This is a genomic window from Hydrobacter penzbergensis, from assembly GCF_900106985.1.
GTDB classification, from domain to species: Bacteria; Bacteroidota; Bacteroidia; order Chitinophagales; family Chitinophagaceae; genus Sediminibacterium; species Sediminibacterium magnilacihabitans.
The window spans coordinates 57,672-115,342 of record NZ_FNNO01000010.1 but is presented as its reverse complement, the minus strand read 5'-3'; the positions used below and the strand labels follow the sequence as shown (position 1 = coordinate 115,342).

Genomic DNA, 57,671 nt, shown 5'->3' with positions numbered 1-57,671 from the left:
TTCGAGAACCCGTATGTAAACTTAGGTTGAGCGCTTCCCAATATGACCCTATCGTTGGTATTGATGATACCATCGTGGTTAACGTCGACGTATTTCCTGTCGCCGGGCTGATATACACCGGTAATCCAGCTGGGTTTGGGAACAGATGCGATATTATCTTTCGATTGTACGATACCATCTGTTCTATAACCATAAAACGAACCGAGCGGCTGGCCTACCTGCACGATGATGGGATACAATACCTGGAGTGTGCCACTGGGCAGAACAGGCAGGAAGTAATTGGTATTGGCACCCAGACTGGTTACTTCGTTACGGTTAGCAGCCCAGGTTACATTGGTGCGCCAGTTGAATCCGTCTTTAGATGAGTGCAGCACTTCTGCGCTGACGGTGAGCTCTATCCCTCTATTGGTAACACTTCCAATATTCTCCAGAACGGAACCATAACCGGTTGCAGTGGGAATAGGCACATTCAACAAAAGGTTACTTGTTTTTTTGCTGTAATAATCTGCTACAATGGTGATCCTGTTACGCCATAACCCCAGGTCGATACCGGCATCATATTGCGCTGTTTTCTCCCATTGCAGGTTGGGATTGGGCAGATTCTGCGGAGCAAACCCTGTGATCAGGCCACCATTGAAGGAATAATTCAATGGCGACAACAAAGATGTATACTGGTAGTTACCGATCTCCTGGTTGCCCGTTGTACCACCCGATAACCGAAGTTTCAGGTTGCTGATCGTTTTGCTGGCTTTTAAGAAACCTTCATCATTCACATTCCATGATAAACCCACAGAGGGGAAATAACCCCACTGATGGTTGGGGGAAAACCGGGAAGAGCCATCTGCCCTCAAAGAAGCAGTAAGATTATACCGATGCAGGTAAGAATAATTGACCCTTCCCAAATAAGAATTCAGCACGGTGGTATAGGCCCTTGTAGTGGGTAATCCTGCCGAACCACTTTGCAGGCTGTTGAATGTGGTAAGATCGGTAGGAAAATTGGTGGCTGTAGCCAGCGATAGCTCGCCATTGGATTGCTGGGTAGTATAACCACCGAGTATGTCCAGGAAATGCTCGTTGCCGATGGCCTTATTGTAGTTCACGGTGAATTCTGTTTGCCATGAATGGGTATTCACAGTACCTACAGAACCATAGCCTACGTTAGGAAGTCCGACGGATGTTTGGTAGGGTGCATAAAAATTTTGCTTGGAGAATAGTAAGTCCGCACCAGCATTGATCTTAGCTGTAAGGTCCGGGATGATCTTATACTCCAGGAATACATTTCCCAGTGTTCTGTTGACAATGGTTTTGTTGGTAGTATTTACCAAGTCTGCAATTGGGTTAGGGGTGATGCCATTCGTAATATTAGGTGAATAGGTGCCGGTGTAATTGAAACCACCATCGGCTTTATAAACAGGATTCACAGGTGCAGATTCAATAATGCTCACCCAGGTATTGGGCGCCAAGTTGTTGGATGTGGTACCGGTAACGCCTGTTTGTTCCACATGGGAAGCAATGATGTTGGTACCGATCCTGAAGTTATTGGATATGGTTTTCTCAAAGTTCAGGCGGGCTGAATATCTTTTAAAGCCTGTATTCAGCAAGATCCCGTCCTGGTCTGAATAATTCCCGGAGATGGCATATTTGGTTTTGTTGTCGCCGCCGGAAATACTTAACTGATGTTGTTCAATTTTACCTTTTCTGAGCGCTGCCGATTGCCAATCGTAACCATTGCCCAGCGAATCGATCTGCGCTTGTGTAAAAGCGGGGGCCGCACCCAAGCTGGCCGATATATCATTCCTCAATGACGCCCATTGAGCGGCATTGAGCAGGGATAGTTTTCTGCGTATCTCCTGCCATCCGATGCTTGCTTGATACGACACCACATCTTTATTCTTTTTGCCTTTTTTGGTGGTGATCAGCACCACACCGTTTGCTCCGCGTGATCCGTAAATGGCGGTAGCAGAAGCATCCTTCAATACTTCAACCGATTCGATATCTGATGGATTGATGGTAGACAACACATTAACGCCTGCTCCTTTGTAAACATCACCAGCATTGGCAGCGCCGTTATCGTTATACAGGATGAATCCATCTACTACATACAGTGGTTCGTTCCCACCGGTAATGGAATTACCGCCGCGAACGCGAACGCTGGAACTGGCACCTGGCTGACCGGAACTTTGCGTAACGAAAACGCCGGAAACCGAACCGGCCAGCAGGTTATCGAAAGAAGTAGTGGATTGTTGCAGATTGGCTTTAGGGATAGAAGCGATAGCACCGGTCACATCCGATCTCTTTTGTGTTCCGTAACCCACTACCACTATCTCCGTAAGTTGCGACTCAACAGGAGTAAGGCTGATATTGATGGGCGACCCCGTAGCTTCAACTTCGCTGGTCTTGTAACCAACAAACCTGAGCTGTATGATATACGGGAATTTTTGCCCGGTCCTTAGAACAAACCGGCCCTTTTCGTTGCTGATCGATTGATTGGTGGTTCCTTTGATATTAACAGTAACACCATCAAGTGGTTCGAAGGTTTTGCTGTCGACTATTTTTCCTTCGAGAACAGAATTGATCACCGAATGGGGATTGTCTTGCGCAAGACTGCAGATGTTTATCAGCAACAACGTGAAAGACAGGATATAATTTTTTTGTTTCATTGCATTGTTTTTACCGGAACGAATAAAGTTCCTCTGTTGCCGATCGATGGTACCGGCAACTATGATCAATTGGATATACGTGTTTGGGGAAAGGTAGTCGTTGCCCTAGCCTGAAACAATCAACCACCAATTGTAACAGGTATAGGGCAACCACCCTACCTTATGAAACGGGTTAGTAAGTATAGAGAGACCAGTCTTGGTCTTTGCAGCAAATCAGTACCTCAACAGGTACAACAAGAAGAGGAGTTGTAAATACAGATCAGGTCACATGAAGAGGGTGTGACAGCATTACATTTTGTTGACAACGTTTCGACCAGATTGCCGAAGAGGTTTAGGTAATTCATTTGTTAAGTTTTGCTTCATTTTTTGTCGGTGGTTGAGGCAAAAAACAAAAGTCTACTAAATCTGTAGACAAAAGTATGTAAATAAAAATACCAGCAAAATTATTTTTGACATTTTTTAAATCTTTCAGGTCAGGCATCATTGTACAGTTGTAAGCTTCCCCTAACTGTTACACATGTGCGGTTGGAGTTACCAAGTAAGATTTAGAGTTGCCCCTGTATTGATACCGCTTAAATATACATTAAAATACAAATGAGCCGCGATAACCCACATTAAAAGTGGGTTGGTGTGGGAATACTGTGGGTTTGATGTGGGTTTGCCCCGAACCAAGTGCGTTCCAATTACCTGTCATGAAAGAAAACAACATATCAATACTCGTATAAATGATAGCTTTATTTTCTCTAAAAGCTTCCCTTGTCTATCTTGGCCGCGATATTGTTTACAGCTTGTTCCATAGCATCATATTCGATCTTTTCGGCTTCTCCGTTATTCCATTCAAAATGCCCGAATGAAGATTTGAAAGAAGCCAAAGCCTCTTTGCTGTACCCGCGAATTGCATCTTTGTTTTTAAACAAGACGATAGGCTTCTCCTCGGCATCATATATCCGGAAATCCAGCTTAACTATTGCATGAGGTGGTTCTTTGTGAAACATATTGCTAAACCCACCTAGCGTTTTCCCATCCTCTGTTTCAGATGAAAAATAAACTGATACATGAATGATCATAAAAGCATCTACATTCATATCTTTTGCCATCCTGGCATATACTTTCAATGCTTCATCGCTGTAATAGTCTGCAATAACAGCGCCTGGTTTTTCTTGTCCGTTCTTATCAATTGCAGGCGCTAAAGCTACGCTGGTGTTGCTGCTTGAGATAGCATTAGAATTACCCGTGACAAGCCCGCTCCCTCTACCTCCCATCTTCATATTGACCATCTGCTGTAATTTCTGTAATTGCTCCATCTGGTTATTCAATTGGTTGATCTGTTCTTGCGTAGGCGCCGGCTTACCCTGTATCTCAGACAAGGCTGTTACCATTTTTATCATGCTGGAGTACACCGGTTGTGACTCACTGAAGGGAATCAATTTAATATTAGCAGCATTCATCTTTTCAACTACTTTCTTTTCCAGGAAATCGTAAAAAGGCTGTTGATCGAATCCATATTTCTTAACATCAATTTTCGTTGAATTGAAAATGGTAATATCAGGAACTCCCCAACAATAGGCAAATGCCAATGATTTGATACCGGAGAGCTTCTCTTTGTCTAACTGTTGCCCCCAGGTCTTGCCAGTGACAACAAGCAGTAAGATGACAGCAGAAAATATTTTTATCTTCATAATTGAAAAGTTTTGATGACAAAAGTAGGGGGCAACGATCTTGCCTTACAATACCAACTGGTTTGTATTTTATAGCTTTTGCAGGCGTTCACAAATCATATAGCTGCCTATATCAGTAATTATTTTCAATACCAGAAATACCAGCCCGAAACCAGAAGGCAGGTAGGTAATACAAAAAATTATGACACCTATTGGAACGACCCGCAGGTATGGAAGAAAAAACAATTTTCCTATGTCTATTCCTTTATTGAATGAATAAATGATCAGCCTTGAATTATCGGCTATCATTGAAGCTACCAGTAGCCAAAAAGCTACCTGGAACATTTTCCAATCACCTCCCCGCCAGCTTATTGTATCATTCGCCAGGAAAATATAGAGCATAAAATTGAAAAAACTAAAATGAAAAAGGAAAAACAAAGCCTGTTTTATCCTGAATAGAAGCGAATGATTACTGTTTGGGGAGGGCTTGCAAAAGATAATGGATAATGCATTGAATAACCCCAGCAGCATACTCTGTACCAGGTAAAGGAAAATAACGGCATTAATAGTACCCTGGCGCTCTATATACCGAATAAAGATGTATAAGTTTCCGGCCAGGAGTAGCCAGTATGACGGATTGTTTAATGCCTTCCTCATTCCATTTCAATTTTAACGGTATAATTGTTGTCTTTGGTAACACGCAAAGCAAGCGTAATAAAATGTTCTTTATACGGCATTATGTGCCCAAGGTCTGCAGCGAATACTATGCTTCTTTTATCAAATATGTGGTCAAACTCACTCACCTTCTCATAATAAACAAATTGGTTACTCAATGAATTCTGAATGTCTCTGTAAAGTTCATTGAATACAGAATCGGCTTTCTGCTGGCTTAGCCACCTGTATTCCGCTGTGAAATAATATTTTGGCAATTTATGACTGAATAGTACATCATCCATTGTAAACACCATACATTGTGCGTCTTTAAAACAATATTTCGAATAATAGGAAGTAGCGCCATCGTACAAAGGGGGTCCAGCCAGGCTCTCATGTACTTTATTGGTATAAAAACTATTAAACAGGTATTGAATCTTATTCCTGAATTCCGTTGAAGTTTGTGTTGTATCGGGGTTCACAAATACACAGGAAGGTTTAATTCCTCCTTCAACAACTAATGCGACTTCATAATGACTTCTATCTACGGTTCTATAAGCAGATAAATACGTTCGGCATGCCTGGTACCCATTGAATGTTTTTTTGCTGAAACTAATTTGATGAAAAAAAGAAGTATCAGCAGCCTGATATTCTTGTGAATAGACATGGAGACCAAAATAAAAATTGAGTTGTTGTTCATACCTGGCGAATACGCTCATCGCTTCTTGTGGAGAAGCGCCTGAATAGCAATAGGAAACCACATCATGTTGCTTTAGAAACATATGTTTTCGTAATATCGTTTGATGAGTTGGCGTCAATTGAATTTTCGACTCATAAATAAATGCTTTTTCAGTGGCAGCGCCTTTGAAATCTCCGAAGCTGCTATCGGCCTGTAACAGCAACCTGTTAAGACCAGAAAATAGCAAGGTATCTATATCTACAAACGATTTGGTAAGTACATGAGCATACTCCTGGTTATTCCTGGAAGTTTTGATTTCGATGGTTTCCGGCTTCATCATTTCTTTCACTTCATCCAGGGATTTCTTGCTAATGGCAATACCGTTGATGGCGGTTATTTTATCACCCGTCATTATTCCTGCCTGGGATGCCGGAGATCCCGGATAGATACTGTTCACCACATAATAAGCAGAAAAAGGGTCGTCTTGTGGGCTTTCCTGGCCGTTCTTATAATAATAAGAAAAGCCAAAGCCATGCATTTGTGCCATCATTGCTACATGATATAGCAAGAAAGAAAAAGTGAATATTGTTTTTTTCATGACTTTTCAGGTAAGTAGTTTTACTGCTAAGCAAAATCAGACTATTTACCATAAGTCTAAAATGACAAAAAACAAAACCATTCAAAATACCAACCAGTTTGTATTTTGAATGGTTATTATTACAGGTTATGTTGGATAATAAACCTGGTTAATTCCACCGTTTTTTTCAGCTTTAGCTTCTGCATAATGTTTTTCCGGTGTGTTTCTACCGTGTAAATACTCAAATGAAGCTGGTCGGCAATTTGCTGGTTGGTTAAATCTTGCTTAATCAATTGTAATAGCTCCATTTCTCTCCTGGTGAGATTAAATTGTTGCAGGAAAGGGTCTATTTCCGAGAATCGGGTTGGTTCAACAATCTTCTTCGCAGGAAAACAAAGCTGTCCCTGATTTACCTGCCGAATGGCCTGCATTAGTTCTTCTTTGTTGGCATTTTTCAACAGATACCCATGAGCTCCGAAGGTTTTCGCTTTTTCTACCAGGTGTTCTTCATTATAGGTAGATAGCATAACGAGCTTAATAGATGGATACTGCCGTTTCAATATCCTGGCAGCTTCAATACCGTTCATTCCTGGCATATTGATATCAAGTAATACCACGTCGGGCTTATTTTTATGCAGCAGTTCAAGCAACTCTTTCCCGTCGTTTGCTATGGCCATTACTTCCATATCTCTTTCTGAAGTAAGCATCGACAACAGGCCTTCTAAAAATAAATTATGGTCATCGGCTATAATGAGTTTAGTCTTTTCCATTATTGATCTTATAAGGTAATTGAATAATAATGGTAGTTCCGTACTCGTTGCTGTCAAATATAATTTTTCCATCCAGGTAATTGATCCTGGATTGTATATTCATCAGACCTATCCCTTTTTTATTGGGTTCAGCGGGTATTCCTTTACCATTATCCTCTACTATCACTTCCAGGTATGTATCACAATAGATCATCTGAACCGTAGCCTCTGTAGCACAAGAATGTTTCACTACATTGTTCGTCAGTTCCATGATGATGCGGTATATCATCAATTCATCTTCCTTGGTGAATTTACCAGATTCACCATTTACATGGAATTGAAAAACAATCCCATGTTCGTTGTTCAGTTGCCTGTAATAACTATCCAACAAGATATCCAGCGGTGTGGCGCTGAAATCGGGAGGCATCAGGTTATGCGAAATACTGCGTATATCACCAGAGGCTTTATCCAACAGCTTTATCACCTTATTCAATCTTTCCGTATCGACCGTTGCTTTTTGAAGGTTTATTTTGATGGCAGCGATATCTCCTCCCAACTCGTCATGCAGATCTTCTGCGATACGCTTTCTTTCCATCTCCTGGGCAGAAATGATATGTCCTGCCGTGGCGATCTTTTGCCCCTCCAACTCCAAAGAAAGTTTTTCCTTTTCTTTCTTGAACAGGTTGTACCTATATAAGATACCAAAGGAGATCACCAGTGTTTCAAATGCAACTCCCAATTGTATCCGGCTAAGCATATAACCCATTGTAGTGTCAAAGGTTGTAATGACCCCGAATAGATTGAGTATAAATTCAATTGTGGCCAGGAACAATGGAGTAAGGGCAAACAGGTAAAAATAACCCGGTTTAAATCCTTGCCTCACTCTTTCTATCGCAGAAAAAACAATGAGTACAAATGAAAGGACTGCTGTTACACTGAAAAATAACGTATAGGTCTCTTTCAGGATCATCGAATGGAATAATTTATATACAGGTATACAGGATATAATCAAAAAAATACTCACGGTCTTGAAAACAATAGTACCTTTTAAAAAGCGGGAGTTCTCTTTCTTTTGATTAAAAAATTTCTGCATTACCTGCAGCATTAAAAGCAGGTTAAGTCCGCAGCTGATAAATTTAGCAATATCATTAATGGAAGGAACCGCTGGGTAGAGAAATTGAAAATCCATTCCTTCAAATGCAAGCATCTGCCATAAAGTTGCCAGCACGTAAAGTGCATACCATCCGTGAATGGCATCCCTGAGGGAATAAAACAGAAAAACATTAAATAAAAATACCAGCAATAGGATGCCTGTTAAAATGCCCATGACAAAATAGGCGTTGCTTTGTAGCTGTTGCAATGTTTTTGCATCCATCAACTGGAAGCGCTGTTTGAGGTTTTCCCCTTTTTTATTTATGAATGCATAGAACCGGGCATCTTCGCCAGGTTGTAGGGACAATGGATAAACAAAGAGATAGAAATAATAAGGTCGTTGATTGAATGCAAAATGATCACCGGTGACTCCTAGCGAGGTAATTCTATTATTAGATACCTTATATACTTTCATTTCGTTCACTGTTGCATTCTGGAAAAGCCACATTATCTCCATTGTCAATGATGTTGGGTTTTTCAGGTGCAGACTGTGCCAATAATATTTATTGGAAAATCCGCTGTTCAGCACATCTTTCTTCAACCGTTCAAATTTCCCGGCATTATTGATCTTAATAACTGAATCTATCGGTAGTAAAGCCGTATCACAATAATATTCCAGATATCCTTTAAGATCGTATTGATGCTTGCCTGTCAGGTACAAAGTATCAGAAAAGGGGCGGGCAGCAACAGTATAATGAATCTCAGTTGTTAAACAAAACAGCAATATCGTAATATATAGCGCGCGTTGATTCATGTAATGGCAAAAATACCTTTCCGTGGTCAGTTAAGATATACAAACAAGTTTGTATAATAGATACTTTATTTAACAGTGCAATCAATATGATAAGGCTTCATCTTTCCTTGAGATAACGGTATCAATTCTGCCGAAAATACCCTCGTGTTCGGCGTTTTTCATCCCTTTAGGGCGTTTTAATACGGCAGCAACCCACTTTTGGGTCCAAAGCAGTTGAACGAGTAAAAATCGCTTAAACTATTCATCTTTTCCTGATTTAAAACCAGATCGGGAAATAAGTGGGTGCGAAGCTTACAACTTATATATACAGAAACCTTTGCCTTTTGTAATAGCTTCCGGTGGAGAGATGTTATTCATTGGAAGAGGAGATCATTTAAACCCCGGAGTATATGAAAATAGCGGGGCATAGAACAGCCGCAATTGAAGACTCAAGGCTGTTGCCTCTTGAAGAATTAAAATTGAAGCAGCCTTAACTTCTACAAATCATAGTATTTTCAAAACACAAGCATATGTATCAGCATTGTTCTCGGGCAAACTAACCGCAAGTTCCGTTTCGGTTCGTTGAAACAATAATGGTTGCCCGGCAGGTACCCACTCCACTTTTTGAATTTCTTTTGGAAAATGCCGGCTGTTTTTTGCAAGACTTTTTATAATAAGCTTTCCATCTTGCGGCCAACCCAGTGCAGTAGCATAAAGCACATCGCCTTTGGTAGCAAAGCGAATATCTTCATATGTAAACGGCTTACCTTTCCCTTCATTAAAACCTTGCGCATTAAGTTGAGCAGCTGCTTCTTGTGCAGGCCCTTCACCAAATATCTTCCATGGCCTCGTAGCATAAATACTTTCGCTATTTGTTTTCATCCAGTTGCCAATTTCCTCAACTACTTTTCTTTCTTTTTCATCAATGGTGCCATCTCCGCGAACAGGAATGTTCAACATCAGATTACCATTTTTGCTAACAATATCTACAAGCGTTTGAATAACGGATTTTGCTGTTTTGTAACCATTGCGTTCATACAGTCCGCGATCATAATGCCAGCCCCCAATACAAGTATCCGTTTGCCACGGCAGCGGCTGAATATCGTTGGCCTGTCCTCTTTCAATATCCCAAACCATGGCTTTGCGTTGGTCCTCATTTAACATTTTTCCGTTGAGGACTGCACGAAGCGTTCCATGCTCTTCAATGCTTTTGTTGTACAAATGAGCGGCAATGCGCAAGCCCGCATCATTAACTGGCCAGAACGGAAGTTTGTCGTCGTCGAAATAAACGACATCAGGATTGTATTTGTTGATAAGGTCTACAGTACGATTATAAAATTTATCGATGTATGCTTTGCTGGGTGGATATACACCGTTGCCCCAATCCCATTGCCGGGTGTCGAAATTATTATCTAAACTATTTTGACTCAAAGGATGATTTTGGGCATATAACTCCTGGGGATCCAATCCACTCCACCATTTTCCTTTACCATCTGCCTGGGTTAGTTTTCCATCATAAGGAATGCCCGAATATTGTCCGGTTTTATCTGCACGTTGCGCCATTTCGTACCAGCGCCATGCGTGAGATGCATGAATACTCACGCCAAATGGCAATCCATTGTTTCTTGCTGCCTTTGCCCATCCGCCAATCAAATCTTTCTTAGGGCCAATCCTGGTAGCGTTCCAATCCTTTTGATATTTACTGTTGTACAAATCAAAGTTATCGTGGTGATTGGCAAGTGCCATGAAATATTGTGCCCCTGCGCTTTTATACAAGCTCACCAATTCTTCAGGATCCCATTTCTCCGCTTTCCATTCATTGATCACATCTTTAAATCCAAATTTCGAAGGATGCCCGTATTTTTTAAGATGAAATTTATATTGCCATGATCCTTCCTCGTACATATTTCTTGCATACCAGTCACCGGCTTCCGGCTGGCATTGCGGCCCCCAGTGTGCCCATATGCCAAATTTTGCATCACGAAACCATTCTGGTGTTTTATAATGCTGCAACGATTCCCAGCTAGGGTTGAATGGACCTTTTGCGATAGGCTCTCCTAAATGTTGTTCTTTAAGAAAATTATTCCCCAATGCACCGGACAACCACATAGATGGTAAAGTAGCGGCCATTCCCTTGATTAATGTTCTGCGTTTCATTTTATAAGTTATTAGTTTATAAGAGCTTGTTGAGAAATTTTATCCATTAATACCCACTTCTTTCTCTTTTTTGTCCATAGCACCAGTTGTAGCCCCCCTCATTATCAGATCAATACATTTCTACCATTGCTTTTATTACGCCATTTGCCGGGTTTAGCCATCTTTCGAATTCGTGACTCACCTGGTCAAAGAAAACCCGGTGAGTAATGTAAGTGGTTGGGTCTACTTTCTTCTCCTTCATACAAGCAATTACATGTTCAAAGTCCTTTCTCGTTGCATTTCTACTGCTCATTAATGTAGCTTCCCGTTTGTGAAATTCGGGATGGCTGAAATTGATTTCACCTTTCTGTAATCCAATCAAAACATACCTTGCTCCATGTGCCATGTATTGAAACCCGCTATTTATCGCTTTCAAATTGCCTGTAGCATCAATTACAACTGCCGGCATATCTCCATTGGTGATAACCTTCAATTGCGGTACAACATCAGCATCCATCGCATTAATAGTATGTTCAACTTTCAGTTGTTCTCTGCAAAACCTTAAGCGGTCATTATTGATATCAAGGGCAATTACTTTTCCTCCTGCAATCCTTACAAATTCCATTGTTCCCAACCCTATTGGTCCGGCTCCAATCACTAAAACAAATTCATCTTTTCTTACCTCAGCTCTTCTCACACCATGAGCGCCAATTGCCAAAGGCTCTGCAAGAGCCAGTGCGTCATAACTTAATCCATCGCCGTGAATTAAAGAATAAGAAGGAACTGAAAGATATTCCACCATTCCTCCATGTTGATGCACACCACACACTTTTATATTCACACAAGCGTTTTGTTTTCCATTCCGACAAGCAATGCATCTACCACAAAAAAAATAAGGAATAAAAGTAACAGCCTCCCCTGTTTCAAAACCAGCAGCATTATCAACTGCAATTAATTCACCTGAAAGCTCATGACCTAAAATGCGTGGGTATTCAAAATAAGGTTGTGTTCCTTCGAAGGCATGTAAATCAGTTCCGCAAATTCCGATTCTTTTGATTTTTATAATGGCTTGCCCGGGGGTTAGCTCCGGCTGTTCTGCAGTAAAATATTCAAACCCGCCAGGCCTTGTGCAAACTAAAGTTTTCATTATGGCTTCTTATGAAATTTTAACAGAGTTGCCTCTTACAAATTTATTCTCTAGCCTTAAGTTTTTCATTGTATTAAAAAGACTTTTTTTTATACAAATCCGGCTTTTTCGTACTTTAAAGCACGTATATTTTTGTTATGAGCAAAAGACTATTGGGGCATACTTTCTCGCTTCTTAATGTTGACTACGTTAAGCTAAACGAGAAATGGGATTACGGAAACGTAATCAGCCCATATTTTCGGATTTATTATATCGATGAAGGTGAAGGTTTGGTTTTGAGTAACACTGAAAAGATCAAGCTGGAAGAAGGGTTTCTTTACATAATTCCGAGCTTTACGCTGTGTCATTTGCGTTGTGATGCTTATTTAAGCCAATATTTCCTTCATTTCTTCGAAGAGTCCCCGGTAGGGCTTTCGCTTTTCGAATACAACCGGAAAGTCATAAAAATGCCTGCACTGGAAACCGATATTGCAAACTTTAAGCGGTTATTGGAAATAAATCCTGGCAGGGGTATTAATCGTTCAGATAATCCAAAAATTTACGAGAAAACTATCTATTACAAAAGCTACCAGGAGCTTAATAACATTGTTAGTGATTCCACTTATTTAGAAACACAGGGTATAATTCTTCAATTAATCTCCCGGTTTTTAAGTTCAAAACAATTTAAAAACAAAAATCCAGCCCCTATACCCTCAAAGATTTTGGACGCGATCAGCTATATTCAATTAAATCTGACGAGCAATTTGACCGTTGATTATTTAGCGAAAAGAGCAAACCTTCATCAGGATTATTTTTCACGGATTTTTTTGCAGTTTACCGGAGAAAGGCCATTGACATATATACATGTGAAGCGCATTGAGCGGGCTCAATACCTGATTACAACTACTAACTTATCTTATATCGAAATTGCCGAAGAAACAGGATTTGAAAATGTCTCCTATTTTTCTAAGATCTTTAAAAAGGTTACCAGCCTGACTCCTGGCCAGTACAAACAGCAAAACCTGTTAAAGTGTGACGCAATCACCGCCCTGGAATGTCGCTCTTAACCCTTTTCATTTCATAGATGGCGACTTAGCTTTGGAAACAAATTATTGAACCATGCGTAAACTAATCATGAAGATGTCGATGTCGATCGACGGTTTTGTTGGCGGTCCCAATGGAGAAAACGATTGGATATTCAAAAGCTCAGATGAAACGTCGAGGGACTGGGCCGTTGCGCAAACCCGTGAAGCAGGCCTGATCATCATGGGCCGCAAGTCGTTTGAGAATATGGCCCCCTACTGGCCAACTGCCACCGGTCCTTTTGCCGCGCCGATGAACGAGATACCCAAGGCACTCTTTACCAAAAAAGGATTTAAAGGTCTCGCTCCGGTGCCTACAACAACGGCTGAGCAGGCACTCGCCGCGGCTTCCTGGGCGGAGGCGCGGGTTTTCGATGGTGACCTTGCCGAAATAATCAAGGAACTCAAATCCGAACGGGGGAAACCGATCTGTGCGCTTGGAGGCGCCGGATTCATGCAGAGCCTGATAGCAACAGGCCTCATAGACGAATACCACCTGGTTACCCATCCTGTGGTTCTGGGCAAGGGATTGCCGATCTTCAATGGCCTTGCACAACCGCTGGACCTGAAATTGGTTGATGTAAAGGCTTTCCCGGGCGGGATTGTGGCCCGCACTTATCATGCTGTCTAACCCACGGTTGTTCAACATTTGTAAGTGCCTCATCCTTCAGCTATGTGTGAACTAAGCATTATCTTTAGTTAAGCACAATAACTATTCCCGGCCATCGGGTATTAAAATCGCAATCAATATGGCAGCCAATATTAAATGGGGGCTGATTTACCAAAGCAATGCCGGTTTCTCCCTGAACGTTTTCCAAAGCAGTTCTCCAAACAATGTATTTGACCATGCAAACCATTTCCTGGTAAACTTTGCAGGATCATTCTTATGAAAAGATTCATGCATAAAGCCGGTACCGCCATGCGTTTTCTGTAAAGTATCAATACACCATTTGATCTCTTTATGGTCTGTTGATGTTAAAGCTTTCATGGTAATGCTCATGGGCCAAACCATATCTTTTCCAATATGCGGTCCGCCAATTCCTTCGGCTGCCGTTCCTTTAAAAAAGAAAGGATTCTCTTCCGACCATACATAACTGCGCGTTGCTTTATACAGCGGGTCCTGTGCGCTTACAGCGCCCAGGTAAGGAAGCCCCAGCAAGCTGGGCACATTGGCATCATCCATTAATACATGGCTTCCAAAAGCGTTGATTTCATACGCATACAGTTTCCCAAACTTCGGGTGTGTAGTAATGGCGTATTGCTTTAGTGCCGCCGCTACTTCATTGGCCAATGCTGATAATGCTTCGGCCAACGTTGCATCTTTAGAAATCGCTTTTACCATCTCAGCCGCTTGCCTTAAACTTACTACTGCAAATAAATTGGAAGGTACCAGGTAAGGAAAGATGGTTGCATCGTCACTCGGACGAAACATAGAGCAGATCAGTCCTACAGGCTTTACCGGGTAGCCATATCCCCCAAGCGGTACACCATCGGTAGCCCATGAGGTTTTACGTTCGAATTTATAAGGCCCCTGTCCGTTCTTTCGTTGTTGTTCCTTGAAAGTTTTTAATGTTAAGGCAATACCCTCCTTCCATTTGGCATCAAATGGCGATTCATCGCCGGTTTCTTTCCAAAAATGATATGCCAGCCGGATGGGATAACATAACGAATCGATTTCCCATTTGCGTTCATGAATACCCGGCTTCATGTTCGTGATATCCGTTGCTTTCCATTCGCTTACCTTATTATCATCATTATAAAAGGCGTTCGCATACGGGTCTTTTAAAATAAAATGTGTTTGTTTACGCACAACGCCCGCAATCAATTGATGCAATGCAGGATCTTGTTTTGCAAACTGTAAATAAGGGTATACCTGGGCAGAACTGTCGCGCAACCACATGGCATCGATATCACCGGTAATCACATAAGTATCCGGCACCCCGTTCTTTTCCTGGTAAAAAACAGTGGTATCTAATGTATTGGGGAAACAATTATTGAACAACCATCCCAGTTCTTTGTTGCTAACCTTCGATTGAAATGACTTTATCGCACTTTCAATCGCGTCACTTTTGAAATGACGCTGGCTTGCTGCAATGCGTACTTCAGGAAAACCATTACCATTTGCAAAAGAAAATTTATTCAGTGCAAGCCCCGCGCTCAATAAACCGGTTTGTTGTATAAATGTTTTACGGTTCATGATTTAAAACTAAGTTTAAAATCAATAGCCTCTTACATTTTTCCCTTCTATATAATTAAGGAAAGCTTTATTCACCACCTTGTTACCACCTGCTGTAGGATAGTTACCGGTGAAATACCAGTCGCCCGTATTCGTGGGACAACTTTCGTGCAGATCTGCCACAGTTTGGTAAATCACTTCTACCTGGGTAGATACCTCCGGCGGCGTAATCAGCTCTGCAATTTTGCGTGATATTTCTTCGGGTGTGAAGGGGTCGTATATTTTTTTTACGAGGTTCTCGCTGTGCAACTGCCCTGTACGTTGCAGTTCTTTGATCTTTTCATGTACTTCGGTAAGCAGGTGCTCCTGGCCTCTTTCTTTCAATAACGCAATAGCAGCGCGGAAAGCAATGAAATCGCCCAGCTTGCTCATGTCTATGCCATAACAGTCGGGGTAACGTATCTGCGGAGCAGAAGAAACCACGATGATCTTTTTAGGACCCAAGCGCGAGAGCATGCGAACGATACTTTCCTTGAGGGTAGTGCCGCGCACAATGCTGTCGTCGATCACTACCAGGGTGTCTTCGTCTTTCCTCACCGTACCGTAAGTGATATCGTACACGTGCTGCACCATTTCATTGCGGTTGGAGTCTTCGGTGATAAAAGTGCGCAGCTTTACGTCTTTGATAGCGATCTTTTCCTGGCGTATCTTACGATTCACCATTTCTTCGAGCTTCTCCGGTGTAAAATCATTACCCCAGCTCAAAATGCGCTCTACTTTTATTTTGTTCAGGTATTCTTCCATTCCCTTCACCAGTCCAAAGAAAGCCACTTCGGCAGTGTTGGGTATATAAGAGAAGATGGTATTCCTGAGATCATAATTAATACGCTCCAGCACAGTCTTGCTCAGGTGGTGACCCAGCGCAATCCTTTCGCGGTAAATTTTTTCATCACTGCCGCGGGAGAAATAAATCCTTTCAAAACTGCAGGCCCTTCTTTCTTTGGGTTCCAGTATCTGCTGTATGCTGTAGTTGCCTTTATCGTCAACAATGAGCGCGTTGCCGGGCATCAGTTCCAGCACTTCATTCTCACCCACATTGAAAGTGGTACGGATAGCAGCCCTTTCACTCGCGGCTACGATCACTTCATCATTCGCATAATAATAAGCAGGACGGATACCATGTGCATCACGCATCACAAAACTGCAGCCGTTGCCCAGCAAGCCGCCGATTGTGTAACCACCATCGAATAACGGTGTGGCTTTTTTGAGCACTTTGGAAATATCGGCGGTATTGGGATTTTGTTCGTCTTCTCTTACCAGGAAATGATGCAACACTTCCATCATGGCGGCGAGATCGCTTTGTTTTTGGAACTCACCCGGACTCATATTAATCAGATCAAAAAGCTCATCGGTATTCACCAGGTTGAAGTTACCCGCCAGGGCCAGATTCTTACCCGGCAACAGGTCGCGCTTGATGAAAGGGTGACAGAATTCCACATTGTTCTTACCCTGGGTACCATAACGCAGGTGGCCCAGCAGCAGCTCACCCAACACAGGCAGGTGGCCCTTCATGAGCCCCGGGTGTTGCTTGATATCGGGCTGGTATTTTTCCAGCTCCCGGATTTCCTGTCCTATTTTAAAGAAGATATCGGCAATGGGCTGGGGAGCGTTGCTCCGTATACGGTGGAGATAAGGGTAACCCGGCTCGCAGTTCAGTTTAACCGAAGCGATGCCCGCTCCATCCTGACCCCTGTTGTGTTGCTTTTCCATCAACAGGTATAATTTATTTAAGCCATACGTTACCGTTCCGTGCTTTTGCTGGTAGTAAGAGAAAGGCTTACGGAGACGAATATAAGCCAGGCCACATTCGTGTTTGATCTCGTCGCTCATGGTGCGTATTAAAAAAGAAGTGGCGAAGTTACGACTCCGCCACGTTTTATACGATTAATTATAGACCGGATCCAGTTCCGGATGCAAGGTTTCTGATAACCAGAGGAATTCATTTACGAAGGTTTCTACCGATTTTTCGAAAGAAGCATCTTCCAACTCCCCTTTTTCATTGAATTTCTTGTCCACAAAAGGCGTTACCAGCATGTGGGGTGAAGCCACGCCGAACAGCGCAGAGATCAGCAGCAATAACTGCTGACTGGCCCTGATACCACCCAAAGCGCCCACCGATGCCGTTGCAATACCAAATGCTTTGTGCGATTGCTTGGGAAAATGGTCGAGCAGGTTTTGCAGAGCAGGAGAATAGCTGCCATTGTATTCCGGCGTTACCAGTATAAAAGCATCTGCCGCGAACATCCTTTCCGCCAATGGCTTGAAGGCGTCGGGCGTATGCTCTACATTCCTGTACACTTGCTGTAACAGGGGAAGGTTCCAATCCCGCACATCAATAATGTTCACCTTGTGGCTGGTCTTTGCAGAAAGATAATGCTTTAAGAAAAGGGCCAACCGGTTGGTTATACTGTCTTTCCTCGGACTTCCCGATATGATCTCTATGTTCATAATTGTAATTATTAAGCTTGTTTTACCATCTGAATAGACAGGTGCAGTTTCACATCATCGCTCACCACTACACCACCTGCTTCTGTTACTACACCCCAGCTCAGGCCGAATTCTTTACGGTTGATCTTACCACTGATATCGAATCCGGCTTTGATCTGACCATAAGGGTCGGTCATGGTGCCACCGTATTCTACAGCCAGTTCCACGGTTTTGGTTACGCCACGGATGGTAAGGTCGCCAACGAGTTTGTACTCTTCTTCGTCTTCTTTGGTGAAGCTTTTAGAAACGAAAGTAAGCTTAGGAAATTTCTCAGCGGCAAAGAAGTCTTCGCTCTTGAGGTGACCATCGCGCTGTTCGTTGTTGGTGTTGATGCTGTTCACATCGGCTTCAAATGAAATGGTTGCGTTGTTGAAATCGGGCGCTTCTGTTTGTAAAGTAGCGTCAAATTGGGTGAAGTTGCCCGATACGGTGGCAATCATCATGTGTTTTACTTTAAAAGCGATTTCGCTGTGTGCCGGGTCAATTTTGTAGGTTGTCATGATATTTTGTTTTATGCATTGAAAAATATTGTTTGATTATGCGGCTTCCAATTCCATGGGTACTTCTATGAGCAGGAGCTCTGCATCACTACCGGCTTTGATCTGCAAGGGATCGGCAGTATCCCAGATACCCAGGCCATCGCGCTCTTCCAGTTCCTGTCCGTTGATGGTGGCATTCCCTTTGATGAGAAAAGCATATACGCCACTGTTTTTGCTGTGCCAGTTGTAGCTGGTCTCAAACCCGTTGGAAAGATTCGCCAGAGAAAACCAGGCGTCCTGGTTGATCCATACGGCTTTCTCATCGTCGGGCGCTACTACGGTGAGCACCTGGTTCTGCCTGTTGGCCGGGTTGAATGTTTTTTGTTCATAACGCGGTTCAATATTGTAGTTTTTGGGGAAGACCCATATCTGCAAAAATTTCACTGCTTTGTCTTTGTTGGCGTTCATTTCGCTGTGCGCGATGCCGGTACCGGCGCTCATGATCTGTACATCGTGTTCGCGTATGATCTCGCTGCGGCCGGTGCTGTCGCTGTGGTGCAGATCGCCATAGAGCGGAATGGAAACAATTTCCATGTTCTCGTGCGGGTGTTTGCCAAAGCCCATGCCTTTTTCTACGGTATCATCGTTCAATACACGCAGGGCGCCGAAATGGTTGCGTTCGGCATTGCGGTACTGGCCAAAGCTAAAAGTATGGAAGCTGTTGAGCCAGCCGAAATTGGCATGTCCGCGGGTATTTGCTTTATGAAGTATGGTTTTCATGTTGTCTTCTTTAATTATTTAAGTGTATATACACGTATTTATTTAAAAAAATATCAGTCTTCTTTTGCCCTCACTTTTTCCAGCAGCGTATTCAATGCTGCACCTTCCTGTTCGGAAAGCACCATCAATTCATCGTGCAGCTTGTTGATCCTTGCTGTAGTGGCTTCCAGGATGGTAATGCCGCTTTGGGTAAGCGATATCACTGTTTCTCTTTTGTCTTCCGCTGAAGTGGCCCTTTTTACCAGCTTCTTTAATTCCAGCCTGTCAATGATCCTGGGCACGTTGGAGTTCTTTTCAATCATCCGGCAGGCGATGTTCTTCACACACAGCTGCTCGGGATGCCTCCCCTTTAAAATACGCAACACATTGTATTGTTCATGGGTAAGGCCAAACTCTTTCAGTTCCTTGCTGGTAACGGTTTTTAGCCACCAGGCGGTGTATAATATGTTCAATCCTGCTTTCTGCACTTCGCTTCTGAATTTAGTACTCTGTATGGCTTGTTCTAATTTCACAACACAAATGTATGTACATACATCTAATTTTCCAAATCTTATTTGTTAAAAAAAATCCCGCCGGTGGGGCGGGATTGTATCTCAATGATTTAGTGCATTAATTCTTTACCGCGGAATGGGTTCTTTCGGCTGCTTTGCGCCATTCGCCGAGACCACTGCAGCTGGCAAAATCGCTGTCGATGGCCACATAATAAGTGGGAATGTGTTCTTTGAACCATTTTTCCAGCACCTCCTGTTTCTTTTCGGCCAGTGCGCGCTTGGCTACACGGTCATAGTCTTCTTTCAGGTTTTCGCGGTGGGCTTCGGTACGTGTCTTCAGGTACAGGATCCTTACCACGCGGCGGTTGCGGTCGTCGGTATACACCTGGGGTTGTGAATACTGACCGGGCTTGAGGTCTCTCAAAGCGGCTACCAGGTCTTTATCTTCGATCTGGTCAATACGCAGGAAAGTAGAGCCGGAGCCATCCTGTGCAGTGATAGAACCTGCGCTGTACTTGCTGTTCTCATCATCGCTGTATTTGCTTACGGCTTCACCAAAACTCATGGTGCCGGCCACCAGTTTGGCGCGGATGGTATCGAGCTTGTGTTTGGCTTCTGTGATCTCTTCATCGGTTACCGGTGGAATGCGCAGTATGTGTTTAACAACTGCTTCATCGCCGGAGCGGCTGATCATTTGTATGATGTGCAGTCCGAATTTCGATTTAACCACCGGTGATACCTGTCCTTCCTTTAGCCTGAATGCGGCTGCCATGAAAGCGGGATCCCAGTTCTTATCGTTGCGGTTGAGCGTATATTGTCCGCCGTTGTCTTTCACGGCCGGGTCTTCGGAATAGAGTTTGGCCAGCTGGTCTATCTTCTGCGTCCCGGCTTCGATCTGCTTCTTGTAATCGTACATCTGCTTCGCCACATAATCTTCCACGTCTTTATTGGCTTTCGGGTGCACTACAACCTGGCTGATCTCTATCTCACTTTCGTAATAAGGCAGGCTGTCTTTGGGTGTCTTATTATAATATGCTTTTACTTCTGTAGGCGTGATCTTCACATTGTCTACGATCCTGGCCTGCATGGCATCTGCCAGCTTGCCTTCCTTGATGGCTTCTTTATTGTCTTCCTTGATCTGGTAAACGGTTTTGCCGGCAATTTCTTCCAGCACATCTTTCGATCCGTATTCCATGATGAGCCTGCGTATGCGCAGATCCATAGCAGATTCCACTTCTTCATCCGAAACCGGGAGTGAATCTTTCTGGGCCTGCAATACCATCGCTTTCCTGATCAGGAAACCTTCCAGTACCTGGCATTCTGTAGGCAATATCACATGATCTTGTCCCTGGGTCTGCCTTTTGGCATCGGCCACGGCATTGATCACATCCGAGCGGAGGATGATCTTATCACCCACCTGCCCCACGATCTTGTCGGCCAGCACTTTTTTGGTCTGGGCCTGAACAGATGGGTTCATGCCCAGTCCGCCTCCAATCAACAATACCAATAGAATTGCCTTCTTCATAAGTTTCAATGTGGGTCAAATGTAGGTTATCGGGTTCTTAAGAAAATGTAAAAGCTATTACAGGGTACGCTTCACTTCTTCTTCTTCAAATGCTTCTACGATGTCGCCTACCTTGATATCGTTGTAGTTCTTGATGGTTAAACCGCACTCCATATTGGATACCACTTCCTTCACATCGTCCTTGAATCGTTTCAGGCTGCCCAGCTCGGCGCTCTGTCCTTCGCCTTTGGGGTATTCCACGATACCGTCGCGGATGATGCGGATCTTGCTGTTGCGGCTGATCTTTCCTTCGAGCACATAACAACCGGCCACGGTGGCTTTGTCGAACTTGTACACTTCGCGTACTTCCACGTTGGCCACGATCTTTTCCTGGTATTTGGGTTCCAGCATACCCTCCATCGCGCTCTTGATTTCGTCGATGGCGGTATAGATGATGGAGTATAGTTTGATCTGTACGCCTTCTGTTTCTGCCAGCCTGTTGGCCTGCATGGAAGGTCGCACGTTAAAGCCGATGATGATGGCGTCTGATGCGGTGGCCAGCAGTACATCACTTTCGGATATCTGACCTACAGCTTTATGCACCACGCGCACGGCGATCTCTTCGTTGGAGAGTTTCTGCAAGGAGTCGCTGAGGGCTTCCACCGAACCGTCCACATCACCTTTGATAATGATGTTGAGTTCCTTGAAGTTACCCAGTGCCAGTCGACGTCCGATCTCATCGAGCGTGATGTGTTTTCTCGCCCTCAGTCCCTGCTCACGCAATATCTGGGCGCGTTTGGTAGCCACTTCTTTGGCATCGGCCTCGTCTTCATACACTTTGAATTTCTCACCCGCCTGCGGCGCGCCGTTCAGGCCCAGTATCACTACCGGTGTAGATGGCGGCGCTTCTTCGATGCGCTGGTTACGCTCGTTGAACATGGCTTTTACGCGGCCGTAATGCTGACCGGAAACGATCAGGTCGCCCTGGCGTAAGGTTCCGTTCTGCACCAGTATGGTAGCCACATAACCGCGTCCCTTATCGAGCGATGCTTCGATGATGGTACCGGCGGCTTCGCGGTCGGGATTGGCTTTGAGGTCGAGCAGTTCGGCTTCGAGCAATACTTTTTCGAGCAGCAGGTCTACATTGAGGCCCTGCTTGGCAGAGAGTTCCTGGTTCTGGAACTTACCGCCCCAGGCTTCTACCAGGATATTCATTTGCGAGAGCTGCTCGTATATTTTCTGCGGGTTGGCCCCGTCTTTATCTATTTTGTTCACCGCAAAGATCATGGGTACGCCGGCAGCCTGTGCGTGGCTGATGGCTTCCTTGGTCTGCGGCATCACGGCGTCGTCGGCCGCTACCACAATGATGGCTATGTCGGTTACTTTGGCACCACGGGCACGCATGGCCGTAAATGCTTCGTGACCCGGCGTATCGAGGAAGGTGATGGCTTTGCCGTTGGGCAGGGTTACCTCGTAGGCGCCGATGTGCTGGGTGATACCTCCGGCTTCGCCGGCTACCACGTTGGCGTTACGGATATAGTCGAGCAGCGAAGTTTTACCGTGGTCTACGTGACCCATGATGGTAACGATGGGGGCGCGTGTTACGCGGTCCTCCTCGTCATCCTCCTCGTCTTCTTCTTCCATTTCCTGTGCATCGTCCATACCTATGAATTCCACTTCGAAGCCGAATTCACTGGCCACCAGCTCTATCACTTCCGCATCGAGGCGTTGGTTGATGGATACCATGATGCCCAGGTTCATACATTTTCCGATCACTTCGGCAAAGCTTACATCCATGAGGTTGGCAAGCTCGCTTACGGTAATGAATTCCGTTACCTGCAGCTTGTTGTCTTCCGTGCCTTCGCCCATGGCTTCGGCGGCTTCATCGCGTTTGGCGCGGCGGTATTTGGCTTTGAGGCTCTTACCACGACCACCCGAACCGGCCAGCTTGGCCTGTGTTTCACGGATCTTATCCTGTATGGCTTTCTGGTCTATCTCTTTGTCTTCTACGGGTGTTCTGCGCGGGTTCCTGTCGTTGCTGCGGTTGGCGCCACCTCTTTGCGGGCCGCCGCGGTTATCGCGGTTAAAGCCTCCGCCCTGTTGCGGGCCACGGTTCTGACCGGGACCGCCACCGGGCCTGTTGCCCTGGAACGGAGGTCGCTGACCACCCTGTTGTCCCTGACCTTGTCCCTGCGGCTGGTCGCCGGGCTTTTTATCGATGGGTATACGCTTACGTTTGCGTTTCTCGTCGCGGGCCATGGGCTTGGGACGGGTATCGCTGTTCACAGGCAGTTCTATCTTACCCAGGATCTTGGGACCTTCCAGTTTTTCGGCGCGGATGTTCTCGATCACGGGGCCGGCTTCTCCTGCCGGTGTTGCTTGCGGCTGGGGCGCTGCCGGTGTTACCACAGGCTCCTGCTTGGCAACCGGCTCCGGTTTGGGTGCTGCCGGTGCAACGGGCTCTTCTTTGGGAGCCGGTTGTTTGGCCTCGGCGGCCGGAGCAGCTTCTTCTGCCGGATGCTCTTCTTTTTTCCTGGGCGCCGCTTTTTTGGGGCGGGTAGAAGAGTCGATGGCAGAGAGGTCTATTTTGTTGATGACTTTGGGCGCTTCGATTTCAGGCGCTTCGATCTTCACATGGTTGTTGTCTTCTGAAGCGGGTGTTTCTGCTACCGGTTCCGGTTTAGCGGCAGGGGGCGGAGCGGATGCTACCGGTTCTGCTACCGCTGGTTCTTCGGGTGCCGGTTTTTCTTCTTTGACTGCCGGCTTCTTCTCTTCTTTTTTAAAGCTGATCTCTTCTTCGTCTTTCCTTTTCTTAGCTTCTCCCTGGGCCGTTTTGGGTATTTCTACCTGGTCGGCTTTGTTCTTGGCCACTTTATCGCTCTGGAACTCTGCCTGCAGGGCATAGTATTGGTCTTCCAGGAGCTTGGCAGTGGGCTTCAGGTCGTCGCGGTTAAATCCTTTTTTCACCAGGAACTCGACCAGGGTATCCTGGCCAATGTTGAATTCCTTGGCGGCTTGTAACAGTCTCGGTAATTTCAGTTCTGACATTCAGTGTTTTTATGGTCTTCGAAAGACTTCGGCAAATATAGTTCCTAATAAGTAGCTTACTCTTCTCTGTCGAATTCTTCCTGTAATATTCTTCTTACGTCTGTGATGGTTTCTTTTTCCAGGTCTGTTCTTCTTTCCAGTTCTTCGGGTGTTAGTTTGAGCACGCTGCGGGCGGTATCGCAACCGATGCGTTTGAATTCGTCGATGATCCAGGAATCGATCTCATCACTGAATTCATCGAGGTCGATATCGAACTCGTCGGTCACTTCTTCGTCTTCGCGGAACACATCGAGTTCATAACCCGTCAATTCGCAGGCCAATTTTATGTTTACGCCCCTGCGACCGATGGCCAGGGATACCTGGTCGGCCTTGAGGTACACTTCGGCGTGCTTTTTTTCGTTGTCCAGCTCCATGAAGCTGATCTTAGCGGGCGTGAGCGAGCGTTGGATGAGCAGCTGAATGTTGCTGGTATAGTTGATTACGTCTATATTTTCATTCTTCAGTTCACGTACAATACCGTGGATACGGCTACCTTTCATACCCACGCAGGCGCCCACGGGGTCTATGCGGTCGTCGTAAGACTCTACAGCCACTTTGGCTCGCTCCCCGGGGTCGCGAACGATTTTTTTGATGGCGATGAGACCGTCGAAGATCTCGGGTACTTCAATCTCGAGCAGTTTGGCCAGGAAGAGCGGACTGGTGCGCGACAGGATGATCACCGGCGTATTGTTCTTGAGGTCTACGCGGGCTACCACGGCGCGGATGTTCTCGCCTTTTTTGAAGTAGTCTTGCGGGATCTGCTCCGATTTGGGCAGGATGAGTTCGTTGCCTTCTTCATCGAGCAGGAGCACTTCTTTTTTCCAAACCTGGTATACTTCGGCGCTGATGATCTCGCCTACGCGGTCGCCGTATTTTTTAATGAGCACGTTCTTTTTCAGGTCGCTGATGCGGCTGGCCAGGGTTTGTTTGGCGGCCAGGATGGCGCGGCGACCGAAATCGAGAATGTCTACTTCTTCGTACAATTCTTCACCTACTTCGAAATCGGGTTCAATTTTGGTGGCTTCGGTATAGGCCACTTCGGCCAGGGGGTTTTCCACTTCACCGTCTTCCACGATCATGCGGCGGCGGATGATCTCAAGGTCACCTTTTTCCGCGTTCACGATCACATCGAAATTATCGTCGCTTCCGTATTTCTTGCGCAGGAGGGTTTTAAAAACGTCTTCCACCACTTTCATCATCGTGGGACGGTCTATATTCTCTGCGTCTTTGAATTCCTGGAATGCTTCAATCAGGTTAATACTGGCCATAGCTCTGAATTTTATTAGAATTTGACTTGAACTGTTGTAGTTTTTATGTTATTGAATGGTATTACCAATTGCTGTGTTATTGCTTTTTTGCCTTTGCCCTCGGTATGTTCTATGATGATATCGGCTTCGGCCACTTCGAGCAGTTTGCCTTCTTTCTGGGTTCCGTCGGTAAAGAGTACTTCTACCTGGCGGCCAATGTTCTTCACGTACTGGCGTTGCAGTTTCAGCGGCTCGTCTACCCCGGGCGAAGAGAGTTCGAGGGAAAATTCTCCTTCGGGGTACATGCCGGTTTCTTCTATGAGTTTATAGAGTTTCCGGTTGAACTGTACGCATTTTTCTATGGAAATGCCCTGGTCGCCGTCGATGAACACTTTTACGTTGTTGGTAGGTTTTATTCTCACTGCCACACGGAAATAGGCGGGCTCATTGGCCAGAACCTGGTCGGTAAGCTGCTCTATTTTTTCTATTGCTGTTTCGTTTGCCATTAATTTCTTCAGGTATGTAAAAAGGAGAAGGGAACGGTGTCCGTTCCCTTCTGTTGTTCATTTCCGAGTGCAAATGTAGTGTATTGCAGGGGTATATTCCAAATTTTTGGCGTTAAGGGGTTTTAACTTTTTGGTGGCGGGGGCTTGGTATTATTGGTTTAACTTTGTTGCCCATGTTCAAGATATTAGTTTACGGTTTCATCATTTATATTGTGTACCGCTTCATTTTCGACTTTGCGATACCGGTGAGCAAGGCCAGCACCCAGGTGCGGGAGAAGTTGCAGGAGATGCAGCGCCAACAACAGGAGGCTGCCAGGCAGCAACAGGCGCAAGGCCAGCAGCGGGCTTCTTCTTCAAAGCCTTCGGTAGGTGAAGATTATATTGAGTTTGAAGAGGTAAAATAAACGACTTGCTCGTCATCCCGAGCGAACGCAGTGAGTCGAGGGACCTGCCCAAACCTTCAACCATTACTACAATCCCAGTTCCAGTACAGTCTTCGGCGCCACCAAGTGAATGGTTTGCAGGCCCGTTTTTTGTGCGCCTTCTATGTTTTTGTAAGTATCGTCTATGAAAAGGGTTTCAGCGGAGTTCAGCTTTTCTGCTTTAATGATCGCTTCGAAGGATTCAGGATCAGGTTTTCTGAGGCCCAGTTCATGTGAGTAATAGGCTTTAATGAAGAAGCTGTTGAAATCGCGGCCATTGTTGTTGGCGCGGAAATCGGCCATGAAGTAATCGTAATGGATCTGGTTGGTATTAGAGAAGAGGTAAACATTGTATTTTTTACCGATGGCTTCCAGCCAGGTCACGCGTTCCTGTGGAAAATCGAGCAGCAGGGCATTCCAGGCATCACGGATCTGTTCATTGGTGAGATTGGTTTGGGTTTCTTTGCAGAAGGCATCGTAGAATTCCTGCGGAGAAATTTTACCGGTTTCAAGGTTGATAAACAGGTCGTTGGAATGGTGTTGGGTGAACATGGCGTTGAACTGAGGCACGCCCAGGTTTCTGAATGCTTTTTCTGTCAGCGAGAAATCGAGGTTGAGGAAAACACCGCCGAAGTCGAAGATGATATTCTTAGTCAAGATTATAATTTAATGGATAATTGAATGCTTCCGCCCAGGCCCAATTCAACAATTTTCTGCAAAGTGGAGATGCGGACTTCCTTTACATCGTTTTCAATTTTTGAGATGTACGATTTTGCCATGCCTACTTTTTCAGCCAGTTCTTCCTGGGTGAGGCCTTTTTCCAGCCTGGCTTCGTGCAGCATGGCTCCTATCTTGAAATGATCATATCCGTCTTCCAGTTCTTCGCGTTTTGCTGTTCCTCGTTTGCCGTAATGCTTGTCTTTGAATTGATCAAGCGTCATTATATTATTGTTTTTTTTCGTTTTCATATTCGTGTTTGATTTTTAATGCTCTTTCTATTTCGGCCTTGGGAGTTTTCTGGGTTTTCTTCTGAAAACCATTTGCCAATACCACAAGGCTTCCTTTATCGAAAAAGCAAAAAATTCTAAAGATATCACTGCCCTGCTGTACCCGTATCTCATATAGTCCGTTTGTTCCTTCCATATGCTTGAGGTAGGTTTCAGGAATTTTCGCTAAATCCTCAATCAGATTTAAGGTCCAAACAATTTTGTTTTTGACGTTGTCTCGTTGCCTTACAAAGAACTCCTCGAAATAAGTCTTGTAAAAAATAACCGTTCGATGTTTCATATTTTAGCCAATTCTCCACGTAGCAAAGTTAGCAAAAGTTGCCCCAAAGTGCAACTTTTATTGTTTAGGAAAGATCATCTTTTTCAATTTTCAAGGAAGATCATCTTCTTTTCTATATTTTTGCCGCCCAAGATCGAAAGATCAGGGCCTATAGCTCAGTTGGTTAGAGCACCTGACTCATAATCAGGGGGTCCCAGGATCATGCCCTGGTGGGCCCACAGAATACCCGCAGATCAGTTGATTTGCGGGTATTTTTTGCCCTTGCTTTATCGTATATTTGAAGAGCAAATATTTATCATGACAGAAATCATCATTGATAAGAAAAAATACGTTCTGGTGCCTGCAAAGGATTATTCTGCTTTGCAAAAAAAAGCTGCCTTAAAATCAAAGGCCGAAAAGGTCTTTTCCTTGGAAGATGCACGGTCGTTTAGCAAGAAGTTGATCAGAAAATGGGCGGCAGAAAAGTAACTGTAAAACAAAGCGCCGCTGAAAGCATTGCATCTATCGCTTGGTATATTGAATCGAAGGGATTGATTGCGATTGCCGAAAAGTTTACTGATGACGTTTATGATTACTTCCTCAAACTTGCCAATCCTCTAAAATCCTATACTGTTTGCAAAGACCCAATTCGTTCTTCATTGGGATATAAGTGTCCAGGGAAACTCATCAAAAAATACCACTCTTCGTTGCCGTTTTATGATAGGCGTTAAATACTTGGTTAGCATGTCAAAAGCTTCAAACCAACTGGCGGGGGAAACCAGGTTTTTGGTATTGACATAAATCATCATCAACTGGTGCCCTGTCTGAAATCCTTGACCGATAAGAATCAAGTACCGTGGTGAGCATTTGTCACGATTTTGCATAAAATCGTGACAAATGTGACGTTTTCTGTCACAATTATGCATAAATTTGTGACATGAAATCAGTTCAACAACATATCGGAGAGCAGATTCGGGAAACTCCGCCTGGAGCTATTTTATTTCCTGCTGACTTTCGAGGCTTGGGATCGGACGATGCTATCAGGCAGGCTTTGTCCCGCCTGGTAAGTGAAGGTGTCATTGAAAGACTTGGACACGGGATCTATTACCTCCCTCAATATGACGATGAGCTGGGTAAGCTGATTCCTTCCATGGAAAAAATAGCAGAGGCAATAGCAGCGAGAGAGCATGTGCGCATTCTGCCAACCGGTGCGGCTGCTCTCAACAGACTGGGCTTGTCGACACAGGTGCCTATGAATATCGTGTACCTGACCGATGGCCAGCGGCGTAATATTCAAATCGGTAAAGGAAAGCTGGTATTCAAGCCGACAACTCCCAAAAAGTTTGCTTTTAAAGGCGCCATCAGCGGCATGCTGATACGCGCTTTAGAAGATGTAAATCTAAACGAGATCACAGCTGAAATGAGGGCTCGTATCAAAGTGCTGATTGAAAAGGAGGACCCGCAACTTTTGAAATACGATCTGCAACTCGCGTCAGCAAAAACTCATGATTATTTACTACAGTTAATAAAAGACAGACATGAAGTGGCTTGAATTATCGGATGATAGAAAGCAGCTGGTGCTTGACCAGGCATCGGCAAAATTATCAGCGCCCAAGAATGCATTGGAAAAAGACTGGTGGGTGACTGTTGCCTTACGGGCCATCTTTAATACACCATTTGCAAAAGATATTGTTTTTAAGGGCGGCACCTCTTTAAGTAAGAGCTGGCAACTGATCTCGAGGTTCTCTGAAGACATTGATCTGGCAATTAATCGTGAAGCGTTGGGGTTCGGCGGTGAACTGACTTATTCGCAAATCAAAAAATTAAAACGAAAGGGTGTAGAATTTACCAGCACTGAATTCAGACAAGCCGTAGAACAGGAGTTGTATCGTCTTGGCATCCAGAAGGGAACGATCAATATCTATGCAAAGGAAGTACCTCAGCAACGCCCGGATACTGATCCGCAAGCCATCTTTATCGAATATCCGACTGTACTTGGTGCGAATCCCTACCTGCTGCCACCCGTTAAGATCGAAATGAGTGTACGATCCCTTGTTGAACCATCCCATGAAAGAATGGTAGGGGCACTGATGGATGAAGCCATTCCAGGGCAGGATTATGCCGGCGACTCTTTCGCCGTCCATGCAATCGATCCAAAGATAACCATACTCGAAAAAGTATTTCTCCTGCATGAAGAATTTACCAAACCTCCGGACCGGATACGGACAGAACGTATGTCGCGACATCTGCATGACCTGGAAAAGACCATGGACACCGAACACGGGAAACTGGCTATTTCAGACCAGGGACTGTATGACCAGCTTATTGCGCACCGCAGGTATTATATCCGTGATGCAAACGTGCAATATGACCGGCACAATCGTGAAACCCTATCTTTTCTTCCAACAACTTCATGGGTTGCCTCTTACCGAGAGGACTATGAACTAATGAAAGAAAATATGTTTCGGGGAGAAGCTATGGACTTCGAGAAAATGATGGAGAGATTAAGCGCATTCGAAAGAAGGATTAAGCGACAATAAGCCAATCGAAGCGGCTTCGGTGAAAATTACGTGCATCTGCGTCTTGGAAAGAGTGTAAGATTATTTAAAGTAGTTAAAGGGTTTGAGCTGAGTTTGTCAGGTCATCTGCATGAGATAGCAGTAGTGATAATATCTAATTTCTAGTTCTTGGACTTAATAGGGCTGCGATTGTTTTAAATGAACTTGCCGAATCTGTTAAACCCGAACAAATAACTGAGCACCTGTTAAAAGAAGTACCCCTTACTGCTCTGCAACGCTTAGGTTTTCTGCTGGAAGTAATATTAAAAAAGATATTGGGCAGGATTTGAGTTGCGATTATTCATCAAACAATATATCCATTGTTAATTCATTCTGAACTAACCCAATCTTATATTCATTGGTAGTGACCCCATACGTCGTAATCATCGTAAGGAATAATGTTTTTTTTGTGTTAGTCGCACTTCTGAATACCTGCACCTTTTTCCATAGTTCTTCTTTGTACCCTTTTGTGATTGAAAACTCATTGATTGAAAATTTCATCTCACATAAATTAATACACATGTCCTGCCTGTCAATCAACAAATCAATTTGCGCACCTTGCTCATTCTTTTGAGGTTTATACCGCCATGTAGAGGTTTCAGTATGTACATTTTCAATACCCAGTGCTTTTTTGATTGATGCTATATGTTTCATACAAATCGCTTCAAATGCAGTTCCACTCCAACTTTTCCAAGAGGAGCCGGATGCAAATTTCTCCCAAGAGCCAGCACCATGCCATTTACTGTTTTCAATGAATTTCATGAAGAAGTGGGAGTATTCGTCAGTCAACCGGTAAACTACATCCTTCGTAGTTTTTCCGAACGGAATATATGGTGTTATAAAACCCGACTCTGTAAGTTCTTCCAGTAATTGCGTGGCCCCTCCGCCTGAAGACAACCCGCATGCTTCAATGATTTCATTCCTGTTCAAGCCACTTCCTTTTTTTGAAAGTGCTTTAACGACGGCAATATGGTCATCAGCCCCATCAAATAATGAATGAAATAGTTTTTTGAATTCATCTTGCAGGATCCCATCTTTCGTGAAACACAATTTGTCAATTGCTTGCGTGGCACTTTCACCCGGTTCTATCTCTTTTAAATAATGGGGTATCCCACCCATTGCCATATACAATTGAAGTACCTGAAACCTGTCTATATTAACCTTCCGGGCTCTTAAAAATTTTTCCGTTTCACTGACGGTAAAAGGCAAAAGACGCATTTTCCTCGTTACCCGATTGTGTAACCCACCTCTGTTATTAATGACTTTTTGGATCATCCAGGCGGCTGCCGACCCGCAGATTACAACAATTAGATTTTTCTGCCGGGAGGCCCACATATTCCAAAAATTCTCAAAAGCCTGCATAAAACCGGATCTGGGAGTATGTATCCAGGGAAACTCATCAAAAAATACCACTCTTCGTTGCCGTTTTATGATAGGCGTTAAATACTTGGTTAGCATGTCAAAAGCTTCAAACCAACTAGCGGGGGTACCTAATTTTAAACCTTGCACATTTGACAGGGCAATGCGGAAGTTGTCTAATTGCTGGTATAAAGTGGCGTTATGTGTTCCAGAAAATTCAAAAGCTATTTGCTTTTCATATGCATGACGTATAATGAACGTTTTTCCGACCCTTCTGCGACCATACACAGCAACAAGCTCCGCTTCTCCTGATTTCAATATTTTAGACAATAGATTCTGTTCTGTTTCTCGTCCAATTATTGGTTCCATTGTATAAGCATTTTGCGTCTTTTGGCGAATTAAGAATGAGTTATAATTCGCCAAAACTATAAAAAAATACGCGATTTGGCGAGATATAAGGTGGTTATATTTCGCCAAATCTGCTTAAAAAAATGAGTTGTGGCTAATTATAAATAACCCTATTTAGCCAGAAGTTCCGCGATGAATGCTTAAATACGCACTGGTTCCTATCTCTGGAGGATGCTTATGAGAAAATAAGTGGCTGGGTAGCGGAATATAATCACTATCGACCGCACAGTTCTTTAAATGGTAAGACGCCTGCTGAAGTAGTAGTTGAACAACTGATAAAATATGATGTACCCTACTTGTAGGACAGATAATGTGTTCAACTAAGATATAAAAGACCTACTAATACTACTATTACCTTTCTTTTCTTTTTTTGCTTCTTTTTTTCTTTTCTTTAGCTATCCACGTGGATATGTGGATAACGCCATTGCTCAAGCTGCTTTAGCATTCAGGTAACAGGTGGCCGGTGTTTGATAACCCAGAGATTGATGTGGACGCTGTTGGTTATAAAACGAAAAATACTGCTGCAGGCTTTCATAGAGTTTTACGCCGTCTTCGGGAACATACAGGTAAACATGTTCATACTTCACGGATCGCCATAAGCGTTCAATGAAAATATTATCAATGGCCCTTCCTTTTCCATCCATGCTGATCTGTATACCCTCATCTAATAGTTGCTGGGTAAACTCAGTGCTACTGAACTGGCTGCCCTGGTCTGTATTAAAGATCTCCGGCCTGCCATGGTTATCCAGTGCTTCACGCACTACCTGGCTGCACCACTCTGCACTCATGGTATTGCTGATGCTCCAGTTCAATACATAGCGGCTGTGCAGGTCTATGATCGCACACAGGTACATAAAGCCTTTTCGCATGGGTACATAAGTAATGTCCATCGCCCATACCTGGTTGACCCGCTCTATGGGAAGACCTTTGAGCAGGTAGGGATACAGCCGGTTCTGCTTGTCTGGCTTACTGGTATTCTTCCTGCGGTACAGGGTTTTCCAACCCATCAACTCCATCAACCGTTTTACCCGCTTGCGGTTAATCTGATATCCCTGATGCTGCAGCCATACCGTTAAGCGGCGTATACCGTAGAAAGGCGTCTTAAAATACTGTTCGTCCATTAGCCGCATGATGGCCAGGTTCTCTTCCTGCTCCGCTCTCGGCTGATAATAAAGACCACTGCGATGCAGGGATAACAACCGGCATTGACCAGCTACACTTAAGCTACCATGTGTCCGGTCAACCATCCCCCGGCGCTCCAACAGGGGCTTACTCATAATCTTTTTTTTAGAAAATCGTTCTCTACCTGCAATTGGCCAATACGCGCATATAATTGCTCTATCTGACGCTCATTGTCGCTGACAGCATCCGACTTGCCTGATCCAAAAACACTCGACATATTCGACATCGCTTCCTTTTTCCATGTCGCTATCTGCGTAGGATGCAGTTCGTGCTTGCGTGCCAGTTCTTCAACCGTCACTCGCTCTTTTAACGCTTCTAACACTACTTTCGCTTTAAATTCGGCGCTGAACTTACGCCTGCTTTTCTTTGTCATATTTGGTAATTTAAGATGATTTTTTCATTCTTAATTACCTGCCCTCTTTTAAGGGTACATCATAAAACAATCAAAAGAGCGAAAGGAAAAAAACGTACCCAAGGTTCCTCTTCATGAAGGGATGTATTTTGCAGCTACAGAAAACCTGTTGGCTTCACCGGAAAATACATATCTTCATAAAGAGTTTTTTTATCCTTCAAAACAGTCCGAATTCTCCGACTTAGGAGTGCCCGAAATCCGGAGGGAGGTCACCCTTTAGTTTGGAACAAAATGGATTTTGTTTCACTTAAAGATAATTTCTTGGCTTCTACAAAAGTAGTCTTCACTAATGAGTAAACGCTACAATTTTGACTATCCCATAATCTACATGAAAAAGGTTTTATTAATTGTATGTTGTTGTCTGGTCCAATATTCTTCAATAAGTCAATCAAAATTGACGGGTAAGATTATTGATACCCTTACAAAGCAACCGATTGCAGGTGCCAGTATTTTTTTAAGTCACACTTCTATCGGAACTGTAAGTGATGAAAGAGGTGAATTTCTAATTCAACATATCCCTCAAGGAAAATTCGAAATCATTGTTTCTTCATTAAATTATCAGCCTTATATTACTACAATACAACCTGCCCAAGAATCTGCAATACTATCCATACAAATGAGTCCTTCTTCAAATATTCTGAAAGAGGTTATTGTAGAGTCATATGATAAAGATGGATGGACTAAATGGGGTGATTATTTCAAAGCAAATTTTATAGGCACATCTTCCATAGCTGCCAATTGCACCTTAATAAACCATCATGCTGTACGATTCAAATTTATTAATAAAGCAAATACTGTAAGGGCCTTTGCACATGAAAAATTAATCTTTGAAAACAGGGCATTAGGGTATAACATCAAATATTTGTTATCCAAATTTGAGTTTGATATTTCCGCCAAGACATTTAAATTCCTTGGCTATCCTTTATTTGAAAAAATGGTTCCTAAAAATAGCGCTGAACAAAAAAAATGGGAATCTGCGAGGTTAAGTACCTATAAAGGATCCCTGATGCATTTTATGAGAAGCCTCTTCAGCAATCAACTGACCGAGGAAGGTTTTGAAGTAAGGGTTATGAAAAAGGTGACTGATGAAGAAAAAAATAGAGTAAGGGAATTGTATAAACGAATGGAAAAAACAAGTAAAAGCAATGGTGGCAATAGTAAAGAAAAAGGGGAGCTTAATCTAAATAAAGACTCGCTTGAATATTTCGTTAAGGTGATGAAGTTATCTAGTGATGATGATAAGGTAATATTAGACAAATTAATACCAAGGGATAACCTGATTTTTCCAGTAGATAGCTCAGTAGAACCTAATGCTGTATTCTTTGAGTTTAGCGATTATTTACATATTACTTACCTACACAAAAAAGAGCCATATGAATACACGAAGTTTCTGCTAAAGAAACCTGACAAAGATTATATCTCTTCTGATATTACACTTCCATTTCAGAAAGGTGTACCCATATACAAAAATGGTAATTATTCTTATGGTGAAAATATATTTGTATATGGTTATTGGGCATGGTCAGAAAAACTATCTACGATACTGCCTATTGATTACAAGCCAGATGAAAACAATTATCAATAGTTTACATAAAATTACACAACATTAGTAAAAAAGAGCTTTAGGTGCAAAATCCGATTGTATTGATCAGTTGAATCCGATTTTGATGTATTCAGGAAATTGAATTCGGGGTGAACTCGCCCACAGAGTAAGAATTTTTATCAATCTGTATTAGGATTGGAATTATCTGTGGACCAAGGTGCTTTGAAGGTCTTTAAGCCTGGGATAAATGAACTCGTGAGGAGTTTGGTCAAATAGGTGAAATTCTTGTTGCTGAAACACAACATGACACGGAAGGCTACAAAAACACGGAAGGCTACAGTAGTAGTGCGAGGTATCATCCGACAAAAATAATTCTATAGGAGCATGGTAAAGTTCAGACATCGTTTGAAGTAGTCTACCATCTATTTTTGATATACCCTTTTGAAAGCTTATATAATAGTCTAAGGATAAGTTCAATTTTTCAGCAACAAGTTCCTTGGACCAATTATGATAATTTCGAAAGAGTTTTGATTTTAGAGCTGTTGTCATTTCAAAATCTTCTGATATTATCTCTTTTTAACTGATGATTTCCGTTGATTTTTTGATAAGATCATAGCACTTCTAACAAATTTCAACATAGTATCATATTCGACTCCAAAAAAAGCTGCCATAAACTCGATTTCATTTAAAGAGAACTTGCCAGGATCTTCGACTTTCTTAATAAAGGAATAGAATGAAATACCCAATAAGATTTGGAGATTGCTTTTGGCTATAGTTGCAAAAATTTGAGGGAAACTTTTAATCGTATTATTAGATAATCCTGACTTAATAGTATTAATCTTGTGCAGCCCCTCCTCTGTTTCATAGAAAGACAATAACTCCTTCTCTTTTGTACGTTTAGCCATCGGTAGAATAATAATTACAAAAATTAGAAAGTAGTTTTCCATCTACATTTCCCTCGGCCACTTCATTACCCCGGGTTGTATACCCAGATCGCGAATATGTGTAAAAGATTGAGCCGATAAAATTAAAGGAAGGAACAGGAAAACGAAATGGGTAACTACTTTCATATTGCATGTGTTGCCAGTAATAAAGGTAGTTGAAAACCTATCGAATACAAGTCAGCGCAGATTCCGTTTATTCGCCCGGCGTAATCACTATATTTCTAAAAGACACCGGACCATGATCGCCCTGCAGGTAAATGGGGCCGGGTTCTCCTTCTTTGCTGTCCAGCGCGCCGCCGGTAATGCCTGGTATCTCCTGGTTGCAGATGATGGTCTTGCCATTCGCAACCACCGTAACCATCCTGCCCACCAATGTAATATCATAACTCTGCCATTGGTCAGGCCCGATGGCAGCCATTTCACTGGGTACGAGGAATCCGTAAATACCGCCAAAAAGATGGCTGCCCGGATGTTCAGCAGGGTCATTATCGAGTATCTGCGTTTCGTAACGGCCCCTCAAATACACGCCGCTGTTGCTGTTCTTCTTGTATTTGAACTCGATGTGCAATTTAAAATCGCGAAACTTTTCTTTGGTAATGATATTGGCGCCGGAATGCGGACTAATCAATTCCCCGTTTTGAACAATCCATTGGTTGTTCTCTCTGTCTGTTGTCCATCCGGTGAGGTCTTTACCATTGAACAGGCGAATGGGTTTTCCCCAATGAATTTTTTTCTTCTCTGTGAGCATCGGCGCCCTTACACCCGTAAAAGGAAGATCTTTTCCCATACTGGAATGTATCACTCCTTTGATCCCTTCACCATTAGGTTCTCCTTCCAGTACCATGTCTTTCTCCGACGACTCCCATTGTGGCGGGATGGCAAAAGAGAACTTGTTACCATTCAATAATACTTTGGCAACCGGTCTCGCACTTCCACCTGAAGCCACGAACCGGCCCACCAGGGTTTTAACGCCGGAAATCTCGATCTCCAGCCAAGAAGCCCTTTCTTTTCCATTTTCCAATACGGTGAGGTCCCATCTTCCTACCAGGTCTCCACCGGCAATGCTGTTGCTCTTGGTGGCGGTTACCTGCGCGTGAACAGATGATTGTGGCGCCATAGCGGCACATCCTATCAATGCAATTACAATACTTTTCCTGATGTACATGATTTGACTATTTTTAAATGAACGGATAATAACTATCCTATTGTTTTCATATTTACCGGATCCCATTGAATGGGTTTATGGCTGTAATAACTATCGTTACAAAGCAACGCCGGCGCTGCAGCGCGATAACCAAAAACAGCATCTTCCACTACCGTACCATTATTACGGATAGCCGTGAAGAAATTATTGAAGTGATCGTAATGGGCGCCTTTATATCCTTCTTCGGCCTGGAAAACAAATGATTCGGGAGGCAACATCTTTTTCCTGGTCTCCTGGCTTTTGCCGGCTTTTGCCAGCTGCGCTTCCATGAAAGGATCATGGGAATCGAAAGACTTATTCCTTCGTAACGTAACACGATCCCATTCTACATCCATAGCGCCTTCGCTGCCAATCAAACGCAGGTAAGTGGTGCCACTCGTGCCATCCACAAAATTACAACGCAATGAGAGGTTGAAACCCGGATGAGCAGTTCTTTCCGGATAATCGAAAGTGCCGATCAATACATCCGGTACTTCGCGTCCATCGTTCCAGTAACGCAATCCGCCGGTGGCATAAATATGATCGGGCCCAACTGAGTTGGTAATAAAGTGCAGGCTCGAGAACAGGTGCACAAAGAGGTCGCCCGCCATGGCGGTACCATAATCGCGGTAATTTCTCCAGCGGAAAAAACGCATTTTATCGAAGGGGCGATGGGTAGTATTGCTCACGAAAGTTTCCCAATCCACTGTTTGCTCTGATGCATCTTCGGGAATGGGGTATTGCCATACTTCTACCGGTGCGCGACGCGCCCAGAAACCTTCTGCATAATTCAGCTTACCAATGGCGCCGTCTTTCAACAGCTCACGCGCTTTCTCATTACCCAGCGAAGCCAGGCCCTGGCTGCCCACCTGGAACACTTTATTATATTTCTGTTGGGCTGCGATCACAGCGGGACCTTCATCCACGCCATGTACCATCGGTTTCTCGCAATACACATGCTTGCCCGCGGCCATGGCATCTACCGATATTTGTTTGTGCCAGTGATCCGGGGTACCAATGATCACGGCATCCACATCTGACCTGTTCAGGATGTCTTTGTAATGCTTGGTAGTAAAAAGGTCTTTACCCCATTTGGTCTTTGCATCGTTCAACCGGCCATCATACAGATCGCAAACGGCCACCAGTTTCACACCGGGTACCTTCAAAGCGGTATTGGTATCTGCCGAACCCATGCCCCCTGCACCAATCAGTGCCAGGTTGATCTTGTCATTGGCGCCATAAGTTTTGCCTTCCAGTATTTCCCGCCTGATGCGCTCAACATAAGCGGCAGAAGCAGATTGTGCCAGCATCCCACCGGCTAATACGCCACCGGTGGCCATAGATAAATTTTTCAGGAATCCCCGACGATTGTAATCTCTTTTCATACGGTATTTTTTTATTTGCAACGTTTGCTCTAAAGATAAGCACCTGCGCCCATTTCTGCTATTGCATTTAATAAAGATTCTGCGTATTATTGGAATGACTAAACCCTGGCTTATGAGATACCTGTTCTCGTGCCTCCTCTTCCTGGCGCTCCCCTTTGCCACTTTGAAAGCACAAAACTATCCCGACCTTTCCGGCACATGGTACCAGAATGGCAACAGCAATTACCCTGCCTATATCATCCAGAATGGTCAGAACCTCACGTTCATTTTTTCCAACACCACCAGTACCGTCATATTTACTTCAGTCAACCAGGTATATGCCAATACATGGAAAGCTGCTGCGAATATCTCTGCCGATGGTAATACACTTACCTGGAGTGATCAGACCTGGACGAGGGCGGTCATCAACTATCCCAATATTGCAGGAACATGGTATGTGAATGGATCGCCCGTCACTATCACACAAAATGGAAAGATGTTGGAGTTCACAATGGCAGGAGGAAAATCGAAAGGTTATTTTTATTCCACACAAGGTATCTATGCCACCGAATGGAACACTTATGCCACTTATGATGCCGGCACACAAAGTCTTAAATGGAATAATCAGACCTGGACAATTGCCGGAGGTGCAACAGTATCCGGTTCAAATACAGGTACGGCAGGTACTACAAAAATCTGCCGGAGAGAACTTTCTGCATTCTTTTATGCCATGACGGCATTGGGTACTACCTGGGCACGCCCGATATACGAACCCGGAGCCATGAGTGCCCGAACCATTGCAGACCTTAGAGGGGCATTGTCTCTTGTTGTGCCAACACTCAACTTATTTCCCTGCATCGTTTTCGACAGAAACCGCATCACCAACCTCAGTAACAGTTTAGAAAGTATCACCGGCACACAGGCTTCCCAGGAATCTCATCAGATCATTATTGACCTGCAGGTGGCCGTACGAAATGCAGGTATTACCTGCGACAGGGGATTGAATCTCGAAATGCTTTTCATCGGAGGCATTCACCTGGGTGCAGCACAGGCGCATGCGTCCAGCAGGATCTGTCAGCCCGTTCCCATGCCAGCTAATATTGCATCAACAATCTCGGCGCATCTTACCACTGCGCACGACGCTTTGGCTACCCTGCTGCCTTGTATGCCCGATTTGCAACTCGGCGCTTTCTCAACAGTGCCGCTCGGGTCTATGAACTCTGTAGAACCTCATACATTCATTGTAGGCATTATTACCGAAACCCTGTGGGCGGTTACCCTCACCGACTGCTGCTGTACCTGTACCGGCAACGCATCGGTAAATCCCGGCACTACCTGTGACCAGGAATGTCATAAATGGTGTCGCGAGCACGGAAAATCAGGCGGCAAATTCAATGGCATTTGCCTGTTGGGCGTTATGAGCGGTGGAACACAACCTGATTGTCAGTGCTGGTAATTTTCGATTGTACCAGATACCAAAGATGGACCCAATTAAGGAGCATGATCTACTGCTCCATTGCCTGCTTTCCCTTTTCCATATAGCTGGTATCTCCCAACGATACTATTGAGAATTTCCCTTGCTCAAAAACCACTTTGCAGACCGATGCATTGGCCAGTGGCTTAGCGGCCGGGTGCGTTTCACTGATGTTTGAAAGCATGGCATTGATAGCCAGTCCGTGTGAGACAACCAGCACATTGCCGCCTCCCGATTTTGTTGTCCGTTCAGCAATGGCCCGGAGCCAGTTCTGTGTGCGCGTTCTTACGTCTTCAAAATTCTCCGCCAGGTGCAGGGTATCCAGTTTTTTAACGGCATCGAGTGCATCGGTCAGCTTATTGGTTTTACGCATGTCGGCAAACAAAGCAACTGCGGAAGTATAGTGTAGATAGAGGGCAATATCGTTCCACATTTTTTTATTGTGGTCGCCTTCATAACTGCCAAAGCAGCTTTCCCTTAATGCTGTTGAAGCTACCAGTTGAGCATCCTTTTCGTTTTTTGCGTCCACGATAGTCTGTGTTGTTTCGCGCGCACGCCCCAGATCGCTGGTATACACCGATGCGAAATGTATTCCTTTTAACCCAATGCCCAAAGCTTTTGCACCCTTTTTACCTTCGGGTGTAAGGGGTGCATCGGACCAGCCCTGTACACGATCCAGTGCATTCAATAAGGTTTCGCCGTGGCGTACAATATAGAAAACCACTGTTGAGTTATTGTTGTCCTTCTCCTGCGAAAAACAGGTGTGTAAGGAAGAAAAGAGCACTGCTGATACCAGCAATGCTCTTTTGATAGTGTTAATCATTTTCTTCATTTCTTAAAAAGTATAACTGATAGATGCCCAGAAACTGCGGGGTAAAATTGCACGGCCCAGCATCAATTGCCCAGGAGCAAGTGTGCTTTCATTGATGAATTGTTCGCCGCGAACATTTCCCTCTGTGAGACCACGGGCATTCAGCAGGTTGCTTCCCCAAAAGCGTATCTCCACTTTCTTTTTGATGGTATAACCCACGCCGGCTGTCATTTCCGTATAACCATCCAGCCTGTAGGTATTGGCATTGGTTGACCAGCGGCTTCCAATGTTGATCATATTGGCATAGAGGTTCAGGTTCTTATGGTTATAAGTGGCCGATAATTGCAGGTTGGTAGCGGGCAAACGTTCGGGTCTGTTGCCTTTCCAGCTCAAAGGCTTGCCAGCAATAGATGGGTCAGCATCCGGGCTCACCACAATATCGTAGCTGGTGAACTGTGCATTTTCAATCGTTGCCATTCCCCTCAGCGTTAGTCCTTTCAGTACTTCATAAATGATCTCTGTTTCCCAGCTGTAGGTCCTGGATGAACCAAAAGTAGCCTGGGGTATCACGGTTCCCGGAGCCGCACCCGGAACACTGATGGTGAGTGGGAAATTATTTACGCTGGAGTAGCTAAGGGAAGTAAAAAAGGCCAGCTTATTGTAAGCATACCGTAAACCCAGTTCTCCCATATAAATGTTGCGTTTCCTGAGCTGACTGGGCGTAGCACTCACAGCAGCAAAATCATCGATCGTAAAAGCATTGTAGGTTTTGGTGCCGCGTGCAAATAACCCGGTATGGTTATCCAGTTTATAATTGATACCAAGAGAAGCAGACCAATAAGTCATATCCTGTGTGAAAGGCGTGAACCCATCGATGGTATAGCCACTGCCGCCCGTACTGGCAGATGATCCTCCATACACTGCCCTGTGACCGGAAAGATGGTTGGCATCGAGGCGCAAGCCACCATCGAAATTCCATTTCTCACCTGCTCTTACAAGGTCTGAAATGTAAGCCGAATACATGTTTGATATTCCATCGAACTTCGTATAACCACTTTTGCTGGTATTGGCAACTGGCTTAACCTCCGGCACATTGGAAGAGCCTACCAGTATAACGGAAGGGTTATTCTTTATCTCCGTATTGACGGTGGCAGCTACTCCTTCTGAATTGAAATCATAGACATATAGGCCAGCGCCTAATGTAATATTGTGGGCGCCTGCTTTTTTGGTAAAGTCGAGGTAATCGATGATCTGTTTGTCATTCCTTTTCGTATTGCCTATCTGTTGTGCAGTATAAAATCCGGAGGGGTTTTGCAATGGCTGTCCACCTGCATAATAATAATTGATTCCACTTTTAAATGCCGCCGGTGTTGTAACGATGATAGAAGAAGCACTCATTTTGGTGGCTTGGTAGCGGAAATTGTTATTAATGGTCCAGTCATTGTTCGTTCTGTAATGGAATAACATACCGCTATAGCCGGTTTTGGTATGAAAACCATCAGAAAGATCTACATTGATGGCTTTGTTACCAGGTATGGTAAAATTGAACTGGTACTTGAATGGCATCAACACTTCCGTGAAATTGTCGAAATAAGGAAGCGCATTACTCAAGTGCGAGTTTTTATCATATCCATAATATCCCGGCAACAGCCATTCCACTTTATCATTCAGGTATTTTCCGAAGAAGCGTATGTATCCTTTATCACCCAGCTTCCTGGTTATATTCAGTTTTAACTGGCCTCCCTGGTTGGCGGTGAAAGAGGGTTCTTTGATGCCCGGGTCTGTTCTGTAAAAGCCGCCTATATTGTATTGCCAGTCTTTATTGAACTGTCCGCCCGTATTTGCATCAACGCGATACAGGCCCTGCGACAAACCGGATGTGAGTTTAAATGAACCATACGGTTTAGAGCCTCCTGTGTATGAAAGGTTATTAATAACAGCTCCCGGTGTATTGGAAGTGATGATCGATGCGTTGCCACCCCGGATGGCTTCCACATTTTTGATGGTAAGATCGTATTTGAAATACTGATCGGCCGACGGCAATGAAGAATAGCCTGTTGGCAGTATGGGGAGACCATCTTCCATGATACCAAGATAAATGTATCCGCCGCCGGGCAACCCACGTACCCGTATACTGCCGGGACCATCACCGCCGCTGCTTTCTGCAGACAGTCCGGGAACAGCTTTCAGCAGATCGGCGCTGTTCAAAGGCGCCTGCAATGCAATGTCGCGCGAGCTTCGTGTAGTGATGGCAACACTGCTTTCAATCTTTTTCTTCGGATTACCGGTTCCTGTAACCACCACATCATCTAGCTTCAACAGGTCCTCAATCAAACTGGCATTCACCATAGCATTGTTGTCTGCTATGATATGCTGCTTTTTCGGTAAATAACCCACATAAGTAAATGTAATGGTATGGTTGCCCGAAGGGATGTTTTTCAGTTCGTAATTGCCCAATGAGTCAGTAGTAGTCACATATTTACTATTGGTCAATTGCACGGTTACACCCACCAGAGGAACACCGGCGGCATTCTTCACCGTTCCCTTGATATTGACCGGTTCAGCGGCAGGTTTATCGTAGCCAGGTTCCTTTTGTAAAGACTCTTTTTCTGTTGCAGGGAACAGCAATATTTTTTCTTCATCAATATGGTAAGTAATGCCCAAAGGCTTGAAGATCTGTTCAAAAAAATCCTTCACTTTCACCTTTGAAAGGTTACAGCTAATCTTTCTGTCGGCATGAATGAGATGGGAGCTGTAAATGAATTTGCTCCCGGTTTGTGTTTGCAATAAAGAGATAACTTTCTTCAATTCAACTCGTTCTGCCGAAATAGTAATGGTTTTGTTCAACACAGTTTGTGCTTCCAGTCTTCTTCCATAAGCAAAGCCGGCAAACAGGCAAATTAACAGTAGTTGAGTTGAGGTAATTTTCATGACATAAACAAGCAGGTTGGTAACACGCTTTTTTTTCATATTTTAGACATGTTTTAGTTCGTTAAAAATTGGTTGACGGAGTAAAACTTTCCTGCAAAGGATACAGCCGGTAGTGTTGCGAGCATTACCGGTTTTCTTATGCAGAAAACAGAAGGGTTACGTAGGGGTTAAAAACATATAGCGCATCGTTTGATTGTTTTTATTGTACTTTCTCATCGCGGTTGATCAGGATAGTAGTACCTCTTATTTCGTAAGAAGCTTTGATGACGCGACAAATAATATCCAATTGTTTATAAAGATCTTGCCCGGTAATATCGCCGGTGAAAGGGTATTGGTTGAGTATTTCGTTTTCCGCTATGATTTCCACTCCGTATGCTTTACTGAGGTCTGCCAGCACATGCTCTAAAGCCGCATCTTCATAAACAAAGGCTTTCTGCTCAGCCGAAGCGCCGGTATTTTGCTGCAAGAGGTGTGGCTTGTCTACCAATGCCTTTTCAAATTTTCCTTCTGTTATGTTGAATATGGCTTTTTGATTGGGTGTGAGGATTAAGCCGGTATTTCCTTCCCTTACTTCCACTTTTCCAGTATTTACCGAAACTTCCACTTTGTTCTTTTTATATGAGCTTACATAAAAACTGGTACCCAAAACACGGGTGATAACATGGTTGCTGAAAACATAAAAAGGCCGTTCAGGATTCTTTGCTACCTGAAAAAAAGCAGATCCTTTCAGGTACACTTTTCGTGTTCCGGGCTCAAAATGGCGGGGATATTTCAGGGAAGCGCCGGGGTCCAGGAGTACCTGGCTGCCGTCTTCCAGGTTGAGAGATATTGTTTTTGACTGGCTATTGATCAGCTCTTCATATTCAGGCAGCTTCAGCGACGTATACAATGTTTCGGCACTGTCCTTATTGAGTGATCGCCAAAGAGAAAACCCTGCTATTAACAACACTGCAGCTGCAACACTCCATTTAAGCAAGGGCTTTCTATATAAAGGAACCGCTACTGAAAGTGTACTTTTCGATGGCTGCAGCCTGTTCCAGATACGAGCTTCCATTGCCTGCATATTTTCCTCGTCGATAGGCGGCAGGCCGTCATCGTCCAGCAGTTCATACCATTGATCTACCAGATCAGCTTCTTCTTTGCTGCATTGTCCGTTTACATAACGATACAATAATGAATGAAATTCTTTTCGATTCATGAAATCTGGTTTTACTTATATGTAGAAGAAAAAGAGCGTACCCCTAAACCCTTTTAAAAAATATTTTCAGTACCCAGCCATATACCTATTGTGGCGGGGAAAATGAAGTCTTTCAGGTGGATACGCATTAACTTGAGGGCTCTTGTGATATGGTACTCTACTGCTTTCTCGCTCAGGTCGAGTCTTTGGGCAATTTCCCGCACTTGTATTTTTTCTATGCGGCTCAGTGTGAATACTTGTCGTGTTTTATCAGGCAGGCTCGCGATGGCTTCGTGCATTTTCCTGGCCAGTTCATTCAGGGCAATGGTTTCATGCGTAGAGTTATCGGCTTCACTGCCTGCGAGCAGCTTAAACTTTTCCTGTCGTCGGACCCTTGCGCGTATGTAACCAATGACATTGTACTTTACAGCTGTAACGAGATAACTTTCGAGGTGTTGAATAACCCGTTCTTTCCTGTTCTGCCAAAGGGAAGCAAATATTTCCTGAATCATTTCCTCTGCTGATTCCCTGGAGTATATTTTGGCATAGGCTTTTAAAAAAAGGACTCTCCAGTAACGCTCGTATATGGTTTTATAAGCCAGTTCGTCTGAAGCAGCCAGCAGTTTCAATAATACCTCATCAGACAGGTCTTTGTAATCCATACGAGCAAAGCAATAATTATTGCCAAATGACGAATCTATGAAAATAACCCTAATTCCAAGGCAATCATATAAATTGAACCTGCCCATTGTATTGCAATTATTACCAATCGCTCGATCCATTTGACAAAGCAGGATTTGCCGTTGATTGGGCGGGCGAAACCGAAAGCAAGGACTGGATGCATATTGTCCGCGAATACACGGAAAAATTTTTGCATCAACAACAGATCAGGAATACCCTGCCTTATTGGATAAAGCATTTGTAATTTCACTTCATGAACAAGCCGCTCGCAGCCATACATCATATTGCCATCATATGCTCCGACTACGAAAGGTCCAGGCATTTTTATACTACCATATTGGGTTTACAGGTGATCCGTGAAGTGTACCGGCAGGAAAGACAATCGTATAAGCTGGATTTGGCTATCGGTGACCATTATGTAATTGAACTGTTCTCTTTTCCCAGTCCGCCGCCGAGGCCCTCGAGGCCCGAAGCCTGTGGTTTACGCCATCTCGCTTTTTGTGTGAGTAACATGGAAGAAGCCATCAGGCATTTAAACCATCACCACATTGAAACAGAACCCATAAGGGTGGATGAATATACAGGCAGGCGGTTCACCTTTTTTACAGATCCTGATGGACTGCCACTGGAGCTATACGAAGCGTAACCTCCTGCCTGTAATAGAAGATTCATTTTATTTGCTGGTAAACTTCTGCAGCAAACTGGGAATGGCTGCTGCTATAGCGCCTGAAGCGGCTGATAAGAGCGGGTTACCGGAACCAAGCAAACTTCCTTAATTCTCGTGTAAGAGCCGTCACTTCCCCACTTTCTTCAACACCCATTCTCCTACTTTCAGTCCCTGCTCTCTTCCATTATCAATGGCGTCCATGAAATGAATGCCGCCGAAAAACCTCGACACACCGGCCTCAACAGCAGCTTGCTGGAATGACTGGTAATTCCTGGGAGCCAATCCATAATCTACTTCCACGCTGTCTGTATAATGAAATCCATCGCCAAACAATCGTGTTAATACAGTGGCTGAGGTAGCCGAGATCACCGAATGCCCACTCAGGTATTCGGGAAAAGGCGGCGTTTGTAACAAAGGCACCCAGGCAGGATCAATTAATTTACGAATAGCTGTTTCAGGACGCACCCGGTTGCTCCGGTATTTTTCATCCCAGCAACAGATAAAAGCATCCATCAGGCCTACAGACACAAACGTGTAGACCTGCATGCTTTCATCAAAACTTTTCTTTGTTTTTTCCGCAGCAATAGCTGCAATACCCAGCCAATGTGCGCCAGGGGATATTTTTTTCAACGCTACCAGCAAGTGCCCATTGTCCTGCACTGCAAACGGATTACAATCCCAGAAAGCAGCAATGGCTTTATGCTCGGGAGGCAGTGCTTCCTTGTAATTTTTTTCCATCAGTTTAAAGAATGCCGACTGTTTGTCTGCCGAAAACGAAACAGGCGGTGCAGGTTTGAACTGCGCACTGGAATCGAGCGTAAAAGGTCGCACTGTTTTGAAATATGGCTCCACTGCAGCCATGAATGCCGGTGGTGTGGGATACCAATATCCATCCTCTTTCAATGGCGTATAGCGTGGCAGGTTACTGATCTTATTGTATCCATCGGCCTTTGCATAAGCCAATATACGCTTGCTGGTGGCTATTGCATAACGTTTCGAACCATTGATCATCGCTTCCGGGTAACCCTGCTCTTTACAGGAATCCAGTAAGCGTTGTTCATAAGCGCGCAGGCGGCTGCCCGAAGGTTGCATTTGTGATGCTGTTTCCAGCATGGCCAGTACCGCACTAAGCTGATAATTATAGTCGCTGATACTGTCCTGCTTGCGCAGATCGGGGTAATCATTCAACACCCCGTGCATACTTTTGAACTGCGCATTGTGTTGGGCAACCACTTCGTATCCTGCCAGGCACGCATACGCGTAGAAACGCGCCGCGAGCGGTGGATTGGTAACATCGTGTATCATGATGTCTGTCATCCCTGTGATCACCGCGTTGATGTCTTTGTTCGCAAACACCGGTGCATCTGTTCGCCGCTGCCTGCAACCAGTTATCAATACCAGCAATATTATAAAACCTGTCAGCTTTCTCATACTCATTTCATTTGATACGCTTTAACTGCTTCCTGGTTGATACCGAACAGCAGCATATTATTCACCGGCAACACAGCCCTTACATCTCCCCATAACTGAAAGCCCGACTGTTGCTGGTTTACATAAGTAAAATGTCCTTTACCATCGCCTTTCAGCAACACGCCGTAATTGGCATCGCATTTTCCAAACCGCAGCCTGGCACGGTTGGCATTACCACAAAGCAAGAGATCGGGTTTGCCATCTTTGTCGAAATCCACTTGTGTGATCGTGTACACGGGCGAGAACTGAGCCTGTACAGGTAATCCTTTTTCATGAAACTTTCCATCAGCTCCTTGTTCAAAATAAGCAGTCTTCAAATAGTTGGCCTGCAAATGGCCGGCGCCTTTCAGTTCATCTGGTGTGAACACTTCTTTGATTGTGGCATCGGCATAACTCTTGTAATCGGTGAAGCGCGTGCGCATCATGCTCATCTGGTCTAACAATTCATCCCTGGTTACATAAGGATAGCTCTTGCCCTGGATGTAAAAACAAAGTATGGGGTCGATAGCGCCGTTGTTGTCGAAATCTTTGTAATACATTTCAGCGGGCTCATTGTCGCTGGCTTTGCATTGTGTGTTGAGGCCCATATTGCCGACCACCAAATCGGGTTTGCCGTCTCCGTTAAAATCTCCTACAGTAATTTTATTCCACCATCCACTGTATTCTTTTTCGAAATAATCTTTTGTCTTGTTCTCGAGCTTTCCGTTCCGGTTGATGAATACCGATACCGGCATCCATTCACCTGTTACCACCAGGTCTTTTTTTCCATCTCCATTCATATCCAGCCATGCAGCATCGGTAATCATACCGATCCTTTGCAGCGCAGGCGCCAATGTGGCTGCCTGGTCTGTGAAATGTCCCTTGCCATCATTGATCAGTAAATAGCTTGGGGGTGTTTCAGGATAACGGCCAGGGATCACACGGCCGCCCACAAAAAGGTCAGGCTTACCATCTCCATTTACATCGGCTATGCGTGCACAACTTTTACTTGCATGCATCACCGGTAATGCATCGGCTGCTTTGGTGAAATTTCCTTTCCCATCATTCAGGTACAAACGATCCTGCAATAATGGATCGTTCTCCGTGTATTGATGATAACCTCCGCTCACTACATACAGATCAATAAACCCGTCGCCATTGGCATCAAAAAAAACAGCGTCGGCGTCTTCACTTTGTTTGTCGGCTTCAAATGCCGGTTCTGTTTTTTGAACAAAGCGGCCGTCTTTTTGTTGCAAATACAATGCACCGGCCTGTCCGCTCCCACCCCCTGCATATACATCTTCCAATCCATCACCGTTTACATCGGCCTTTACAAGACAGGGGCCCGAGAACGACAATGGATTCACCAGCAAAGGTTGTCTCTTGAAATCATTGATGGTATTTGTTGCGCTATGAAATGCAACAGGCGATGCAACAGCATGGAACAAAGGAGCAGCCGGTGTGGCGGGGTAATATGCCTCTGTTGCATTTTTTTCCTGCAACACCAACAGCTTATCGGGCAGTACTTTTGCGAGCACCTGTTGTTTGCCGCTTTGCCATACAATGCGCAATGAATCAATGGTTGTATCCGCACCCAATCCAAAATGTAAAACAGGTGTTACGCTCGACTGGTAGCCTCTTGCCGGCATCTGCTCTATATATTGCTTCCTGCCTTTATTGTAAAGTGTAACCGCAGCACCCAATCCTTGTGTATTCAAACCTGCGCCTTCCAGTTTTATCGACAAATAATGTACGTTCTTCTTTTGGCTGGCTTCGTTGCGATAAATAAATGCAGGTTGGTTGATGTTGTTGACGATCAGATCGAGGTCGCCATCATTGTCCAGATCGGCATAGGCTGCCCCGTTGCTGTTGGAAGCGGAACGGATACCCCATTGCTGACTGGTATTACTGAAACTGAGGTCGCCATTGTTTTTAAAAAAATAACTGGTTACCGACGATGAAGGCATGTGCTGGATGATGTTCAGCACATCTTCGCGTTTCAGCCTGCCCTTGCTCTGTGTATAATCGTTCATGTACTTGAGAAAATCCATGTTGGTATAATCGCGCAGGTAGCCGTTGGTAACAAAAAGGTCTTTCCACCCATCGTTATCATAATCGGCAAAGAGCGGAGCCCAGCTCCAATCGGTATTGGAGATACCCGAGAGTTGCCCTATTTCACTGAAACTGCCATCGCCATTGTTGATGTGCAGCATATTGCGCATATACTGGTAATAAAAACCTGTACGAAGTGTGAGGTCGAATTTTTCATAGTTGTCGGGCGCGAATAATAATTTTTGCCGGCGATTGTCTTCCGGCAGCATATCGAGTGTGAAGATGTCGGGCAACCCGTCGTTGTTTACATCGGCCACATTGTTGCCCATGGAAAACTGTGAAGTATGTCCCAGGCTGGAAGAAAGTTTATTGGTGAAGGTACCGTTGTGGTTGTTGATGTATAAAAAATCGGGCACGGTATAATCATCCGAAACATAAATATCGGGCCAACCATCACCGTTGATATCGGAGATACCAGCGCCGAGTCCATACGATAACGCAGAGCTACTGAGTCCTGCCTGTGCAGTAACGTCGCTGAAATGCCCTTTATCATTACGATACAAACGAATGCCGGTTGAAGGATCGTCTTTTTTCAATAAGGCAGCCGTAGCCGCTTCATCGAGTACGGGCAGGGAATTGGGGTTGTGGTTGAGCAGGAGCATATCGAGGTCGCCATCCCTGTCGTAATCGAAAAAATAAGCTTGTGTGCTGTACGATGAATCGGCCAGTCCGTATTGATGCGCCTGTTCGCTGAAATGCGGAATACCCTGTGCATCATTACCATCGTTGATGAACAACTGGTTCTCTCTTTTGGCTCCGTGGAGTTTACCGGAATAACAAACATAGATATCGGTTTTGCCATCGCCATTGATGTCTACCATGGTAACGCCTGTTTTCCAGGGGCCTGGTCTGCCGTTCACGCCGGCTATTTCCGTAATATCCTGAAACTGCATTTGTCCTTTGTTCAGGTACAGTTTATTATCCGTCATGTTACCCGTAAAGTACAGGTCTTGCAAACCATCTCCGTTCACATCACCTACCGCAACGCCGCCGCCGTTGTAGAAATATTCATACATGAGCACGTTGGTATTGGGACCTTCATTCAGCTTGTTACTGAAATCGATATGCGTTTGCTCCGGCAATAGCAAGGTAAAGAGCGGGTTGGTATTGTCCGATGATGGCTTATTGCCGCATCCAGCTATAAACCCTGTAAGAACAACCAGGAGGCAAATGGGCAAGCGGGTAATGAGGGAGCGATTCAACATGTTAGGTATTTAAATACATCAATAACATAAAAATAATAACTATGACTGTGTTTTCTCTGCTTACATTTTGTGTCTTGCTGAAACCCTTCTGATAATAATGTATATTAACAGAGTGCCGGCGAGTAATGCTCCGGATACATATAACCAAGTGTAGCTTCTCTTAGCAGCGGGGATTTCTGTAATTACTATTTGCTTGTTCACGGGGATATTGGCAATACTTTGTTCATTGCCACCCGTCCAGTAAACAGTAATCTTGTCAATTTTCGATATTGTTCCGAGTCCAAAATGAGCAATGATCGAGTTTTGCGACATATGGCTGGAAGCGCCTCCATCTATTTCACGGATCATTTTTTTTCCACCCGCTTCAATTTCTATTCTCGAGCCAATTCCATGGCTTTCGGCCTGGATTCCTTTCAATGCGATTTTGATCCAGTTGCCGCCGGAAGATTCGTTCCTATAAAGTCTTGTAATAGATTGAACAGGATAACCTGGTAAAACTGGTTCCTGGTTCACCACCAGCAAATCCAGGTCACCATCGTTGTCGTAATCAAATACCACAGAGCCGCGGCCAATGCCATAATCGGCAAGTCCTACCTGGCTGGCATGGTCTACGAACCGGCCGCCTATGTTCTCAAAATAGAAATTGGCCATGGGCATACAATTCGGATTAAGGTCTCCGTTGGAAACAAATAAATCCAGGTCGCCATCCTTATCAAAATCGGCGAAATTAGCTCCCCAGCTTATCGCAAAAAAATCAACACCCAGTTCATGTGCACGGTTCACGAATGGTTTTCCCCGGCCCTGGTTCACCATAAAATAGTTGAACCTGATATTGGTGACGTAGTAGTCCATCCAGCCGTCGTTGTTGTAATCACCAACAGCCGCACCCATGGCGTTGATACGGAGGTCCATTCCTTTCTCTTTAGCCACATCAATAAACGATTTTCTGGGATATTCGTTTTTCAGCAGCAGATTGGGTGTGCGTTTATAGCCAAAATCGTGATTGACGAAAATATCCTGGTTGTGGTCATTGTCAAAATCAGTGAATACACCACCAAAGCCAAAACCACGGTGATTGAGGCCATATTCTTCATATACGTCCCGAAAATGTTTACCATTTTCATTCAGCAATAAATATCCTTTGGCAATCTGGTTGGCGCCCACCACTGTGGCATCAGTTACTTTACTCAACGTCCCCTCAAACTCATTAAAATAATTACCCACATAGAGGTCTGGCCATCCATCGGCATTAAAGTCACCGAAACTGGCAGCGGTGCTGAAGGACAACATCTTGTCGAGTCCGTATTCTTTGGTGGCATCGCGGAAAGTGCCGTTGCCATTATTGAGGAAAAGCAGGTTGATGGACCTCGGTATCCTCTCCTTCCTGTCGCGCCGGGTAATGGTGGTAATAAACAGGTCGGTAAACCCATCCCTGTTCACGTCTGCACTGGTTACGCCCTGGGTTACATAATTCTTCGTTATAGTCAGACCCGACTTCTCAAATACATTGGTGAAGGTGCCATCTCCGTTATTCTTATACAATACATCGTCATTCGTACCACCGGTGATGTATATATCTTCAAAACCATCGTTGTTGAAATCTATTACACAGGCACCGCCGCCAAACATGCCTTCATGTACCTTAAATACATGATGAATGCCTGCAGTAGCAGTTACATCGGTAAAGTGTGTCTGGCTCCAGGCGGCTGTATGAATACACAGCAACAACAACAGGCACCTGGTCTTTATTTTTTCCATTTCAAATGGTTAATATTGTTTCCGATAAGGATTCCTTTTTCCAAACCTCTCTGGTTATCCTGTGGCGTATGTATCCCACCATAAAATCTCGACATAGCCGTTTCTTCCGCCGCTGCAAAGAACGACGCGAAGTGCCTCGCTTTGAAATCGGTATTCCTGATTTCATCCCGGGGTCTTCCAACATGAGCACTGTCGATGAATTCAAAATGGTCGCCGTATAATGCTGTCAATACGGCTGCAGCAGCCCCTGCCTGTATAGCGTGGCCAGAAGGAAAGGCAGGAAAGGGTGGGTCGGGCCAAAACGATTCCCAATGTGCGTCTATGTGTGCGGGAATAAAAGTATTAGCTCTTTCTGTAAAAAATTGGTACTTCCATTTCCAGCAATTGCGGAAAGCATCTGCAACCGCCATTCCCACTTGTGCATAGGTAGCGGCGGCTTTCGGCAGGTTGGGCCTGACTTTACGAACAGCAATGGTGGCAAGGTAATAAGAATGGCCAGGTGGCGTAAAAGTAACATCCGGATCATCACTCCACCATATAGCTGCTTCTTTTTCCTGTTGTGTTAAAACATGTTCTTTTTCATACACCTGCTTAAATTGCTGGTAGTAGGGCGATCCGGATGTAGTATCAAACGGGATAAAAGCAGGTGCCTCTATTGCCGAATCGATGGCAAGAAAAGTCCGGTTCTTTCCCCAATGCGGATGCAATGGAAAATGGCTGAACGATTGGGCGAATAATGGTGGTTTCCAGGAACCTGGTTTCTGCTCAAATACCAATGTTTTATCAAAATTCTTCAGGTAAGCACGGTGCCCGCCGTCGGTGGTAGACCAGTTGAATATCTTTTGGGCAATGGTTTTGCCATAAGCAACTGATCGGTTCACGACAACTGTATCGGGTTGTATGGTTTGCAGTCTTTGCTGCATGGTTTGTTCCAGTGAATCAATTTTACGTTTATTCTCGTCGGAAGTCTGCACATAAATAAGCCGCAATATCTCTGCCTGGCCTGCATTCAATGACATGGGCCAGTTAAAAGTAAGGCTGGTATCGGGTCGCGGCAGGCTGCCAAGGCTATTAAGTTGCTGTGCTATCGATCGATATTCGGAAGACCCATTGACCACCGATTCGTACATAGTAAGGCCAATGTATCCAAAACAGCGGGATGCAAAAGTTGGTGAATTGGAAGGGGTATTTTTTGTGATATAGTTGGCCATATCAGCCCAAGTGGCCGCCAGCTCATAATCGGGTGGCGCAACAGATTGTTGTCTGCAAGAAACAGTAAACGCGCAGCAGGCAATGATCAGGTAAAAATAAAGCGGTTTCATATGGCCGGGAAGATCCTTGAAAGCCGAAATTAAAAGGAGGAGACTACAGTAGTAAAGGATTTTAAACTACTGTAGTCTCCTAAATGGTTTTATTCAGCGTAATATGTAACAGGTCTAATAGCCAGGATTTTGCACCAGCTTGTTATTCCTATTCACCTCATCCTTTGAAATCGGGCGGTAATACATTTTATCATTCCACACCCTTGTTTCGTTTTCTGTATTGTTTACTACTGTATATGTATAGTTGTAAACAGTGTTGTCATGACGATATGGAACAAGTGGCGTTTTACCCGCTTGCAGAGTTGCTGTTATTTTTATCGTTTTAATACCACGACCCACCGTTGTAGCAGCTATCATCCAGCGCCGCGCATCATGATAACGATGTTCCTCATAAGCCAGTTCAATGCGTCGTTCATTGCGATAGCGATCTACCAGTGCAGGCCCTACATCTGTAATCGCAGGCATTCCCGCCCTGAACCTGATCTTATTAAGCCAATTCTGCGCTTCCGCTTCCTGTCCAAGGGCCAGGCAACACTCTACGTAATTGAGTACAACCTCGGTATAACGGATGAATGGCCATGGGATGGTCTGCGCATTGGACTGGTTATCGGCCAGCGCGGGGTTGGGATCTATGAACTTCTTAGTATAATAATGGGTACGGCTACCATTCCAGTTTTCTACAGGGGACTCCCTGGTATCGATACCGTTGATAAAACCACCAGCACCATCGGCATAGTAACCTGTCTGTATTTGATTCGCAGGATCTTTACCAGCCACATCCAATGGTCTGGGTTTCCAATCAGCTCCGTCATAGAGGATCGTAGCATAAAAACGGGGATCGCGATTGCTATAGGGATTTGCGCTTTCAACGGGATTGCTCCAATCAAATTTACTGCCATCCATCATTTCATAGTCATCCACCAGTTGCTGTATAGGTGTATTACCTGCCCAGTTGTGGTAACCGTTAGGACCATTATTGATGCCGTAGTGTGTACCACCCAGCGGCCAGTTGTCTTCGGGTGTATACAGCGAAGACAAGGAACGTTGGAAAATCAACTCCGAAGTAGCTGATTTATCTCCTATGGCACTCTGTCCGCCTAAAGCGATGGACATGTAGTTCATTTTGCCTTCAGCAGCAGATACAGGTGCTCCAAGGTTTAGCTTGTATCCCTGTGTAGCATTCAGCACTGCTTTAGCGGCATCCTGGGCGGCTTTCCAGCGCGTTGTCCTGTCACCAGTGGTATAAGCCACCAGTTCAATTTTTGAAAAAGCGGCAAGCGTTGCCGACTGTGCTTTGGCTGTAGCGGCATCGTGCAAATCACTGGCAGCATACAGCAATACGCGTGATTTCAATGCAAGGGCAGCTATATCAGACGCACGTCCTGCCTGAGCTGATTTTCCGGCAAGCAACCCGGCAGCCTTATCCAGATCGCTTACAATGAACTTTACGCAATCTTCATAAGAACTACGCGCTATGGTATAATCCTGGTTCAACTCGTATGGTTTGTCGACCAGGGGAACGCCTCCATAAAAACGCAGGAGTTGCTGGTAATAATAAGCCCTGAGGAAATAAGATTCACCCAGTAGTTGATCGCGAAGTTTGGTGTCTGCAAATGTGGCCGTAGGCAATTTACTAATCGCAATGTTGGCTTCCCGGATGGCTTTGTACATCCTGCCCCATTCGTAAGTACCACTGTACCATGCAAGATTGCCAGGCGTTTCCGTTCCTTCTGTAAACGTATTGATATTTCTTCCTGCATGCGTAAACATGGCCTCGTCTGTATAAGCCGCCAATGCCTGCTCTTCAAAACCACCATATCCCAAGTAGGAATAAATTCCGAAGACAAAGGCCTGGGACAATGGACCATCCGCCCAGGTTGCATCGGCAGAAATTGTCGACAATGGTTTCGTGTCCATGAAACCTTTCTTGCAGGCAGCAATGGTCGTGGACAGAAGTGCCATAATCGCAACCGAATATGTTATTTTGTTCATTCTCATGATTAACATTTTAGAAAGTTAAGCTAAAGCCGAGGTTCAACACTCTCGACAGTGGGTAGTACGTACCGGCACCGGCTGTTGCTTCCGGGTCAAAAATTTTGCTCTTCTGCCACGTCAGTACGTTCAGTCCGTTTGCAAATACACGGAGATTACTGATCTTATACTTTGAAAGCAGGTTTGTCGGAAGATTATATCCCAATTCAATATTTTTCAACCGTATATAATCCTTGCTGAAAAGATAATAGGTATTATTTCCATAATTACCCCCCGTGTAATAGGTGTCGCCGCGACTCGCAAGCCTTGGATCAACGCTGCTGGGATGATCGATAGACCAACGATGGTCGTTTGAATACTTCAGGAAGTTTCCAATATCACCAGACTCTGTCTGTATCCTAAGCAATGCACCGGTGGCTCCCTGGAAGAGCATACTGAGATCGAAATTTTTATAGCGCAATTCAATGGTGGCGCCAAAGTTGAACGTAGGGGTAATACTCTTATCTAGGCGTACCCGGTCGTCGGCATTGATTTTGCCTGTGCCGCTTACGTTCTCGAACTTCATATCTCCCGGGCGCAAGCTACCAGTTACACCACTATAGTCAATGGTGTTTTTATTGATATCTGCCTGGTCATAAAATACACCGGTATATTTGTATACCAAATAAGCACCGATGGGTTTACCCTCCTGGCGCTGGTAACTTGGAGCACCGGGCACTTCATCCATGAACACCACTTTGTTTTTGGCATAACCACCATTCACACCCACCTTGAAAGTGAAGTCTTTAGCCAAATTTCCGTGATAGTTTATTGCAAATTCAAAACCACGGTTATCTACGCGTCCCGCATTCACAGGTGGTAGCAGATCTCCGATACCCGAAGAAGCCGGCGTAGAACCCGTTTTCTGGATAAGAATCTGATCCCGCTTGTTATAGAAATATTCAAACGTCAGGTCAATCTTATTGTCAAACAAGGATGCATCCAGGCCCACATTGTAGTTGTTGGCTTTTTCCCACGTAAAATTGGGATTGGCAAGCAATTTTTCCACAAGTGTTTTAGCAACCGCTCCGTTTATCGGGTACTGGTTAAATCCAAACAGCGAAAGAAATGCATACTCCTGCAATTGATTGTTGAAAAACACCTGGTCATTACCCATTTGCCCATAAGATGCTCTCAGCTTCAGGTAATTGATGTTCTTAACCTTGAAAAATTTCTCGTTGGTAACATTCCATCCCAACAACAAACCAGGAAAGAAACCAAAACGGTGAGCGGGCGGGAATATATAAGAACCATCGTATCTCCAGATAAACTCGGCAAGGTACTTTTCTTTATAGTTGTACTGGGCACGGCCATAATAACCGAGTCTCGCCCGATCATATAGAGCATAGGGCCCTAACTGATCTGCTGTTTGTATGGTTCCTCCCGCAAATA

The 57,671-nt window shown here is 44.5% G+C and carries 46 protein-coding genes, 1 tRNA gene and 1 pseudogene (2 of these 48 cut by a window edge); 12 read left to right on the top strand and 36 right to left on the bottom strand.

The features are described from left to right. The 8 genes from BLU98_RS11995 to BLU98_RS11955 form a co-directional block, all read right to left on the bottom strand. On the bottom strand, positions 1–2,660 hold the 5' portion of the coding sequence (locus BLU98_RS11995) for a SusC/RagA family TonB-linked outer membrane protein (protein WP_092724396.1). It extends 466 nt beyond the left edge of the window; only the first 2,660 of its 3,126 coding nucleotides appear in the window; the start codon lies at positions 2,658–2,660; the stop codon falls past the left edge of the window. Between the two features lie 743 nt (positions 2,661–3,403). Further along, on the bottom strand, positions 3,404–4,339 hold the full coding sequence (locus BLU98_RS11990) for a hypothetical protein (RefSeq protein ID WP_092724363.1): 936 nt from the start codon (positions 4,337–4,339) through the stop codon (positions 3,404–3,406). Between the two features lie 69 nt (positions 4,340–4,408). Beyond that, the gene (locus tag BLU98_RS11985) at positions 4,409–4,975 is read right to left on the bottom strand and encodes a DUF6498-containing protein (RefSeq protein WP_092724361.1); all 567 of its coding nucleotides are present in this window, start codon (positions 4,973–4,975) and stop codon (positions 4,409–4,411) included. Next, positions 4,972–6,246 (bottom strand): PDZ domain-containing protein, encoded by a 1,275-nt coding sequence (locus BLU98_RS11980; protein WP_092724359.1) that lies wholly within the window; start codon positions 6,244–6,246, stop codon positions 4,972–4,974. Before BLU98_RS11980 ends, BLU98_RS11985 begins: the two co-directional genes overlap by 4 nt. A 119-nt stretch (positions 6,247–6,365) precedes the next feature. After that, positions 6,366–6,995 (bottom strand): response regulator transcription factor, encoded by a 630-nt coding sequence (locus BLU98_RS11975; RefSeq protein WP_257574942.1) that lies wholly within the window; start codon positions 6,993–6,995, stop codon positions 6,366–6,368. After that, positions 6,982–8,880: a sensor histidine kinase gene (locus tag BLU98_RS11970; protein ID WP_092724355.1), complete on the bottom strand. Its 1,899-nt coding sequence runs from the start codon at positions 8,878–8,880 to the stop codon at positions 6,982–6,984. The genes BLU98_RS11975 and BLU98_RS11970 overlap by 14 nt, the downstream gene beginning before the upstream one ends. Before the next feature lie 483 nt (positions 8,881–9,363). Then, positions 9,364–11,016 (bottom strand): alpha-L-fucosidase, encoded by a 1,653-nt coding sequence (locus BLU98_RS11960; protein ID WP_026772534.1) that lies wholly within the window; start codon positions 11,014–11,016, stop codon positions 9,364–9,366. Positions 11,017–11,125: 109 nt separating this feature from the next. After that, positions 11,126–12,142, bottom strand: coding sequence for a zinc-binding alcohol dehydrogenase family protein (locus BLU98_RS11955; protein ID WP_092724353.1), 1,017 nt, complete (start codon positions 12,140–12,142; stop codon positions 11,126–11,128). 137 nt (positions 12,143–12,279) lie between these two features. On the opposite strand from BLU98_RS11955, the gene BLU98_RS11950 reads away from it, so the two are divergent. Together BLU98_RS11950 and BLU98_RS11945 are read left to right on the top strand one after the other, a co-directional pair. Further along, complete coding sequence (locus tag BLU98_RS11950) at positions 12,280–13,188, top strand: helix-turn-helix domain-containing protein (RefSeq protein WP_051347662.1); 909 nt, start codon at positions 12,280–12,282, stop codon at positions 13,186–13,188. A gap of 52 nt (positions 13,189–13,240) precedes the next feature. Continuing rightward, the gene (locus BLU98_RS11945; RefSeq protein WP_092724351.1) at positions 13,241–13,834 is read left to right on the top strand and encodes a dihydrofolate reductase family protein; all 594 of its coding nucleotides are present in this window, start codon (positions 13,241–13,243) and stop codon (positions 13,832–13,834) included. Positions 13,835–13,981: 147 nt separating this feature from the next. Here the strand turns inward: BLU98_RS11945 and BLU98_RS11940 are convergent, their stop codons facing one another. The 10 genes from BLU98_RS11940 to BLU98_RS11895 all read right to left on the bottom strand — a co-directional run bounded on the left by BLU98_RS11940 (position 13,982) and on the right by BLU98_RS11895 (position 26,020). Beyond that, positions 13,982–15,400, bottom strand: coding sequence for a glycoside hydrolase family 125 protein (locus BLU98_RS11940; RefSeq protein WP_092724349.1), 1,419 nt, complete (start codon positions 15,398–15,400; stop codon positions 13,982–13,984). A gap of 21 nt (positions 15,401–15,421) precedes the next feature. Then, positions 15,422–17,269 (bottom strand): amidophosphoribosyltransferase, encoded by a 1,848-nt coding sequence (locus BLU98_RS11935; protein ID WP_092724347.1) that lies wholly within the window; start codon positions 17,267–17,269, stop codon positions 15,422–15,424. Positions 17,270–17,323: 54 nt separating this feature from the next. Further along, positions 17,324–17,887: an NADPH-dependent FMN reductase gene (locus BLU98_RS11930; RefSeq protein ID WP_092724345.1), complete on the bottom strand. Its 564-nt coding sequence runs from the start codon at positions 17,885–17,887 to the stop codon at positions 17,324–17,326. Between the two features lie 11 nt (positions 17,888–17,898). After that, the gene (locus BLU98_RS11925) at positions 17,899–18,426 is read right to left on the bottom strand and encodes a YceI family protein (protein WP_092724343.1); all 528 of its coding nucleotides are present in this window, start codon (positions 18,424–18,426) and stop codon (positions 17,899–17,901) included. Positions 18,427–18,462: 36 nt separating this feature from the next. Beyond that, entirely contained in the window at positions 18,463–19,185 is a 723-nt protein-coding gene (locus BLU98_RS11920; protein WP_092724340.1) for a pirin family protein, read from the bottom strand. A gap of 53 nt (positions 19,186–19,238) precedes the next feature. Continuing rightward, complete coding sequence (locus BLU98_RS11915; protein WP_257574941.1) at positions 19,239–19,697, bottom strand: MarR family winged helix-turn-helix transcriptional regulator; 459 nt, start codon at positions 19,695–19,697, stop codon at positions 19,239–19,241. Positions 19,698–19,794: 97 nt separating this feature from the next. Next, positions 19,795–21,201: a peptidylprolyl isomerase gene (locus tag BLU98_RS11910; protein WP_092724336.1), complete on the bottom strand. Its 1,407-nt coding sequence runs from the start codon at positions 21,199–21,201 to the stop codon at positions 19,795–19,797. A 57-nt stretch (positions 21,202–21,258) separates the two neighbouring features. Further along, positions 21,259–24,228 carry a translation initiation factor IF-2 gene (gene infB, locus BLU98_RS11905; protein WP_092724334.1) on the bottom strand — a complete coding sequence of 990 codons (2,970 nt, stop codon included), beginning with the start codon at positions 24,226–24,228 and terminating at the stop codon, positions 21,259–21,261. Positions 24,229–24,284: 56 nt separating this feature from the next. Then, entirely contained in the window at positions 24,285–25,535 is a 1,251-nt protein-coding gene (nusA, locus tag BLU98_RS11900; protein ID WP_092724332.1) for a transcription termination factor NusA, read from the bottom strand. 14 nt (positions 25,536–25,549) lie between these two features. Continuing rightward, positions 25,550–26,020 carry an LSm family protein gene (locus BLU98_RS11895; protein WP_092724330.1) on the bottom strand — a complete coding sequence of 157 codons (471 nt, stop codon included), beginning with the start codon at positions 26,018–26,020 and terminating at the stop codon, positions 25,550–25,552. Between the two features lie 173 nt (positions 26,021–26,193). On the opposite strand from BLU98_RS11895, the gene BLU98_RS11890 reads away from it, so the two are divergent. Continuing rightward, complete coding sequence (locus BLU98_RS11890; protein WP_092724328.1) at positions 26,194–26,424, top strand: hypothetical protein; 231 nt, start codon at positions 26,194–26,196, stop codon at positions 26,422–26,424. Positions 26,425–26,490: 66 nt separating this feature from the next. Here the strand turns inward: BLU98_RS11890 and BLU98_RS11885 are convergent, their stop codons facing one another. The 3 genes from BLU98_RS11885 to BLU98_RS11875 are packed head-to-tail and all read right to left on the bottom strand — an operon-like array spanning position 26,491 to position 27,729. Next, positions 26,491–27,099: an HAD family hydrolase gene (locus BLU98_RS11885; RefSeq protein WP_257574938.1), complete on the bottom strand. Its 609-nt coding sequence runs from the start codon at positions 27,097–27,099 to the stop codon at positions 26,491–26,493. A 2-nt stretch (positions 27,100–27,101) separates the two neighbouring features. Next, positions 27,102–27,410: a helix-turn-helix domain-containing protein gene (locus BLU98_RS11880; protein WP_092724324.1), complete on the bottom strand. Its 309-nt coding sequence runs from the start codon at positions 27,408–27,410 to the stop codon at positions 27,102–27,104. Continuing rightward, entirely contained in the window at positions 27,388–27,729 is a 342-nt protein-coding gene (locus tag BLU98_RS11875) for a type II toxin-antitoxin system RelE/ParE family toxin (RefSeq protein ID WP_092724322.1), read from the bottom strand. Before BLU98_RS11875 ends, BLU98_RS11880 begins: the two co-directional genes overlap by 23 nt. Before the next feature lie 144 nt (positions 27,730–27,873). Between BLU98_RS11875 and BLU98_RS11870 the strand changes: the two genes are divergently transcribed. The 5 genes from BLU98_RS11870 to BLU98_RS11855 all read left to right on the top strand — a co-directional run bounded on the left by BLU98_RS11870 (position 27,874) and on the right by BLU98_RS11855 (position 30,248). Then, positions 27,874–27,947, top strand: a tRNA-Ile gene (locus BLU98_RS11870). Positions 27,948–28,026: 79 nt separating this feature from the next. Beyond that, positions 28,027–28,197, top strand: coding sequence for a hypothetical protein (locus BLU98_RS17860; protein ID WP_257574937.1), 171 nt, complete (start codon positions 28,027–28,029; stop codon positions 28,195–28,197). Continuing rightward, positions 28,179–28,439 carry a hypothetical protein gene (locus BLU98_RS17855; RefSeq protein ID WP_257574936.1) on the top strand — a complete coding sequence of 87 codons (261 nt, stop codon included), beginning with the start codon at positions 28,179–28,181 and terminating at the stop codon, positions 28,437–28,439. Before BLU98_RS17860 ends, BLU98_RS17855 begins: the two co-directional genes overlap by 19 nt. 206 nt (positions 28,440–28,645) lie before the next feature. Continuing rightward, on the top strand, positions 28,646–29,260 hold the full coding sequence (locus BLU98_RS11860; protein ID WP_092724318.1) for a DUF6088 family protein: 615 nt from the start codon (positions 28,646–28,648) through the stop codon (positions 29,258–29,260). Further along, a complete protein-coding gene (locus tag BLU98_RS11855; RefSeq protein WP_092724316.1) occupies positions 29,247–30,248 on the top strand; it encodes a nucleotidyl transferase AbiEii/AbiGii toxin family protein in 1,002 nt (333 codons plus the stop codon). Before BLU98_RS11860 ends, BLU98_RS11855 begins: the two co-directional genes overlap by 14 nt. A 315-nt stretch (positions 30,249–30,563) precedes the next feature. On the opposite strand, the gene BLU98_RS11845 is transcribed toward BLU98_RS11855, so the two are convergent. Next, positions 30,564–31,994 carry an AAA family ATPase gene (locus BLU98_RS11845; RefSeq protein WP_092724314.1) on the bottom strand — a complete coding sequence of 477 codons (1,431 nt, stop codon included), beginning with the start codon at positions 31,992–31,994 and terminating at the stop codon, positions 30,564–30,566. A gap of 161 nt (positions 31,995–32,155) precedes the next feature. Here BLU98_RS11845 and BLU98_RS11840 point away from each other — a divergent pair. Continuing rightward, positions 32,156–32,335: pseudogene (locus tag BLU98_RS11840) on the top strand (integrase core domain-containing protein); the annotation flags it as partial. Between the two features lie 126 nt (positions 32,336–32,461). Here the strand turns inward: BLU98_RS11840 and BLU98_RS11835 are convergent. Further along, a protein-coding gene (locus BLU98_RS11835; protein ID WP_371937896.1) for an IS3 family transposase occupies positions 32,462–33,588 on the bottom strand; the annotation gives its coding sequence in 2 pieces (ribosomal slippage) (positions 32,462–33,309 and positions 33,309–33,588; 1,128 coding nt in all). 367 nt (positions 33,589–33,955) lie between these two features. Here BLU98_RS11835 and BLU98_RS11830 point away from each other — a divergent pair. Further along, on the top strand, positions 33,956–35,212 hold the full coding sequence (locus tag BLU98_RS11830; RefSeq protein WP_257574935.1) for a carboxypeptidase-like regulatory domain-containing protein: 1,257 nt from the start codon (positions 33,956–33,958) through the stop codon (positions 35,210–35,212). Positions 35,213–35,736: 524 nt separating this feature from the next. Here BLU98_RS11830 and BLU98_RS11825 read toward each other — a convergent pair. The 3 genes from BLU98_RS11825 to BLU98_RS11815 all read right to left on the bottom strand — a co-directional run bounded on the left by BLU98_RS11825 (position 35,737) and on the right by BLU98_RS11815 (position 38,682). Continuing rightward, a complete protein-coding gene (locus tag BLU98_RS11825; RefSeq protein ID WP_139173910.1) occupies positions 35,737–36,075 on the bottom strand; it encodes a hypothetical protein in 339 nt (112 codons plus the stop codon). A 232-nt stretch (positions 36,076–36,307) separates the two neighbouring features. Beyond that, positions 36,308–37,279 carry a 3-keto-disaccharide hydrolase gene (locus BLU98_RS11820; protein WP_092724308.1) on the bottom strand — a complete coding sequence of 324 codons (972 nt, stop codon included), beginning with the start codon at positions 37,277–37,279 and terminating at the stop codon, positions 36,308–36,310. 32 nt (positions 37,280–37,311) lie between these two features. Further along, positions 37,312–38,682: a Gfo/Idh/MocA family protein gene (locus tag BLU98_RS11815; RefSeq protein WP_092724305.1), complete on the bottom strand. Its 1,371-nt coding sequence runs from the start codon at positions 38,680–38,682 to the stop codon at positions 37,312–37,314. Between the two features lie 112 nt (positions 38,683–38,794). On the opposite strand from BLU98_RS11815, the gene BLU98_RS11810 reads away from it, so the two are divergent. After that, a complete protein-coding gene (locus tag BLU98_RS11810) occupies positions 38,795–40,117 on the top strand; it encodes a hypothetical protein (protein ID WP_092724303.1) in 1,323 nt (440 codons plus the stop codon). 49 nt (positions 40,118–40,166) lie between these two features. On the opposite strand, the gene BLU98_RS11805 is transcribed toward BLU98_RS11810, so the two are convergent. The 4 genes from BLU98_RS11805 to BLU98_RS11790 form a co-directional block, all read right to left on the bottom strand. Then, on the bottom strand, positions 40,167–40,967 hold the full coding sequence (locus BLU98_RS11805; RefSeq protein WP_092724301.1) for a histidine phosphatase family protein: 801 nt from the start codon (positions 40,965–40,967) through the stop codon (positions 40,167–40,169). Positions 40,968–40,970: 3 nt separating this feature from the next. Continuing rightward, positions 40,971–43,916, bottom strand: coding sequence for a TonB-dependent receptor (locus BLU98_RS11800; RefSeq protein ID WP_092724299.1), 2,946 nt, complete (start codon positions 43,914–43,916; stop codon positions 40,971–40,973). A 160-nt stretch (positions 43,917–44,076) separates the two neighbouring features. Then, entirely contained in the window at positions 44,077–45,075 is a 999-nt protein-coding gene (locus BLU98_RS11795) for a FecR family protein (RefSeq protein ID WP_092724297.1), read from the bottom strand. A gap of 53 nt (positions 45,076–45,128) precedes the next feature. Then, entirely contained in the window at positions 45,129–45,716 is a 588-nt protein-coding gene (locus tag BLU98_RS11790) for an RNA polymerase sigma factor (RefSeq protein WP_257574934.1), read from the bottom strand. 272 nt (positions 45,717–45,988) lie between these two features. On the opposite strand from BLU98_RS11790, the gene gloA2 reads away from it, so the two are divergent. Next, entirely contained in the window at positions 45,989–46,381 is a 393-nt protein-coding gene (gloA2, locus tag BLU98_RS11785; RefSeq protein WP_092724293.1) for an SMU1112c/YaeR family gloxylase I-like metalloprotein, read from the top strand. Between the two features lie 147 nt (positions 46,382–46,528). Here gloA2 and BLU98_RS11780 read toward each other — a convergent pair whose 3' ends face one another. The 6 genes from BLU98_RS11780 to BLU98_RS11755 form a co-directional block, all read right to left on the bottom strand. Further along, positions 46,529–47,833 carry a vanadium-dependent haloperoxidase gene (locus BLU98_RS11780; RefSeq protein ID WP_257574933.1) on the bottom strand — a complete coding sequence of 435 codons (1,305 nt, stop codon included), beginning with the start codon at positions 47,831–47,833 and terminating at the stop codon, positions 46,529–46,531. Positions 47,834–47,835: 2 nt separating this feature from the next. Then, the gene (locus BLU98_RS11775) at positions 47,836–51,168 is read right to left on the bottom strand and encodes a VCBS repeat-containing protein (protein ID WP_092724291.1); all 3,333 of its coding nucleotides are present in this window, start codon (positions 51,166–51,168) and stop codon (positions 47,836–47,838) included. Positions 51,169–51,228: 60 nt separating this feature from the next. Then, the gene (locus tag BLU98_RS11770) at positions 51,229–52,926 is read right to left on the bottom strand and encodes a CRTAC1 family protein (protein WP_092724289.1); all 1,698 of its coding nucleotides are present in this window, start codon (positions 52,924–52,926) and stop codon (positions 51,229–51,231) included. Next, positions 52,914–54,248, bottom strand: a complete 1,335-nt coding sequence (locus BLU98_RS11765) for a vanadium-dependent haloperoxidase (RefSeq protein WP_092724287.1) — start codon at positions 54,246–54,248, stop codon at positions 52,914–52,916. The genes BLU98_RS11770 and BLU98_RS11765 overlap by 13 nt, the downstream gene beginning before the upstream one ends. Before the next feature lie 114 nt (positions 54,249–54,362). Continuing rightward, positions 54,363–56,210 carry a RagB/SusD family nutrient uptake outer membrane protein gene (locus BLU98_RS11760; protein WP_257574932.1) on the bottom strand — a complete coding sequence of 616 codons (1,848 nt, stop codon included), beginning with the start codon at positions 56,208–56,210 and terminating at the stop codon, positions 54,363–54,365. A gap of 46 nt (positions 56,211–56,256) precedes the next feature. Next, a protein-coding gene (locus tag BLU98_RS11755; protein WP_257574931.1) for a TonB-dependent receptor crosses the window boundary here: on the bottom strand, positions 56,257–57,671 show its 3' portion. The gene runs 2,041 nt beyond the window's last position; 1,415 of the gene's 3,456 nt are visible here — the last part of the coding sequence; its start codon lies off the right edge, out of view; the stop codon is at positions 56,257–56,259.

Coding starts and splice junctions, on each gene's coding strand:
- BLU98_RS11795 (WP_092724297.1), bottom strand. CDS start 45,075: ATGAATCGAAAAGAATTTCATTCATTATTGTATCGTTATGTAAACGGA.
- BLU98_RS11875 (WP_092724322.1), bottom strand. CDS start 27,729: ATGAAACATCGAACGGTTATTTTTTACAAGACTTATTTCGAGGAGTTC.
- BLU98_RS11825 (WP_139173910.1), bottom strand. CDS start 36,075: ATGGCTAAACGTACAAAAGAGAAGGAGTTATTGTCTTTCTATGAAACA.
- nusA (WP_092724332.1), bottom strand. CDS start 25,535: ATGGCCAGTATTAACCTGATTGAAGCATTCCAGGAATTCAAAGACGCA.
- BLU98_RS11860 (WP_092724318.1), top strand. CDS start 28,646: ATGAAATCAGTTCAACAACATATCGGAGAGCAGATTCGGGAAACTCCG.
- BLU98_RS11830 (WP_257574935.1), top strand. CDS start 33,956: ATGAAAAAGGTTTTATTAATTGTATGTTGTTGTCTGGTCCAATATTCT.
- BLU98_RS11985 (WP_092724361.1), bottom strand. CDS start 4,975: ATGAGGAAGGCATTAAACAATCCGTCATACTGGCTACTCCTGGCCGGA.
- BLU98_RS11940 (WP_092724349.1), bottom strand. CDS start 15,400: ATGAACCGTAAAACATTTATACAACAAACCGGTTTATTGAGCGCGGGG.
- BLU98_RS11780 (WP_257574933.1), bottom strand. CDS start 47,833: ATGAGAAAGCTGACAGGTTTTATAATATTGCTGGTATTGATAACTGGT.
- BLU98_RS11800 (WP_092724299.1), bottom strand. CDS start 43,916: ATGAAAAAAAAGCGTGTTACCAACCTGCTTGTTTATGTCATGAAAATT.
- BLU98_RS17855 (WP_257574936.1), top strand. CDS start 28,179: ATGGGCGGCAGAAAAGTAACTGTAAAACAAAGCGCCGCTGAAAGCATT.
- BLU98_RS11910 (WP_092724336.1), bottom strand. CDS start 21,201: ATGAAGAAGGCAATTCTATTGGTATTGTTGATTGGAGGCGGACTGGGC.
- BLU98_RS11845 (WP_092724314.1), bottom strand. CDS start 31,994: ATGGAACCAATAATTGGACGAGAAACAGAACAGAATCTATTGTCTAAA.
- BLU98_RS11805 (WP_092724301.1), bottom strand. CDS start 40,967: ATGAAGAAAATGATTAACACTATCAAAAGAGCATTGCTGGTATCAGCA.
- BLU98_RS11970 (WP_092724355.1), bottom strand. CDS start 8,880: ATGAATCAACGCGCGCTATATATTACGATATTGCTGTTTTGTTTAACA.
- BLU98_RS11790 (WP_257574934.1), bottom strand. CDS start 45,716: ATGGATTACAAAGACCTGTCTGATGAGGTATTATTGAAACTGCTGGCT.
- BLU98_RS11935 (WP_092724347.1), bottom strand. CDS start 17,269: ATGAGCGACGAGATCAAACACGAATGTGGCCTGGCTTATATTCGTCTC.
- BLU98_RS17860 (WP_257574937.1), top strand. CDS start 28,027: ATGACAGAAATCATCATTGATAAGAAAAAATACGTTCTGGTGCCTGCA.
- BLU98_RS11815 (WP_092724305.1), bottom strand. CDS start 38,682: ATGAAAAGAGATTACAATCGTCGGGGATTCCTGAAAAATTTATCTATG.
- BLU98_RS11950 (WP_051347662.1), top strand. CDS start 12,280: ATGAGCAAAAGACTATTGGGGCATACTTTCTCGCTTCTTAATGTTGAC.
- BLU98_RS11960 (WP_026772534.1), bottom strand. CDS start 11,016: ATGAAACGCAGAACATTAATCAAGGGAATGGCCGCTACTTTACCATCT.
- BLU98_RS11925 (WP_092724343.1), bottom strand. CDS start 18,426: ATGACAACCTACAAAATTGACCCGGCACACAGCGAAATCGCTTTTAAA.
- gloA2 (WP_092724293.1), top strand. CDS start 45,989: ATGAACAAGCCGCTCGCAGCCATACATCATATTGCCATCATATGCTCC.
- BLU98_RS11760 (WP_257574932.1), bottom strand. CDS start 56,210: ATGGCACTTCTGTCCACGACCATTGCTGCCTGCAAGAAAGGTTTCATG.
- BLU98_RS11980 (WP_092724359.1), bottom strand. CDS start 6,246: ATGAAAAAAACAATATTCACTTTTTCTTTCTTGCTATATCATGTAGCA.
- BLU98_RS11945 (WP_092724351.1), top strand. CDS start 13,241: ATGCGTAAACTAATCATGAAGATGTCGATGTCGATCGACGGTTTTGTT.
- BLU98_RS11990 (WP_092724363.1), bottom strand. CDS start 4,339: ATGAAGATAAAAATATTTTCTGCTGTCATCTTACTGCTTGTTGTCACT.
- BLU98_RS11920 (WP_092724340.1), bottom strand. CDS start 19,185: ATGAAAACCATACTTCATAAAGCAAATACCCGCGGACATGCCAATTTC.
- BLU98_RS11890 (WP_092724328.1), top strand. CDS start 26,194: ATGTTCAAGATATTAGTTTACGGTTTCATCATTTATATTGTGTACCGC.
- BLU98_RS11770 (WP_092724289.1), bottom strand. CDS start 52,926: ATGGAAAAAATAAAGACCAGGTGCCTGTTGTTGTTGCTGTGTATTCAT.
- BLU98_RS11955 (WP_092724353.1), bottom strand. CDS start 12,142: ATGAAAACTTTAGTTTGCACAAGGCCTGGCGGGTTTGAATATTTTACT.
- BLU98_RS11930 (WP_092724345.1), bottom strand. CDS start 17,887: ATGAACATAGAGATCATATCGGGAAGTCCGAGGAAAGACAGTATAACC.
- BLU98_RS11895 (WP_092724330.1), bottom strand. CDS start 26,020: ATGGCAAACGAAACAGCAATAGAAAAAATAGAGCAGCTTACCGACCAG.
- BLU98_RS11855 (WP_092724316.1), top strand. CDS start 29,247: ATGAAGTGGCTTGAATTATCGGATGATAGAAAGCAGCTGGTGCTTGAC.
- BLU98_RS11880 (WP_092724324.1), bottom strand. CDS start 27,410: ATGAAAACGAAAAAAAACAATAATATAATGACGCTTGATCAATTCAAA.
- BLU98_RS11810 (WP_092724303.1), top strand. CDS start 38,795: ATGAGATACCTGTTCTCGTGCCTCCTCTTCCTGGCGCTCCCCTTTGCC.
- BLU98_RS11775 (WP_092724291.1), bottom strand. CDS start 51,168: ATGTTGAATCGCTCCCTCATTACCCGCTTGCCCATTTGCCTCCTGGTT.
- BLU98_RS11765 (WP_092724287.1), bottom strand. CDS start 54,248: ATGAAACCGCTTTATTTTTACCTGATCATTGCCTGCTGCGCGTTTACT.
- BLU98_RS11820 (WP_092724308.1), bottom strand. CDS start 37,279: ATGTACATCAGGAAAAGTATTGTAATTGCATTGATAGGATGTGCCGCT.
- BLU98_RS11975 (WP_257574942.1), bottom strand. CDS start 6,995: ATGGAAAAGACTAAACTCATTATAGCCGATGACCATAATTTATTTTTA.
- infB (WP_092724334.1), bottom strand. CDS start 24,228: ATGTCAGAACTGAAATTACCGAGACTGTTACAAGCCGCCAAGGAATTC.